Genomic DNA, 57,671 nt, shown 5'->3' with positions numbered 1-57,671 from the left:
TTGTGTATGATTTTTTAGAGGCTTCAAAAATAGTTTTTTTGATGTTCCAGCAGGGTTTTCACGTGAAGAAAATATTTTTAACCGTTTGATAATTTTCAATTTTCGGCTATACTTGCAGGGTCATTCGGCTTTTATCTCCAGCCCTCTGAATAAATCCGGAATTTTTTATCAAATTTTTGTCCTGTATTTCATCTGTTTACCCTGTTACCATTCAGCTATGGTGCTGAAAAACGTATTCAATCATTTTTAACAAAAATTCAATCCATTTCCCATTCCCATGTACACTATTGATGACCTGAATGTCAGGCTCCTTTCAGAATTAAAGGAAATTGCGGAGGATATGGGCGTTAAAAACGCCAAAAAACTGTCCAAGCAAGACCTTATCTACAAGATCCTCGATCAACAGGCTGTATCGGGTGACAAGACTCCCGCCAAAAAATCAGCCCCTGTAGCCGCCCCTGCTTCTGCGGCCGAGTCTGCCGACGCATCTGCCGCTACCGAACGCAAAATGCGTCCCCGTCGACGCGAAAACGTAGCGCCTCCCACGGCTCCTACCCCCAAAGCCGATAGCGAATTCAACTCTGAAGAATTACTGGAGAACATCAACATCAACTTTGATAGCCCTGCTACCGCCTTTGATGAAGCTTCAGAAGCCGATATAGAAAATGTTATCATCAACGAAGAGCCGCGTCCCGACCGCCTCACCCGCGAAGAGAGACATCAGCCGCGCGCCTCTATCCGCGAATTCGACGGCGCCATCAGCAACGAAGGCGTGTTGGAGATCATGCAAGACGGCTATGGTTTCCTGCGCTCGTCCGATTACAACTACCTGGCTAGCCCCGATGATATCTATGTGTCGCCGTCGCAGATCAAATTGTTTGGTCTGAAAACCGGCGATACGGTAAAAGGCTTTATCCGCCCGCCCAAAGAAGGCGAAAAATACTTCGCCCTGCTGAAAGTGGAATCCGTCAACGGAAAGACCACCGAAGAGATCCGCGACCGCGTAGCGTTTGAATACCTCACGCCCCTCTTCCCCGAGCAGAAGCTGAAGCTCAGCACCACGCCCGACAACATGTCTACCCGTATCCTCGACTTGTTCTCACCGATCGGGAAAGGACAGCGGGGCATGATCGTGGCCCAGCCGAAGACGGGTAAAACCGTACTGCTGAAAAACATTGCCAACGCCATTGCAGAGAACCATCCGGAAGTATACCTCATCGTGCTGCTCATCGACGAGCGCCCCGAAGAAGTTACCGACATGGCGCGCAGCGTAAAGGCCGAAGTAGTAGCGTCTACCTTTGACGAACAGGCCGAACGCCATGTGAAAGTTTCCAGCATCGTGTTGGAAAAAGCAAAGCGCATGGTAGAGTGCGGACACGACGTCGTGATCCTGCTCGACTCGCTGACGCGTCTGGCCCGTGCCTACAACACCGTGGTACCGTCGTCAGGCAAGATCCTCTCGGGGGGTGTGGATGCCAACGCCCTGCACAAGCCGAAGCGCTTCTTCGGTGCTGCCCGTAAAATTGAAAACGGCGGCTCGCTCACCATCATCGCCACAGCCCTGATCGATACAGGCTCGAAGATGGACGAAGTGATCTTCGAAGAATTTAAGGGTACCGGCAACATGGAGCTCCAGCTCGACCGCAAGCTGTCCAACCGCCGCGTTTACCCCGCGATGGACGTACCGGCTTCGGGCACACGCCGCGAGGACCTGCTGATGAAAGAAGAAGAGCTGCAACGTGTATGGATCCTGCGCAAGTTCATGGCCGACATGAATTCCGTAGAAGCCATGGAATTCCTGCAGCAGAAAATGAAAGGAACACGCAACAACGAGGAATTCCTGTTATCCATGAACGGGTAATAAATTCCCCACGTGAGAAAATAGAAAAGGACGCCTAGCGCGTCCTTTTTTTATGCCCACCCTTTTTGGGCGGAATGTTTTTGCCCTTGCCGCCGGGAGCAGGTTTTCCTTTTTGCTTGGGCGCATTTTTCTTTTCGTGAAAAGCGCCTTTAAAGGTCGGGTCATCTTTCTTGCGTTGGTCGTCTATGGCACGGGCGATGGACTGCCGTTCCTGGAAGGAGGTCTTCTCGACCTTGACCGCGTCGGGTAGCTCCAGCACGGGGATCTTGGCGCGGATCAACGCCTCGATCTTTTCGATGTGGTACTCTTCGGCTTCGGTCACCAGCGTAATGGCTTTGCCTTCCTGAAATGCCCGGCCTGTGCGGCCGATGCGGTGTACGTAGTCTTCATACAATACCGGCACATCGAAGTTGATAACGTGCGACACGTTTGCAACGTCTATGCCACGCGCCGTCACGTCGGTAGAGACCAACACGCGCAGCTTGCCTTCGCGAAAATCGTTCATGGCGTTGATGCGGGTGTTCTGGTCTTTGTTGGAGTGAATGACGCGCGCCGGTCCCAGGTGCGTGTCGGCGATAAACCGATACAGCTCGTTGGCGCTGTCTTTTGAACGCGTAAAGATCATGACACGTGTAAATTCGTCTTTCTGGAGCAACAGGTGTTCGATGAAGTTGATCTTGGTCTTTTGGTTGGCGACGCGGTACAACTCCTGGGCAACCTGCACCGCGGGCGTTGCCTGCGGCGTTACCTCGATCTTGTTCGGAAATTCGAGGAACTCTGCCGACAGCCGCTCCACACGCTCGGAAAATGTAGCGGAGAAGAGCAGGTTCTGACGTTTGTGCGAAATGACTTCAAAGATCTTACGCAACTGCGGCATAAAGCCCATGTCCATCATACGGTCGGCTTCGTCGAGCACCAACGTCTTGATCTGCTTCACGGGCAGGTCGCCGCGCAGGTAAAGCTCCATGAAGCGCCCCGGTGTGGCCACCAGGATATCCACACCCTGTTGAATACTCTCGATCTGCGTTTTGGGGCCGGTACCGCCATAGATAGGCAATATGCGTAAGTCCGTATATTTTGCCAGCAGCCTGGCGTGCTCCGCCAGCTGGACCGTTAGTTCCTTCGTAGGGGCCAGGATCACGGCCCGGGGGTCGGTGCCTTGTGCATATTTTATTTTCATCAACATCGGCAGCAGGTACGCGGCGGTTTTGCCCGTGCCGGTCTGGGCGATGCCGATCACCTCCTGGCCACCCAGGATCAGCGGAATGCTCTTCTGCTGGATCTCGGTGGGTTGCTCAAAGCCCAGGTCGGCCACGGCCTGCAGCAGTTGTTTATTGAGGTTAAATTCTTCGAAAGATGTAATGGCTGGCACGTTTTACTTTAATTTTGAGGCAATGAAAACTACACTGATCCTGCACGCAAATATAGTCAACGAAGGCAAGGTCTTTCAGGGCGATGTGCTGATTAAAGGGCAACACATCGAAACCATCGGAAAAGACCTGTCATCGGTCCAGGCAGATACGGTCATCGACGCCAACGGCCGCTACCTGCTACCCGGTGCCATCGACGACCAGGTACACTTTCGCGAACCGGGCCTGACGCACAAGGGGACCATCTTTACCGAGTCGCGTGCAGCCGTAGCGGGCGGTGTTACCAGCTTTATGGAAATGCCCAACACCAACCCGCCGGTGTTCACGCAGGCGCTGCTGGAAGATAAATACCAGATTGCCGCACGTACATCGCTGGCAAATTACTCCTTCTTCCTGGGGGCAGCCAACGACAACCTCGACGAGGTCATGAAGACCGATATCCGCCGGGTGTGTGGTCTGAAGATCTTTATGGGCTCTTCCACGGGCAACCTGCTGGTCGATGACCTGACGACCCTGGAGGGATTCTTCTCGCGCTACCCCTCTATTATCGCTACGCATTGCGAAGACGAAGCGACTATCCGGAAGAATACGGCCGACTACAAGGCGCAGTACGGCGAGGAGGTACCGGTCGAGTGCCACCCGCTGATCCGCAGCGCCGAAGCCTGTTATAAATCGTCGTCGGCCGCCATAGCACTGGCCAAAAAACATGGCACCCGCCTGCACATCCTGCACATCTCCACGGCGCGTGAGCTGGAGCTGTTTGACAACACCATACCCCTGGAGCAAAAAAAGATCACCGCCGAGGCATGCATTCATCACCTGTGGTTTAACGAGGCAGATTATAAAACTCTCGGTACACGCATCAAGTGGAACCCGGCGGTTAAGACCAGACACGATCAGCAGGCAATATTCCAGGGCGTGCTGGATGACCGCCTCGACGTGATCGCCACGGACCACGCTCCGCACACCTGGGAGGAAAAACAGAACACCTATTTCAAGGCGCCTTCGGGCGGACCGCTGGTACAGCACAGCCTGGTGGCCATGTTGGAGTTTTGCCGCCAGGGGCGCATCACGATGGAAAAGGTAGTGCAGAAAATGAGCCATAACCCGGCCATACTCTTTCAGATAGAAAAGCGAGGCTTTATTCGCGAAGGATATTTTGCCGACCTGGCGCTGGTGGACCTCGACAAACCGTGGACCGTTAGCCGGGAGAACATCCGCTCGAAGTGTGGCTGGTCGCCGCTGGAGGGCGTCACCTTCCAGGCAGCCGTTACCCACACCTTCGTTTCCGGGCACCTGGCCTATGCCGATGGCCAGTTTAACGAAGCAAAAATGGGCGAAAGGATGCTCTTTGATCGAAAATTGAGCTAAAATCGGTTTTGCAAATTCCACGAACCTCGCTACATTTGCAGTCCTTAAACGGTGGATGTAGCTCAGTTGGTTAGAGCACCAGATTGTGATTCTGGGGGTCGCGGGTTCGAGTCCCGTCTTTCACCCCACTAAGAAAGCCCCTCACACCCGAGGGGTTTATTTTTTTCTACCGCTCCACTCGCGGAATTCCGATAGCTTTTAGCCGGTGAAAGCTGTATCTCGTGTCTATAACAATCCCCCTTGCTTATGGACCAACGCATCATCAACCTCTTCGACGAGTATACCCACAAGCCGCTGTCACGCGAAGAATTTATGCGCCGGCTGGCGACACTCACCGGCAGCACCGCCGCCGCGCTCTCCGTACTACCCCTGTTGGAAATAAACTATGCACAGGCGGCTACCACCCCCGCACAGGATGACCGTCTGACGACCAGCTATATCTCGTATCCTTCAGAAGCAGGACCGATGCGTGCCTATATCGCGCGACCGAAAAAGCAAGGGCGCTATGGCAGCGTCGTGGTCATTCACGAGAACCGCGGGTTGAATCCGCACATTGAAGATGTAACACGCCGGGCCGCGCTGGAAGGATTTGTCGCGTTGGCACCCGATGCACTTTCGCCCGTAGGAGGGACACCGACAGATGCCGACAAGGCACGCGATATGTTTCAGCAGCTCGATATGCCGAAGACGATTGCATCGTTCGCCAGCGCGTTTGATTACCTGGGCACACAAGCCGACAGCAATGGTAAATTTGGTTGCGTAGGTTTTTGTTGGGGTGGCGCCATGGCAAACAACCTGGCGATACAGGTGCCGAACGTATTGGCGGCTGTCGCGTTCTACGGCCGGCAACCCGACGCGGCCGATGTACCGAAGATCCACGCGGCACTGCAATTGCATTATGCGGAAATGGATGAGCGCGTCAATGCCGGTATAGCAGCGTATGAAGAGGCGCTGAAGAAAGCCGGTAAAACATATCAGGTATATATGTATCCGGGCGCGCAGCACGCCTTTCACAATGATACCGCGCCGACGCGCTATAATGCCGACGCAGCGAAGCTCGCGTGGAAACGCACGGTCGACTTCTTTAACGAAAAACTTCGCTAACAAACAATGTTGCCTTCCGGCTTTTTTTGGTTTATGTTCAAGCCATGATTGTGTGGCCTGAATATAAGAAACTGACGCTGGAGGATAAGATCGATCTTTTGTATGAGCATGGTACATTCATTATGGCCATCCGCTATTATTCATATAAGATTAATCTGTACCTCCTGGGCAATTTCTATGTGGAGGTTTTCGTTAGGCACAAGAACACCATTATTGAGAAAATTATTCCCCTCGACATGAACCACACACGCATGAAGTTCTATTCGGACCAGATCATGCTGCCGTGTGATATGTTCTGAATGTTACGGAACGTTATCGCAATACGAAACCGAGGAGCAATCCCCCTAAGATGATCAGTGGTGACGGCAGCCGCGTAAACGCCAGCAAGGCGAACGTGATGATGGTGACGGCGAAATTCATGACCGTGTTTTCAAGCGGTTGAAACAAAATGACCGCGGAAGCGATAACCAGGCCGGCACTGGCGGCGGTAATGCCTTCCAGCGACGCGCGCACGGCGCGGTATTTCTTTAAACTTTCCCAGAAACGTATTACAAAAAAGATCAGGAACGTGCCCGGCAGGAAGATGCCCAGCGCGGAGACAAAACCGCCGAGCAGCTCGCCCGCCTTGCCATACTCGCGCATGGAAAGTGCACCGATATAGGAGCTGAACGAAAATACCGGTCCGGGTAAAGATTGCGCTACGGCATAGCCAGAAAGGAACTCTTCCGAGGAGAGGTATTGTTTGGGCGCATATTGCACAAACTCGGTATACAGCAGTGGCGTCAGCACCTGGCCCCCGCCGAAGATCAGGCTGCCGTTGCGATAGAAATTCTCGAATAACCGCACGGGCAGCGCCTTTGTGATCCCCCCCAGGACGGCCGCTACGATCAATACGCCGGCCCAGAGTAAAAAGTTAGCCCACGGTATAACGATCCTGGTCTTTTCTTCTTTGGGTTGTGCTTTATACTTTAAGGCCGTTAACAGACCGGAGCAAAGCAGCACGACGGGAAAGATAAAAGGCGTCTGTATAAAGTATGAAAGCACGGCCGCCAGGATCATCAATGCCATGCCTGTTTTTGTATGAATGGTCTTGACGCTGATCATATAGGCACCGTAGCTTACAAAACCCACGGCCATGGGCTGTATAAAGCGTGTAAACTCGGTCGACCAGTTCTTCTGCTCGATGCTCGACATCATCATCGCGGCCAGCGTCATGAACGTGACCCCGGGCAATATCCAAAGAATGAGTGTGAGGTAGGCAAGATTGGGACCGCCGATCTTAAAACCGATCGCCGTCAGCGTCTGCGTAGAGGTTGGGCCGGGCAGGATCTGGCAGAGGGAGTTGATCTCGAGCAGGTCTTCTTCCGACAGATACTTGCGCTTGTCGACGAGGATCTTTTGAAAATGCGCCAGGTGCGCTTGCGGGCCGCCAAACGTGGTGACCGCCAGCATCAGCACATCTTTCAAAAAGATATAGTAGCGCACATTCCGGATCATGCGCTGTTGATTATTTCTTCAGGCCGATTTCGCGCAGACGTTGGTCGAGGAACTCCCCGGCGCTAATGTCTTCCCACTGTTTGGGATTGGCGGCGTCTACACAATTGTTCAGTGCGGCCAGGCTCATTTCGGCGCGCGGGTGCATAAAGAAAGGTATAGAATAACGGGGCGTGTTCATGCGCTCACGCGGCGGATTGACCACGCGGTGTATCGTCGACTTGAGATATTTATTGGTGAGTCGCTCCAGCATATCGCCTACGTTGACGACGAGCTGGTCGGGCAATGCGGTAATGGGGATCCACTTGCCGTCGCGACGCAATACCTGAAGACCGTCGGCGCTGGCGCCCATAAGCAGTGTAATGAGATTGATATCGCCGTGCTCGGCGGCGCGTACGGCGTCGGCAGGTACCGCATCGGGATTTTCGATGGGATAGTAGTGGATCGGGCGAAGAATGCTGTTGCCGTGCTTTACTTTTTCATCGAAGTAGTTTTCGGGCAGCTTGAGATATAGTGCAATGGCCCGTAGCATGGCAAGGCCCGTTTTTTCCAGGGCACGATACACTTCTATGCCGACGGTCTTTAACTCGGGCGCCTCGGCGGGCCAGATATTGGCCGGATAATTTTCGCGCTGGCGCTGGTCTTCGGGCAGTTCCTGGCCTACGTGGTAAAACTCTTTCAGGTCGCCCGTGTTACGGCCCTTGGCGTGTTCTTTACCTTTGCCGATATAGCCTCGTTGGCCGGCCAGCTCCGGGCGTTCGTATTTTTTCTTAACCTCGTCGGGGAGCGCAAAGAAGCGCTGAATGGCGGTGTACAGTTCTTTCTGGGCGGCGTCTGTCAGGTAGTGGTTTCGAATGGCCACAAACCCGATGTTGTGATAGGCCTCACCGAGGGCTTCGACGAATTTGGCTTTTTTGTCGACATCGCCCGACAGAAAATCGGCCAGGTCGAGTGAAGGTATTTGGTCGTACAGAACTTCTGCCATAACTGTAGCGGGTTACATGAGTGGTACGCCGCAAGCTAAATATTTTTGTCTAAATTTCGCGCGCAGAAAATTCCAGCATTTGTAAGAAATGTGATTTCTCTGGCATGATTTATTACACAACTAACCGTCCCTTCATTTAAAAGTACTCATCATATGAAAACAACCCGTAGAGAATTTGTACAACGTGCTTTAAAAGCGACGACACTCACGGCCATTGGTACACCGCTGGCCCTCGACGCCCTTGCCGGATCTTCTCCTGCCACCACGGCACCCACCGCGGGCGCCGCTGCCATTCAGTTCTCGCAGATCGCGTTGCCGTATGCCTACAATGCGCTCGAGCCCTCCATTGACGCGCAGACCATGGAAATTCACTACACCAAACATCACGCCGCTTATATAAAGAATGTCAACGAGGCGATCGCCGCAGAAAAGATCACCTATGCCTCCGAGAAAGATTTCTTTGCCAATGCGTCCAAGCTGTCTGACAAAGCGCGAAACAACGGTGGCGGCGCCTGGAATCATAACTTCTTTTGGCAATGTATGAAGCCCGGTGCCGGCGCGCCCACAGGCAAGCTGGCAGATGCGCTCAACAGCTCGTTCGGATCGATCGATAAATTTAAAGAACAATTTAACGATGCTGCCGCCAAACGCTTTGGCTCTGGCTGGGCATGGTTGGTAAAAGACGGCAACAAGCTGAAGATCGGCTCGACGCCCAATCAGGACAACCCGTTGATGGACTCCAGCGACTTTAAAGGCACGCCACTGCTCGGGCTGGACGTATGGGAGCATGCTTATTATTTGAAGTATCAAAATAAACGCCCTGAATACATCACCAACTGGTGGAAAGTGGTGAACTGGGACGAAGTGGCGAAGCGCTTCGCCTAACGACTTTAGTTTACAGGGAAAGAAAAGGCTTCTGCAGCAATGTGGAGGCCTTTCTTATTTTATAAGTCAATTCAATTCGTTCAGGATCAGGTCGGTGATATCGAATAACGGAAACTCGCCCGTGTTGTTTAACAGAATAACCGTATTGCCCCCGTCGGGCTGATGTGCCAGCATGGTCTTAAAACCGAAGTCGGTTCCCGGGTGAAGTAAAACCTTGTCGCGCTTTGACACGCGAAATTGGTACCGGTCGATCATCCAGCCGTAACCATAATAAACACCCCAGTCCTGGTAATAGGTTCGCGGAACGAACTGGACGTCCAGCCCGGGCGTGGACTGGCTGTTGGCCCACTGGAGCAGATCAGCCGCCGTTGAGGTAATGGCGCCGGCACCCGTTACGTTGGTCACGGCATACGCCGGTTCTTCGACGCCATAGAGGTAGCCCCTGGCGAGAGAAGGCGCGTGACTGTCCAGCGACGTGTGGGTCAACCTGAGCGGTGTCGTGATGTTCTCTGCCAATAATTGCCCAAAGGATCTGCCGGAAGCTTTCTCCGCTACAAGCGCCAGCAAGCTATAGCCCGTGTTGCTGTACAAGAAACTTGTGCCGGGAGCGAACCGAGGCGCCTCACAACCGAAACGGCGAATGACTTCCTCGAGGCTATATACATGCTGTATAGAATCGATGAAAGCCGGGTGCGAAGTATAGCTCGGCAGGCCCGACGCGTGTGTTAGCAGATGTTCTATTGTGATGCCGCGGTGCGGATACCAGGGCAGGAACTTCTGCACCGTGTCCTGGTATTGAAGAAGGCCGTCTTGTTGCAGGGCATAAATAACGCGGCTGGTAAACGTCTTCGCCAGTGACCCGATACGAAAGACCGTAGTAGTGTCATGCAGGCGCCGTGTGACCTTGTCGGCGTAGCCGTAGCCGCGGTGTAGCAGGATCTCTCCCCGGTGTTGAACGAGCGCTACGCCGTGGAACATGCCCTTTTGGTGGTATATACGCAGCACAGAGTCGACCCGGGCAGCAGGGTGTTTGGGTGACTTCCTTAAAATGGTTTGTACGTGCTCCTTCAGCGCTGTATAACCATTTCGTGCCTCGATCGCTGCGGCCAGCGTGTCGTAGTTTAGCGTGGTCTGCAGAATGTTATATCCTTCCCAGAAAGCAGCGCTCGTGTCGGCCGCCGACTCCAGGAATCGTCCTGTTGCGGAAGCCTGCCGGGATGCGGATTGCGCCGTGGTATCGATGCGTGTCACCAGAAAGTCGCTTCGTTCATCAACCGTTACATCAAAGCTATAGCGCTTGCTGCTGACACGCGCGGTCTCGTCACGCGCGATGTGATCGAGGTACCAGCGGCGGCCAAAAGGCCGGTAGCGGATCACGGTTCGCTGACGGGATACGTCGATCTGAATGTTCAGGAGCTTCAGCGCGGCACGCTCGGCAGCAGAGCCGGCCTGTACGTAGGGCAGTCCGCGCGGACTGAGCTCGTACTCCACCTGCACGACGGCAAGAGACGATGTGCTGAAGAAGATCCTGCCGCGGTATAATCCGTCTTTGACCAGAGGTTTTTGATCAAACGATATCGCATGCACTTCTTCCGTGCCGATGTGGGTAACGCCTTCGTAGACAAAGTCGTGTTTGCGCAGGCCGCTCTTACCGAGAAATAATGTAGAAGGATTTGCTGCCAGGTCGAGCGTTTTTACCGTGTTCACTTTGGTGCCAATAGCCATACCGACACCGTTAAACGCTCGTTCATCTTCTGCTTCACGGGCCTTCAGGACCGTGAGCTGAGCTTCTTTATCAGCGGGTTGATGCAGGTCGAAAGCCGCCTCGGATATGTGTATGGATTGATCGGCTTTGTGGGCGATCAGTCGATAAAAGCATGTCAGCGTTCGCGAACCGCCGTGGTTTTGCGGGAGCTGCACCAGCGCTTGCTGGATAAGCTGTCGGGGGTCGATGGGGGTGATCTCTACAGGCTGGAGCAAAACCGTGTCAGGGTGCAGGGCTACGTCGATCACTCCGCCCAGCGGGGGAACGGGTATCGTCGCCGGCCGGTAGCCAATAGAGGATATCGTAGCATGCCGCGTAGCCGCAGCGGAAAGAAGCTTCAGGGAATAACGGCCGCGCTCATCGCTCATTGTCCCTTCGCCGGTTTCCAGGATCGAAATGTGCGCATGCGGAACCGGTTGTTTCGTGGCGTGGTCAGTAATAGTGCCGGAGAGGGGTTGTGCCTGCAGGCTGTGCATAACGGGCAATAGCAGCAGGAATATCAGGGCTTTGGGTATGGCCATGGCCTTTTCGCTAAGATGCCCTGCACCGGAAAATAGTTCTTCGTCCACCCATCAAACACAGCTCCTTCGGGCCGGAAGCGAGGATTACCCGTATCAAAGCCGTACTTACTCCATACTTACTCCCTATATAACCTATGGCAACCTACTCCTCGGGGCAAACGAAAAAAAAGAATCCCCGGTCAGGAACAAGACCGGGGATTCCAAGAAATCCTCATTCAAATTTTATCCGTAACTAAAATTCCAAGAGGTTAACCAACCCTCAATGCGTGATACACCTGGAAATTGTTAGTGTACGTTTGATCGATAAAAAGTGTTTGGGACTAGACATGGGTACCTCCTTTCTTTTAGTGGGACATGAACTACAGGCGTTGTTCAAATACTTTATGAATCCAGCCAGTAGCCGGCAGCGATCGCTGTCATGATCATTAACGTTTTGGCAGGGGCAGATCGTTTTATGGGTCACCTATTTTTTCAGGTTTTTTATCCTAACATGCGTTTTTTGCAGAATTTGGGCATGATTCAGACACTTTGCGGTCGAATCATGCCCAAATAGTTGCGGTGATTTGGAGGCAAAAGGCTCTTTTTGCACAAAAAACGCCTCTAAAAACGTCCTGAAAAGTCTCTTCCGACCGAATTTTCTTTCGAAACAAGCGGCTATGAACAACGACCTTTTGTGTGGCCGCACACACAATCGTTGTCGGTTTTCCATACCGCAATGCTTATAAAACAAAATCCTGATCCATGAGAAATTAACTTTTTCTTACACGAATTCATGTAAGAACGGCTTTGACAAGCAGGGCAGCGCGCAGCCTCGCAACTTTGTATCATCAAAACAACACAAAAACAACATATGAAGTCCAAGATCGCCGTTTCTGTATTTGCCCTCCTGATGTCGGTTGTAGCACTGGCCGATTCACCTGCGGTACTGTCTGTAGTGTCGAATGCCAACACATACACTGTGTTCTACAAAACCAGCGGCACTGGTAAAGTGAAGATCTCGATCGTGAACGAAGCCAACAAGCTTGTTTACTACGAAGTACTGAACAATGTAGCTTCTTTCTCCCGCCCCTATAACTTCAGCCAGCTGGAAGAAGGTCAATACACGATCATCCTGGAAGACAAGAACGGTCGCCAGGTAGAAAAAGTAAACTACGTACAGAACCACGTTAACAGCGTAGTAAAAGTTACCCGTCTGCAAGCTGACCCGAACAAATACCTGGTGAGCCTGGCGAACAACGGTAGCGAAAATGTTCTGGTAAGGATCTACAGAGGTGAGCAGACCATCCTGCACGAACAAATGGTAGAAGTAGCCGGTAGCTTCGGCATGGTATACAACCTGGGCCAGGCAAAGCTCGACGCAAACGAGTCGCTGACGTTCGAGATCGTAACCAGCAACAAAGTAGAAGTTGTGAAGTTCTAATTCGATTCGCATATAATTCTTAAAATCAGAAGCCTCCCCATGCTCAGGGGAGGCTTCTTCTTTTTCGACAGCTTTGCCGCCGTCCGCCGTCCCTGCTGCCTACTCCTTCAAAAATTTCTCCCGGATAAGTCCCTTATCCGTCGACACTGAAAGTATATACATACCCGAGGGCAGCGACGATACATCCACCGATCGTTCCTCCTGCCGGGTGTAGGGCATCGCCGCGCCGGCCAGGTTGTTGATCTGCAACGTACGAATGACAACGCCTTCTCCCAATTCCAGCGTCAGCTGATCTTTTACCGGGTTCGGATAAATGCGGTGTGCCAATACGGTCGCCTCTTCCGGAAGTACGATCTCGCCACGATCCGTTTTCGCCAGGCCGCTGCCGCCGGTGATATTGACCGTATAGTCCTCCACCTCGCCATAAGCAAACGTTTCGCAGTAACTCGGCACACCGTTATATTTCATGGATACACGCAAACGGGTCGCGCCCGCCGTAACCGTTGATGGCACGGTAAACGATCCGCTCACGGGGGTTGTCGTCGTGGCGTTACGGAACCATATACGCTCGCCGCTGTCGGCAAAGTCACCGTCGCGGTTGTAGTCGATCCACGCGGCATACGCTTCGCTGTAGGTAGAGCCCGTCCAGGCAGGTGTGACCGTAATGGTATAAGCCGAACCGGCGCTGAGGGTTGCCGACAGGTTGGTAAAATTGCCATAGCCGCCGTTCGCACCGCTCAGGTTATTGATCGCGCCCAACTGTACACGGCCGATATATTCGTCCGCCACGCTGTTGCCACGCGACGCGCAATAGGTAGGACCGCTGCCGAGCGTGGTAAAGTTTACCGAGGCGCTGTAGGCCGAGGTGGCCGAGCTGCAGACGCTGCGCACCTGTGCCTCGTAGGTCGTCTGCGCTGCCAGGGCACTTAGCGTGATCGTCGTGGCACCGGTCGATACCGTTGTCCAGGCGGAGGCGCCGGTGGCGCGATATTGTACATCGTAAGTAGCATTGGTTACGGCGTTCCAGCTGAGGGTTGCACCCGAGGCAGTAACGCCGGATGCCGCCAGGCCCGTGGGGGTCGTTGCATTACAGACCACCGGTCCTGTTGTGATGGTAAAATTGGTGTTGGAGATATCATAAAAGATATTGTCCGCTGCCTCGACTTTAATGCGCGCCGTGGTGGTCGCCAGGGCAGGAACGGTAATAGCCTGCGAGCCGTCGTTGGGTGTGCCGGCGACAAGCGTTGTGGGATAGGTAAAGCCGCCATCGGTGGAAAGCAGAATGTTTACGTTTGCGCAATTCACAGGCGCTACGTTCGTGCTCGCCACGTTCCAGGTTACCGTTTGTGTGCTGCCGGCAGCCCACGTGGTAGCGGCAGAGGGGAACGATACGACAAAAGGCCCGGCCGTGCCGTTGACCGTCACGCGCATGAGATCTTCTGCTGTCTGGCCGCCGCCCGCTTTGTTGTCGCGTACGGTCAACGCAAAGTTGAGGGTGCGGGCCACGGACGGCACAACTTCCCAGGTAGGTGTAAGGTTGTTTGCCACGACATCGGCGATACGCGGGAAATAACGGTCGGGAGATGTCGTTCCCTCCCACGAGCGGAACATCGGGCCCACCGTGCGTGTGGAGGTCGGCGCGGCGTTGGAGTTCGGGTTGCCGGCGTCGTTTTGCTCCCAGGTATAGGTAAGCGCATCGCCGTCCGGATCGGTGCCCTGCCCGCGGAGTACGAACGCCGTCGAGCGTGGAATGGTGTAGTCGGAACCGGCGTTGGCCGTCGGCGGGTTGTTGGTCAGGTTGACGACCTGCGCGCAACCCGAGCTGTTACCCGACTGTACGTTGGCCGATATGTCGCGGATGTTTACGTAGTGGAAATAGGCGTCGCTATTATTCTGTACGTTGGCAGGACATATACCCGCGTAGCCCATAATGGTACTGCCGCTGCCAGGCTCTACTTCGGTCGTGCCGCTGCCGCTTCGGCAGGAAGCGTTGCTTTGCGTATGATACCCGCCAAACTGGTGACCCATCTCGTGTGCGACGTAGTCGATGTCAAATGCGTCGCCTGTGGGGTTGGAGCTGCCCGTGTAACCGCGGCCCTTGCTGCCCGTGGTACACACGCAACCAATACACCCCGCGTTGCCGCCGCCGGTAGTGTTGAAATTGTGGCCGATGTCGTAGTTGGCGTTGCCGATGGCAGCGTCGATCACTTGTTGTGTTTTGGTATTCCACTCGTTTGACCAGGGGTCGGCGGTCGTACTGCCGTGGTAAATGATGAGGTCGTTGTTCGGAACGATCTCCATCGTGATGGACAGGTCACGCTCATAGATGCCATTCACACGTGTCATGCTCACATTCATCTGCGCGAGAATGTTGGCTTTCTTTTGTGCGTCGGTACCCGTGCCGGCAAACAGGTTGCCATACTCGGCTGTACACGACAAGGCGAGGCGGTACTTGCGCAGCTTGCGATCGTTGGTGCTGTACGGCGTTGCCGTGCGGCCCGCGGCATCGGTTTCGTCGGTATAACACGTAAAGCTCGTCTCCCGGTCGGCCACATCGGCACGGCGGTATACGGTGTACAGCGATCGGTCCTCGGTATAAGGATCGATGTAATACATGTGGTCCTGCTCGCTCGACAGCACCATGCCGTGAAAGCCCGTTTGGTTGGACACACTGAACCGGATGGTCGCCGAGGGCTCGTCGATGCCCTGGCCCGCATACGATTTGATGCCGGGATACTTTGCCGCTAAGTCGGGGTGCAGCACCGAGGCTTCCAGCACGCGATAACGTTTCAATGTGCCTTGCGGATCAGGGAAGCTGACGATGAGGTCAGCCCGCCCGGCGGACAGACCCCGCATGGGCGCCTTGTTCACCTCTTGTTGAAAGCCGAAGAAGTCGAGGGCAAACACCTGGTGTGCCGATGGCGTCGCGCGTCGCGCAGCTAATGGCTTTTCCAACGGAGGCTCTGAGGACCTGGTCCAGTACGTTTTCATTTGGGCCATGCCCAACGTTGCTGTCAACGAAAAGACAGCGATGAATAGTAGTTTCTTCTTCATAACATGTATCGGTTTATGGTTACTAAACAATATACCGAATAAGACGGGAAGAAACAGGGTGAGCGCGATATAGGTTACCTTTTAATCGATTAGTAGCAGATATATATTTTTGGAAGTATATAATACCTTAGAAGTAAGGGGTGTGAGAAATAAGGTATGGTGTGTGAACATGTGATTGTGGATGTTGACGTGTGTGGTTGAAATAATTTGTGGGATGTTCCGGGAGTCGGAGACTCTTCCGTAACAGGAATGATCGATGCAGGCACATCCCGATGAAAGCTATCGGAACTCCGCCCTGGGATACAAATGCAAGACAGCAGCAAACGATTGATACGCCTCACCGAAAGTTTAAAAAATCCTTAACAGGGCGTTCGCCCCTCCATAGTTTTTATTTGGGTTATTTGGACGTCTGAATTGTCATGGAGACCCCGGAACAACATATTCAGTCGGATGAGCAGCTGTTGCTATTGCTGCAACAGGATAGCCGCCAGGCGTTTAATGAATTGTATTTCAGGCACTGGGAGAGTCTCTACCGGGCCGCGTATACCGTTTTGCGCGACGAGGATTCGGCCAAGGACATTGTGCAGGAGGTATTTTTTAGCATCTGGAAAAAACGCCATACACAGCAGATCCGCCTGTTGTCAGCATATCTCTTTCAGGCGGTAAAGTTTCAGGTGGCGCGCCAACTGCGACAAGACAAGTTGTTGGATATCCATGTAGAACAATTTGGACACCTCCACGCCCTGAACACGACAGAGGAATCGCTCCATGCTTCCGAGCTCGATGCGCTGCTGGAAACAACGCTCGGTAAATTGCCGGAGCGCTGCCGCGATGTCTTTTACCTGAGCCGCTTTGAACAACTCTCTAATAAAGAGATCGCACAACGCCTCAATCTTTCCACACGCACCGTAGAGTGGCACATTTCCAACGCACTGAAACATCTGCGGCATTCCATTGAAAATACCTTCCTGTTGTTGATCTTCTTTTTGCTGCACTAACATCCGGTATGCGCGCAGGTTTGTTATGCCCAGGTTACGGGTATTATGATTCTATTATTTGGTGTTTTCATGGCCCGTGTATGTACGCGTTCCCGATACTATAGGGCGTGTAAACACGGATACATGACGAAGGAAGAATTTTTAAAACTGTTGGATCGTTACCTCGCGGGCAAATGCACCGCGGCCGAACGACAGTCGTTGGATCGTTTTTTTGCCACCTTTCAGGAGGATGGCTCCTGGCAGGAGTCGTGGCGGCTGACGGAACGCGAACGGATCAAGCTCGATATCTATACATCGCTCAATCGCCAGATAGAGGAGGAGCAAGCGACGGGCTTCTCCGTATGGCGACGTGCCGTGCCGATGGTATTGCGCGTAGCCGCTACGGTGGTGGTAGCGCTCGGACTCGGCTGGTTGGCCTATACGCGCTTCGATGCAGAGCCGTCACCCCGCTATATCACCCAAAAGACTGTTCGCGGCCAGCGGGCCACCGTTACGCTGGCAGACGGCTCGGTCGTGCGCCTGAATGCTCAGAGTCAGATCACCTATCCGGAAAAATTCACGACCGACACCCGTGAGGTGCAGTTGACGGGTGAAGCTTTCTTTGATGTGCACCGCGACCCGGAACACCCGTTCATCGTGCACGCGCAAGGATTAAAAACATCGGTGCTTGGCACCTCCTTTAATATACGGGCCGAAGCTTCGGCAGCCACCGTGCAGGTTACGGTAAAGACTGGTAGCGTACAGGTTGAGCCGGAAGCGAACGACAGCCGGCGGCTGGTGCTGGCGCCTGCGCAACAGGCGACCTATACACGGGCCGACGCAAGCCTGACCCGCCAGACGGTAGCCCTGGAACGCTACCTGGCCTGGACGGACGACATTATTTACCTCGACAACACGCCGATCCGCGAGATGGTCGAGACCCTTGAAAAGTGGTATGGCGTCACGATCTCCCTGGAACAGGAAGCCCTCGGAAATTGCCTGATAAGCGGTAAGTATAAAAGCGATCAGCTTGTCAATATCCTGGAAGGATTGGAGTTCATGCAGGGAATCACCTATCGCTTTGTCAACAACCGCACCATTATTTTATCTGGAAACCCCTGTAACAACAACTAACAAATGCCTATGAGATAAACGCCTGACCAAACAACCACCATCATTCAAAAAGAAAAGCCCATCGCTGCGGGAACAGGGATGGGCCCGACCCTAAAGATTGTAAAACCTTTAAAGCCTGATTCATGCGCTTGAAATTACTCAAAATATTGATGTCCGTGTCAAGAAAACTGATCCATGTTTTTGTGTGGCACACCCTTGCCATGCAATGTTTGCTTGCGGCACCTTCGAACGGCCAGGACCTGGAGGAGGTAAAGATTTCCGTAAACCTGAAGGATGTAGCCCTGACAGAGGTTTTCTCTGCCATCGAAACACAAACGGACTATGTATTCGGCTACAACAGCCAGGTAAGGAAAATTAAAAAACGTTTCACATTTCAGTCTTCTCATATTTCGATTGCCGAGATCCTGCGAGCCGTGTCCCGGCAGGCAGACCTGAAATTCAAACAGATCAATTACAACATCACCGTTTCGCCCAAAAGCCCCACGGCGTATGTTGAACCGACGTCGTATACCGATGTCGTGATTACGGGGCAGGTGACAGACGCCGTCACCGGTGAGTCTATGCCCGGCGTAAACGTCATGGTAAAAGGTACCAGCATCGGCACCTCGACGGATGCAGACGGCCGGTATTCGCTCAAGGTACCCGACGACGCCATCATTCAGTTTACGTTTATCGGCTACGCCACGTTTGAAGTTGTGGCCGGAACACAGACCACGATCGATGTACAGCTCAAGACGGATTCTAAATCGCTGGAGGAAATTGTGGTGATCGGTTATGGTACGGAGCGCAAGGGGAACCTGACCGGCTCAGTCGACCAGGTGAACGGCGAGGTATTTGAGAACCGGCCGGTAGCCAATGTGTCGCAGGGTCTGCAGGGATTGATCCCCAACCTGAACATTGTGCCGGAAGACGGCAAGCCTATTCAATCACCCACCTATAACATCCGCGGTACGACCTCGATCGGTCAGGGCGGAGGTGCACTGGTATTGATCGACGGTGTGGAGGGCGATCCGCGCATGTTGAACCCACGCGACATCGCCAACGTATCGGTGCTGAAGGACGCCGCGTCCGCGGCGATCTATGGCGCACGGGCGGCCTTTGGCGTGGTGCTGATCACTACCAGGAGACCGGCGGTAAACAAAATGACGATCGATTACACCACCAACATTTCGTCTAAGAAGCCGACCGCGGTTCCCGACCTGGTAACCGATGGTTACCAACAAGCCATGATCTTCAACGAAGCATGGACGGCGTGGAACGACTACTCGCAAACACCCCAGAACGTTAACAAGACGCTGAAGTTCTCGCCCGAATACCTGGCAGAATTGAAACGCCGGTCGGAAGACCCCACACTGCCGAAAGTAGAAGTGGGCCCGAACGGCGAGTATGTATACTACGGAAACACCGACTGGTATGACGCGCTGTATAAAGATCATACTACCGCCATGGAACATAACCTGTCGATTTCCGGCAGTACCGAAAAGGCAAGCCTGTATGTAACCGGCCGCTACTTCAAGCAAGACGGGCTCTTCCGCTATAATTCGGACGATTTCAAAATGTATAACTTCCGTGTGAAGGGAACGGTGCAGGTAACGCCCTGGCTGGAGCTGGAAAACAATACGCAGTATTCCGACATGAAATACCACAACCCGCTCAACACGGGCGAGGGGGGCAGCATCTGGCGTAACATTGCCGACGAAGGCCACGTCATGTCGCCGATGTTCAACCCCGACGGTACGCTGACATATTCCGCGGCCTATACCGTGGGTGACTTCTGGTTTGGCAAGAACGGCATCGATATGAAGAACCGTGTGTTGCGCAATACCACCGGGTTTACCGCCGAATTCTTTGATAAGAAATTTCGCGTCAAGGGTAACTTTACGTATCAGAACACCGATTCGGCACGCAAGACCCTTCGCGTACCGGTGCCGTATAGCAGACGCCCCGGGGTGATCGAGTATGTCGGTACGGCTACCAACGATATACGCGTGGCCAACAGCGTGACGCAATACATCGCCACCAACATCTACGCGGAATACGAGAATACGTACAACGAAAAACACTATGTAAAAGGATTGATCGGTTACAACTACGAGCAATCTGCGCTGGAAGGTTTGTCGGCACAGCGCAACGGTCTGATCTATGATGGTGTGGAGGACATTAACCTGGCCCTGGGTCAGTCCTACACGACCATCGGTGGCTGGGACAAGTGGAATGTCCTGGGCGGATTCTTCCGGCTGAACTACCACTACAACGACAAATACCTGTTGGAAGTGAACGGCCGTTACGACGGATCTTCCAAGTTCCCCACAAACGAGCGCTTTGCCTTCTTCCCATCGGTGTCGGCCGGCTGGCGTGTCTCGAACGAATCGTTCTGGAAGGTGTCGCCCAATCTTATTTCAGATCTGAAGCTGCGCGCATCGTACGGTTCATTGGGTAACGGTAGCATCGCTTCGTATGCGTTTCAGGAAAAGTTCGCTATTCGTCAGGCAAACCTGGCGTTGGGTGGTGTAAAACCTCCGTATACATCTCAGCCCAACGTATTGCCCGACGGCCTTACCTGGGAGACGTCCACCACGCAGAACATCGGCCTCGATCTGTCGATGGTACGAAACCGGTTGACGCTAAGCGCCGACGCATATATTCGTAAGACCACCGATATGTTCACCGTAGGCAGGACCCTGCCTGCTGTTTTTGGAACCGATATACCGAAAGGGAACTATGCCGACCTGAAGACCACCGGCTGGGAAGTGGTACTGAACTGGAACGACGAGGTCAACGTCGGCTCCAAAACATTGGGATACATTGTACGCCTGACGCTGGCCGACAACCAGTCTGTCATCGAAAAGTATAACAACCCCGATAAAAAGCTGATCGACTACTACGAAGGTCAGAAGCTGGGCGAGATCTGGGGCTATGAAACAGAAGGATTCTTTGCGTCTGACGAAGACATTCGCACCCATGCGGACCAGACGCTGATCAAATCTTCTACAAGCGGCAAGACCCTGCCGGGCGACATCAAGTTCCGCGACCTGGACGGCAACAACAAGATCGACAACGGTACCGCCACGGCGAACAAGCCCGGCGACATGCGCGTGATCGGTAATTCGAAAGCCCGCTATACCTACGGTATCATGTTGGGAGCAACGTGGAACAACTTTGCCTTGTCGGGTTTCTTCCAGGGCGTGGGCAAGCAGGACTGGTGGCCGGGCACGGAGGCCGACGCTTTCTGGGGGCCGTACAACCGTCCGTACAACGGTACGCCGGAGTATATCGTCGGCAACTACTGGACAGAAGATAAGCCGTATGGCTATTTCCCACGCATGCGGGGTTACGCAGCACAGTCCGACTGGCGTGAGCTGGGCGTGAAGCAGACCAAGTACCTGCAGAACGTAGCGTATATCCGGTTAAAGAACGTGCAGTTGAGCTATACGCTGCCGAAGTCGCTGGTGGAAAAGATCAGCGCGTCCAACGCCCGCATTTACGTTACCGGCGAGAACCTGTGGACGTGGTCGCCGCTGTACCGCCTCACCCGCGATATCGACGTGGAAAGCATCGGTCCCTCCGACAAGGTGCTGACGACGAGCAATGCCGGTAATGGTAACAACTACCCGATATTGAAAAGCTATACAGCAGGTTTGGTTGTCACTTTCTAAGATCTTAAATGCGTATCACCATGAAAAAACAATATTGGTCTATCGTACTCCTGAGCGCGCTGCTGGGCGCATGCGACCTGGAGCAAACGCCCGAGGCAACGACTACCCGCGAAGCCGTGTTTAACAGCGAGAAGGGTCTCGAAGTATATACTAATTCATTTTACGTACCGCTGACAAACCCCGACTATAGCATTCTGCCCACGGCCAACAACCAGGTGCGGGGCGACGATATGTCAGACTTTGCTGCCCGTACGCAAATACCCGACTTTTTGCGCGATGGAGCGTATGGGCCACGCCAGAGTACTGGTTGGGACTGGCGTGCCCTGCGTAACATCAATTTCTTTCTTGAAAATGCCCTGTCGACGCCCGGCGTTTCCGAGGAAGCGCGTCAGCACTACGTAGGCCTGGCACGGTTCTTCCGCGCCATGTTCTACTTCGACAAGGTAAAACGTTTTGGCGATGTGCCGTGGATCAATAAAACGATGACGATCGACGATTCGGATCTGTATAATAGCCGCGACCCGCGTACCCTCGTCATGGACTCTGTACTGGCCGACCTGGATTATGCCACCGCACATGTGCGCGAGACAGCCGATAACAGCCGCAGCACGGTAACGCGCTACGTAGTGTACGGATTCAAGTCACGGGTTTGCCTGTTTGAAGGAACGTTCCGCAAGTATCACACCGAGTATGGCCTGAGCGGCACCGTTGCGAAATGGCTGGAAGAAGCGGCCGGCGCCGCCAAAAAGGTGATGGATAAAGGTGATTATACGCTGAACGAAGCGGGCGGCCCGACAGCATCCTACCGTCAGGTGTTTACTTCGCGTACGCCGATCGCTACCGAAGTGATGCTGGCCGCCACAGCAGATGCAAACCTGAGCGTACTCAACGACGCCAACTGGTATTGGACCAGCGCTACGTACGGCTCGCGCGTGAGCTTCACCCGCACGTTCATCAACACGTACCTGATGGAAGACGGCACGCCCTTTACCGATCGGCCCGACCATGAAACCATGGTGTTTGCGGACGAGGTAAAAGGCCGTGACAAACGCCTGCAGCAAACCATCCGCATGGGAAACTACACACGTGTCAACGCCGGCAAACGCGAGGCGGCACCGCCGGTGTTCTCTTATACTTACACCGGTTATCAACCCATCAAGTGGACACTCGATGACACCTATTACGACGGCGGCACCCGCAATGACAACTCTGTTACGCTGCTGCGGTACGCCGAGGTGCTGTTGAACTATGCAGAAGCACGCGCCGAGCTCGGTGCGCTCACCCCGGACGATTGGGCAACGACCGTAGGAGCATTGCGGCGTCGCGCGGGCATTACCGGTGGCCTGACAGCCTTGCCCACGATGGCGGACGAATATATGCGTGATGTATATTTCCCTCTTGTCAACGACGCCGTGTTACTCGAGATCCGCCGCGAGCGTGGCATTGAGCTGGCATTGGAGGGACTTCGCTTCTATGACCTGGTGCGGTGGAAACGGGGTGAGCTGTTGCTCCGGCCGTGGAACGGATTTTATGTTCCCGCCCTCGATGTGCCGATGGACCTGAATGAAGACGGCGTGATGGACGTGTGTTTCTACCAGACGATGCCGGCCAACCCCGTGAAGGGTGTTATGTACATCAACGTAAGCGAAAAGATCAACAACCTGAACAATCCCCAGCGTTTGTCTCATGACACGTACGGAGAAATTACATGGCTGGCAAATGTGGACAAGGGAGATTGGGATGACAAGCGTTATCTTTACCCGATCCCGGAAACGGATTCTCTGATGAACCCTGCGCTTGGTCAGAATCCCGGATGGTACTGAGAACGTATAAAACAAATCCATGAAGAACAAATTGATCGTGGTGTTGCTCGCGCTGATACTGGCGGGCAACACCTTTGCACAGACCTTACGCGTAGCGACATACAACATGCGCTACGACAATCCGGGTGACAGCCTTAACCGGTGGAAGTACCGCCTGCCCATTATTATCGACCAGGTAAAATTTCACGATTTTGATCTGCTCGGCGGTCAGGAATTGCTTAGCCACCAGGTTGAAGGACTGATGCAGCAACTTTCGGGCTATGAATATGCCGGCGTCGGCAGGGACGATGGTGAGAAGAAAGGCGAGTTTTCGGCGTTGTTTTATAAGAAGGATAAGTTCAAGCTGCTGAAGAAAGGTAACTTCTGGCTGTCACAAACACCTGACAAGCCGGGCCCGGGCTGGGATGCTGCGCTGTCGCGCATCTGCACGTGGGTACAATTGGAAGAGAAGGCCACAGGCTTGCGTTTTTATTTCTTCAACACGCACTTCGACCACCGCGGCGTGCAGGCGCGCAAAGAAAGTGGTAAGCTGATTGCCGAAAAGATCGCCCAGATCGCCGGCGATGCCCCCGTCGTTCTGACGGGCGACTTCAACTTCGACGAGCAGCACGAAGGCTTCGCCGCCATTGTCGCGTCCGGCAAGTTGCGTAACTCGTTCAACCTGGCGCCTATCAAGCTGGCCAACATCGGTACGTTCAACAGCTTTGATGTAGCGACCACGAACAAGGTGCGTATCGATCACATCTTTGTGACCAGCCAATTCAATGTGAAAAAGTACGGCATCCTGACCGACAACTATGGCGGTCGCTTCCCGTCTGATCACTTTCCCGTAGTGGTAGAGCTCACGCCTGTGGGCACACGCAAAGCAAAATAGGACCGTTTTTAAATTTTCCCTTCGTAGTTCGGGCCACAGCACACGCTGTGGCCTTTTTTATGCCTATCGGCCGATGCCGGCAAAAAGATTATTGAGCGACTCGGCGTACGTGGGGTGTGCAAAGATACCGTCGCGGAGTGCTTCGTAGGTCAAACCACCCATCATGGCCACCTGTAAGATCGTCACGATCTCGCCACCCTCATTGCCGAGTACCGCGGCGCCCAGGATCTGTTTTGTCTCACGATCAACGACGGCTTTCATCAAACCGGCCGCGCGGCCCACTTCGTTTGCGCGGGCTACGCGCGACATGGGAAGGGTGGCAATTTCGACGTTCAATCCTTTCTCGCGTGCTTCCTGTTCAGTCAATCCTACCCGGCCCAGCGGGGGGTCGGTAAAGATGCAGTACGGCACCAGCCGGCCGGTGACACGGTCGCGATGGCCGTGTCGCACATTATTAAACAGTATCAGGTAATCGTTATAGGATATATGGGTGAACGCCGGACCGCCCTTTACATCACCCAGGGCATACACGCCCGGCGCGGTAGTCTCGAGGGCCTCGTCTGTTTTGATGTAACCTTTGTCGTCGGTCTCCACACCGGCAGCCGCCAGGTTCAGGGCATCGGTGTTGGGTGTGCGGCCGGTAGCCATCAGCAGGTGCGATGCTTTAACGGTGACCTCGGTGCCATGCTTGTCGATCGTGGCGATAACACCGTCGCCATCGGGCTGTACGCGCCGCAGTTTGCTGGAGGAGTAAAGCGTAATGCCCTCGTTTTCCAGGATGGTCTTGAGCGTGTCGGCGATGTCGGCATCTTCGCGTGGCAGCAGGCGCGAATGTGGATCGATCAATGTTACGCGGCTGCCGAACCGCCGGAACATCTGTCCTAACTCCAGGCCGATGTAGCCACTGCCGACGACGAGCAAATGTTCGGGTAGTACTTTCAGGTCGAGAATGGTGGTCGAGGTCAGGTACCCTACGGTGTCCAGGCCTTCGATCCGGGGTATGGCGGGGCGCACGCCGGTGTTGATAAATATAAAATCGGCGGCATACGCGGCAGTGGTGCCATCACGCAACGTAACGGACACCGTTTTGCGCCCGGTAAATGTAGCGGTGCCATAGACCAGGTCCAGGTGATCAGTGGCTTGCAGCTTTTGCTCGAGGCCGTCGCGCGACTGGAATACGATCTTGTTTTTACGCTCGACAATGGCGGGCAGGTTGACGCTATAGCCATCGATGTCGACGCCCAGGGCTTTCGCATGGGCGGTGAGGTCTGCCGCCTGGGCGGAGGCGATCATGGTTTTGGTGGCCGTGCAGCCGTCGTTTACACAGGTGCCGCCGACCCACCGTTGTTCGATCAGGCAGGTTTTCCACCCTGCCTCCGCGAGGCGCTTGGCCAGGGGGTTGCCACCCTGGCCCGAGCCGATCACGATTACTTTGTAGTGTTTTTGCATAATTCGGTCTCCGTTAAGTTCTGTACCGCCTGCCGGCAAGATAAACAAGCTACGAAAGATACACGGGATATAACGATGAGGATATGGATCGATCCGGGTTTTCAGGGAGTAAATACACGAAGTGTAGCTACAAGAGAAAGTATAGTAAAAAACCATGCCCGGAAATTCCCTACACGGTATATCTGTGAAATATAAATAATTTCCTTCGGGTGGTATCTCAGGTAGTGGTATGAATCAATACCTTTGACTTTCCTGGACATATTAGTTTACTGTGTACATGAAGAATTATGACTCCGAGCTTTGTGGAAGCTTACCCATTCACCTAACCAACCATATCCAGCCTTACGGCGTCTTGCTGGTCATTGATCGCAAGAGCTTTAACGTCATCCAGGCAAGCGAGAACAGTCATCTCGTTTTTGACGAGCCGGTCGGGGAGATGATCGATGCCCCGCTGACCCGGTACATATCGCAGGGGACTGTGGAAAAGATTCAACAGAAACTTACCGCGGCATTTGCCAACCCGCTGCCCGATCAATGGAACATTCGCGGCGGCGAGCATTTCGTGCTTTGGCACGCCAAAGAAACATATCTCATTGCCGAGATCGAAATACCCGGCTTTCAGACCGGCGAGCAGTCCAGTTTTGCCAATGTATACCATGAGTTGAAATACGCCATGAGCCGGATCGAGTCTGCCGACTCCATCACCGGCCTGTGGCAGATCGTGGTGGCCGAGATCAAGAAAGTTTCCGGCTTTGACAAGATCATGGTATACCAGTTCGACGAAGACTGGAACGGCACGGTGGTGGCCGAGGTGCTCGAGCCGGGCATGGAGGTATACCTGGGCATTACCTTTCCGGCGTCTGACATCCCGCGCCAGGCGCGGGAACTTTATAAGAGAAATCCCTATCGCTATATACCCGACCGCGATGCGCAACCCGTGCGGCTATATCCCGTCATCAATTCCCTGACCGGTGCTTTCATCGACTTGTTTGATTGCAACCTGCGCAGCGTCGCCACGGTGCACGTGGAATATCTTCGGAATATGGGCGTGAGTGCTTCCATGTCTATCCGCATCATGAAAGACAACGAGCTGTGGGGTCTTATGGCGTGCCATCACCGCACCCCGCGGCAGCTGTCGTTCCAGATGTGTTCTGTGCTGGAAATGCTTTCGGCGGCGATCTCGGCCAAGCTGTCGCTGCTGGTGAACAAGAATAACTACCAGTTCGACCAGAGCCTGAAGGAAAAGTATACCACGCTGGTGAAGGAGATCTATGCGTCGGGCAACCCCGACGACACCATGGTAAAGACCGGCCGCATTGCCGAGCTCTTTGAGGCCGACGGACTGGCCATTATCCGCAACGGACTGACGCGTACCTGGGGTAAAACACCGTCGGAGGAAGACCTGCAGGAGCTGGCGTTGTGGCTGAGCGTACAGGACATTAAAGGGATCTACCATACTACCTCGCTCTCGTCGGTACACGATGTGGCGGAACACTACCGGAGCACCTGCAGCGGCCTGCTGTGCTTGCTTATCGACCCGCGCCGGCACGACTTCCTGCTGTTGTTCCGACCCGAGGTGATCGAGACGCTGCAATGGGGTGGCAACCCCGACGAACGTATACAGTTTGAAAGCGACGGTAAGTCGTATCATCCGCGCAATTCCTTTAAGATCTGGCAACAGACCGTCACCGGGCGCTCGGCAGGGTGGCGCCGGGAAGAGCTGCTGTTGGCAGAGGTACTGCGCAACTTCCTGTATGAATTCAGCACGACCCGGACCAAATAACGTATAGACGCTTCCATGGCCCGCGAAACGAATCACTTTATAGTAGGGATAGGTGCCTCGGCCGGAGGACTCGAAGCGATCAACGAGTTCTTCGACAACATGCCGGCGTCGCCCGATTGTTCTTTCGTGGTGATCCAGCACCTGTCGCCCGATCACAAAAGCCTGCTGGCCGAGATCATTACCCGCCATACGAAGATGGCGGTATATGAAGCCGTAGACGGCATGCGGGTGGAGCCGAACTGTGTATACATCATTCCCAGCAACCGGGCATTGACGATGCACGGTGATAGCCTCACGGTCGAAAAGAAAGAGGTACCCCTGAAGGTGCCCAACAATGCTATTGACGTATTCCTGCAATCGCTGGCCCGCGAGCGAAAAGATAAAAGCATCGGTGTGATCCTCTCGGGCACGGGCTCCGATGGCACGCGCGGCATTGAAGCCATTAAAGACGCCGGTGGTCTGGTGTTGGTGCAGGACCCGAAAACCGCGCAGTTTGATGGCATGCCCATCAGCGCAATCCAGGCGGGCCATGCACGGGTAATATTGTCACCGTCGCAGATGCCGGAGGAGATCCTGTTCCACATGCAGACCAGCCTGTCGTATCTGAACACCAACAACCTGTTGGAGAATAAAGCACTGGACGAGATCTTCCAGCTTATTCACGAGGAGGTGGGCTTTAACTTTCATTACTATAAAACGCCCACATTGCTGCGGCGTATCTATAATCGCATCTCCAAGGGAAACCACGGTACGCTTGAGGGCTACCTGGAGGTGCTGCGCCAGTCGCCACAAGAATGCCGGGCGTTGAGCAACGACTTCCTGATCGGTGTCACGAAGTTCTTCCGCGACAAAGAGGCCTTTCAGGTACTGGCCCGCGAAGTGATCAATCCACTGGTGGCGTCGAAAGAGAACGGCGATATATTGAAGGTGTGGGTAGTGGCGTGTAGCACGGGCGAAGAAGCGCTCTCCCTGGCCATACTCATTAACGAGGCCCAAGAAAAGCAGAAGAAAGAACTGCTGGTAAAGATCTTCGCCACGGACATAGACGACCGAAGCATCAACATTGCCAACAAAGGGATATACCCGTCTTCCATCGAAGCGGACGTCAGCCAAGACCTGCTCGAAAAATATTTCACCAAGAACAATAATAGCTATCAGATCCTGCCGCATATCCGCAAGCAGATCATTTTCGTTAAGCACGACATTACCAACGAAGCGCCGTTTGTCAAGAACGACCTGGTGAGTTGCCGCAACATGCTGATCTACATGACGCGGTCGCTGCAGGAAAAGCTGTTCCCCATTCTGCTATATGCGCTGAAGCGGCAGAGTTATTTGTTCCTTGGCTCGAGCGAGTCGCCGATAACGATCGACAAATACCTGGCAGACGTCGACGCAAAGGCCAAGATCTACCGCAAGGAATACGAAGCTCCGCTCAGCAGCCGGCACCTGATGGATATATCGCAACGCAAGAGCAGCTACCCGGATGCAGAGAATGCCGCCGTCGGCCGGAGCGCAGACAGCTATTCAAAATTCTTTCAGCAGGAGATCAGTCGCGAGTTCGGCTACGTGGGCTGTTATATCAACGACGAGTTTGAGATCGTCAAGACCGTGGGCGATTACAACGGTGTTCTGTCCCTGCCGCCACGCGAGCTGGTGTTTAACCTGCTGGAAATGTTGCCGCTCAACCTCGCCCCGATGTTGAGCCTGGAGGTGCGCAAGGTATGGAAGACCAATCAGCGGGTGTTGCTGCGCGACCTGAAATTTCAACGCGGCGAAATGGAGTATTTACTGGATGTCCTCATCGTGCCCGCCAAGGTAGATGTACCCAGCCGATTGACACTGGTCGTACTCCGTCAGCATCAGACGCCACCCGGCGCCCTGCCGCCCGTGATCCCCGACCTCGACTCGACCGATAAATTTACCAGCGACTATATCCGGTCGCTGGAGGTGGACCTGCAGAAAGTGCGGTATAATCTGCAGGTGACCGTCGAGAATACCGAGACGATCAACGAGGAGCTGCAAAGCTCGAACGAAGAACTGCTGACCGCAAACGAAGAGTTGCAAAGCAGCAACGAAGAGCTCCAATCTGTAAACGAAGAGCTCCACACCCTCAATACGGAGTATCAGCTCCGTATCCAGGAATTGTCCGAGCTGAATGACGACCTGAACAACTATTTCCGCAGCAGCGACTTCGGACAGATCTTCCTGGACGAAGGTCTGAGCATACGCAAGTTTAACCCGGCCTCGGCAAAGATGATCAACCTCATCGAAAGCGACATCGGACGGCCTATTACACACTTCTCGACAAATTTCCGATATGACAACCTGGCGCAGGATCTGCAAGCGGTGCAGGAATCCAACCAGACGTTAGAGCGCGAGTTGCTGCTGGCAAACGGTCGCAACCTGCTCATGCGCATGATGCCGTACCTTTCTAACGAAGAGAAACAGGCGGGCGTTGTTATATCGTTTGTCGACGTGTCGCTGGTCAAGCATCTGAGCACCTTTATCGGCGCGGTATTTAATGTCAGCCCGGGCGCCATCCTGGCGCTGAAGTGTGTACGCAGCGTGGAGCAGAATATACTCGACTTTGTCGTCGAAACCTCGAACTATATGGCCGGGTCGCTGCTCGGTACCACGGAAGATCTGAAGGGAAGCTCGGTGCGCAAAGACCTGCCCCAGTTGGTCAGCGACGAGCTGTTCCAGGAAATGCAGTACGTGGTAGAACACAATGTACCCATGCAGCAGGACTTTTACCTGAACCATACACGGCGCTGGTATCAGGTAAACGCCATTCGCATGGAAGACGGCCTGGTGATGACGTTCGCGGACATTACGCAGAAGAAGGTGGCCGAAGACAAGCTGCGCAAGAGTTATGCCGAGTTGGTCCGCGCCAAAGACAGCTTGAAGGAGCTCAACACCGACCTCGAGAATAAGGTGCGCGAGCGTACCCTGGAGCTTTCGAAAAGCGAACAACGCTTTAAGACCATTGCCACCACGACCATCGATGCCATTTGGGAATGGGACTTTGTGCAGAACGAAGCCTGGTGGAGCGACACGTTTTACAACGTCTTCGGGTATGACATGGTACGCGAAAAATTCACCCGCACTACCTGGGCCGATAAGATCCACCCCGACGACAAAGACCGCGTACAGCAGACGCTGTATAGAGCGATCAATCAGAATAGCCAGCGTTGGTCCACAGAGTACCGGTTTCAACGGGCCGATGGTGAGTATCTCGACATTCTCGATCAGGCCACGATCATGAAAGACGAGCTCGGCTCACCTTGCCGGATGATCGGCTCGATGCTCGATATCACACAGCTCAAACAAGCCGAGCAAGCGATTGCCAACTCGCAAGCCGAACGCAAGTTCCTGGCTGAGTCCATGCCGCTTATTGTCTGGATGACAGACGAGATGGGCAATATTACCTTTGTCAATCGTCAGTTCGAGCAATATACCGGCTTGTCCACAGACGAGATCCTGGCGAAGGGCTGGCGTACGGTTATACACCCGCAGCACATCGATGTCTTTTTAGAGACCTGGCGTCAGTCATTGAACCGGGCCGAAGAGTTTACGCTCGAGCTGCGGCTGTTGGTACAGGGCGGTGAATACCGCTGGAACCTGTTGCGCGCCAATCCGCGGAAGAACCGTGCCGGTGCAATTGTCAACTGGGTTATCACCTCCGTGGACATTCACGAGCAGAAGAGCCTGAATAAACTGCTGGAAGAAAAAGTGGCCAGCCGCACCCGCGAGCTGGAAGAGGTAAACGAGGCCCTTCGCCTGAGCAACAACGACCTCAAGCAGTTTGCCTCGGTGGCGTCGCACGACCTGCAGGAGCCGATCCGCAAAATGGTCATGTTCTCGCGCATGGTCAGCAGCCAGTTCCGCGATCAACTGCCGGAGAAGGCGCACTTTTACCTGGATGCCATTGCTTCATCGTCTGAGCGGATGCGGGCGATGATCACCAATATCCTGAACTTCTCCAAGATCTCCCCCGACCGCGGCGACTTCCGTCTCACGGATATCAACGCCATGTTGAAAGATATACAGGACGACTACGAGCTGTTGATCAAAGAAAAGAAAGCCGTTATTACCATCGGCCGGTTCCCGGACATGGAAGTTATACCGAATCTCATCCGCCAGGTATTCCAAAACCTCATCAGCAACTCTCTCAAGTTTGCACGCGACGGCGTGCCGCCACATATTACTATTACGGCTACCCGCCTGTCCGAAAAATCGTTTACGGCCGCTGCCGACCCCAATGGTCCTTTCTGTCTATGCACCTTCCGCGACAATGGCATAGGATTTAATGAGGAATTCAGGGAAAAAATATTCGTATTGTTCCATCGTATCAATCCCAAGGATAAATACGAGGGTTCGGGCATTGGCCTGGCCATCGTAAAAAAGGTGATCGATATACATCAGGGGCTGGTACGCGGCTCCGGTGCCGAGGGACAAGGCGCATTATTTGAACTTGTTATTCCGATTAAACAGTAATGTATGCCGAAGTACGTATTGCTATGCGAGGACGATCAGTATGATCGCGCCGTCTTTGCAGAAATATTCCAGGAAGTAGAGAAAGAATGTCAGCTTGTGATGCTCGAAGAGGGCAGTGAGGTAATGCCGTTCCTGGCAACAAAACAGCGACGCGATGCATACCCGGCGTTGATCCTGTTGGATCAGAACATGCCGCGTAAGAAGGGTACCGAAGTATTAAAGGAGATCAAGGCGAGCGACGACTATAAACACATTCCCGTCGTGATATACTCTACGCACGATGGTCACGAGCTTGCCAGCGAGTCGAAGGCACTGGGCGCGGCTACATTTATGTCAAAGCCTTACGATTATAACGAGTATATCACGATGATCAAACAGTTATTGGCCATTACAGGCTGACGAAAATGCTCCACAACCCTGTGTCAACGATTCCACAGCGCTTTTCGATCGACTGGTGAAATTGTTCCCCGCCCGTTCGCTGTCTGGTTCACAAATCCGAATTTGTTCCCACCGCATGCGGACGGCGGGCACAATAATTATTTCCGATAGCAGGTAGTTTCAACGATAAGACTTCTATTATGAACGAGTTACTGGCACGCGAGTACTGGCACAACACCGTACAGGATTATCTCATTGCCCTGGCGATTATTATAGTCGGCACGCTGGCTGTACGCATCTTTAAAGGCACGTTGCTCCGCAGGCTGGAGAAGTGGGCGAACGCTACCAGAACGACCAACGATGACTTTATCATACGAAGTGTGGAACGCTTTGCGCTGCCGGCGTTGTATTATTTCATCATCTACTCGGGCATCAGTTACCTGGAGCTGACGCCGAAGGCCGATAATGTACTGCGCATTGCCACGGCCGTAGTTATTACGTTCTTTGTGTTACGGCTAATATCCTCCATCATTCTGCTGGTGCTTCAAAACCATATTCGCCGGCAGGAGAAAGGTGACGAGAAGATCAAGCAGCTGGGTGGCTTGATGGTGATCATTAATATTGTCGTCTGGATCCTGGGCGCGGTCTTTCTGATCGACAACCTGGGCTACAACGTGACGACGATCATCACCGGGCTCGGCATCGGCGGTATAGCCATCGCGCTGGCCGCTCAGAATATCCTGGGTGACCTGTTCAACTATTTTGTGATCTTTTTCGATCGGCCGTTTGAGGTAGGCGACTTTATTGTCGTAGACGACAAAATGGGTTCGGTAGAATATATAGGCTTGAAGACTACGCGCATTCGCAGTTTGAGCGGTGAGCAGCTGGTGATCGGCAACTCCAACCTCATGAACGCGCGCATTCATAATTTCAAAACACAAAACCTGAGACGGGTTGTGTTTAATATCAACATATCGTACGCCACGACGTTGGAGAAAGTAAAGGAGATCCCCGGCATCTTAAAGGCTATTGTAGAAGCGCAGGCCGACACACGGTTTGATCGTGCGCACTTTGCAACCTATAAAGACTGGAGCCTGAACTTTGAGATCGTATATTTTGTGCTCAGTTCTGATTTTAATAAGTACATGGACATTCAGCAGCAGATCAACCTGGCGATCTTTGAGCGTTTGCAGGCGTTGGGCGTAGACTTTGCGTTGCCGACGCAGCGGTTGATGATGAAAGCAGGGAGTGAAGAGGCGTTGAATCCGAATGAGGCGGAGGCTGATAAGCCCTGATGATGTGCGTCCTCTGTCGGACAAAAACATCCGGAAATGGACGGTGACAATATATATCGAATGTAAATTTAAGCGTCGGCGCCGGGTTTCAGCCTGTCAAACGAACCCCGGCCCGGACTTTTGGCCGATATTTATTATTTGGTAGCATAATTGCTTTTCCTGCGGCAAATTGCATTTCTATGATTCGTAACTACTTCAAGGTGATCTTCCGGAATATGTTTCGGAACAAGGCGTATTCGATCATCAACATCCTGGGTCTTTCCGCCGGTGTGGCGATGTATATTATCATTTTGCAGTATGTGCAATACGAAGAGAGCTATGACCGCTTTCACACCCATGCCCCGGACGTTTACCGTGTGGCCATGCACTTTGCCCGCCCGAATCAGGAGGAGTTTACCGATGCCGCCACTTATGTGCCCGCAGGAGCGGCGCTGAAGAACGATTTTCCGGAGGTGGAGGCGTATACGTTCATCACGCCGGAATACGGGCGCATCGTGTTTCAATTTGACGAGCGCATCTTTGAAGAGGAGAAAGTTTATTATGCCGACTCGACGTTTTTCGGGTTCTTTTCTGATTTTAAAGTCCTGGCAGGTGACCCGGCGACGATGCTCAAAGAGCCTGCCTCGGTTGTGCTGTCACGCCGGGCGGCGGAGAAATACTTCGGGCCCATGGACACCTGGAAGGAGAGCCCGCTAAACAAGACCATTCGCGTTAACGGTAAGGATGCCATGCGTATAACGGGTATCATGGAGAATATGCCGGGCAACTCGCACTTCAAACCCAACGTACTTATTTCATACGCCGAGTTTACGGCCGGCAGAGACCTCACCCATAACTGGGGCTGGAACGACTTCTATACCTATATCCGTCTGGCGACAGGTACCGACTACCGTACGCTGCAAGCGAAGCTCGACGATGCCTATGTCGCGAAATATATGGGCAAAGATTCGCACAAAAGTTTTGTGCTGCAACCCCTGATGGATATTCACCTGGGCTCGCATGTGGGTTTTGAGTTGGAGCCTGCCGGCGATGCGCGTGCCGTGCAGTTCCTGGGGATCATCTCGATCATGATCCTGGTCATTGCCTGGGTGAACTATATCAATCTTTCCACCGCCCGGGGCGAGAGCCGCGGCAAGGAAGTTGGCGTGCGCAAGGTGAACGGCGCCAGCCGGCGTGAGATCATCGGACAGTTCCTGCTGGAATCTTTTTGCATGAACCTGGTCGCCATTATGCTGGCCATGGTGATCGTGCAGGCATCCGTTCCGTTGATCGGTTCGATGTTGGAAAAGGATCTGCACTTTACGCTGTTGGGGGACAGGGGTTTTCTGGGTTCGTTACTGACGTTGTATGTACTGGGCAGCTTGGTGGCGGGGATATATCCTGCGTTTGCGTTGTCGTCGTTTCAGCCGCTGCGTGTGCTCAAGGCTTCGGCCACCAGCGTGGCGCGCGGCAAGTCGCGGTTGCGCCAGGCGCTGGTCGTGTTTCAATTTGTGATGTCGGCCGGTCTTATTACCGGTACCATCATCGTTGTAAATCAGTTGGAGTTTATGCGCACCGCGGAGCTCGGCTTTTCGTTCAACAATACGCTGATCATCAATAGCCCCAGCACGATCGACAACGACTCGATATTTTTTAGCCGCTATCAGAGCTTTAAGCAACAGGTGTTGAAATACCCGGCGGTACAGCATGTGACATTGTCTTCCGCAGTGCCGGGCAAGTCGTATAACGATCTGGACAACATGGCCAGCATTCGCATCCTGGGGCGAAGCGATCAGAACCTTGCCTTGTTGACGTATCGTGTGGACGAAGACTTCACCGATGTGTTCGGCATGAAGCTGTTGACGGGACGTAAATTTCCGCCCGCGGAACCGGGCCGGGACAGCCTGGTGTACCTGAATGAGAAAGCGGTTGCGCTCTTTGGATTTGCATCGCCGGAAGCTGCGGTGGGCCGGAAGATAGACTTCCAGGGCCGGACAGTAGAAGTGCTGGGCGTCATAGAGAACTACCACCACAAGTCGCTGCGAAATGATTTTGAACCGATGATGATACGCAATACACCGGCGTATCCGCTGTATATCTCGCTGCGGCTGGCACCGGGCACAACAGCTTCGATGCAAGATATTATCGCCCATGTACGGCAGCAATGGCAGCAGACGTATGCCGACAACCCTTTCAACTATTCGTTCCTCGACACGCACGTAGCCGATCAATATAAAGAGGACCTGCGGTTTGGCCGCGTGTTCACCACGTTTGCCTTCTTCTCGATCGCCATTTCATGCCTGGGCCTGCTGGGGCTGGTGTCGTATACCGTTACGGTGCGCATGAAAGAAGTGGGTGTACGCAAAGTGCTGGGCGCGACCGTATCGAGCATCTTCCTGCTCTTCTCGCGGGATTATGCCCGCTTGTTGGTGGCGGCCAACGTCATCGGTATACCCCTGGCGTATTATGTGCTTACGCTGTGGCTGGAAGATTTCGCCTATCGCGCTACGTTGGTGTGGTGGATGTTCCTGGTACCGGTGGTAGTGGTGGGTCTTCTGGCACTGGCGGCTGTCGGGAGTCAAATCCTGAAAGCGGCTCATATGAACCCCGTCCACACCTTGCGTCAGGAGTAACTCAAATGGCATGGTTTTTTTAACGGGAAATCTTATTCACCGTTAATGAAACACAGGCCGTATGGAAGATCCGTGTGCGGATGATAAAAATCCCAAAAAAGAAGAAAGGAAGTCGAGCAACGTTTTATTATTCGTTGCGCTCGGCATTCTGGCCGTGCTCGTAGCATGTTATTTTATTTCCCCGGGTTTCCAGGCGGGGATCAATGAAGCGTTTGAGGTTGTTACAAGCGAGGACGACGAACGGATCAAGCTGTGGGTGCAGCAATTTGGTTTTTGGGGCCCGGTGGTACTGATCGTAGCGATGATGTTGCAGATGTTTATGTTCGTGGTTCCGAACCTGCTGTTGTTTATGATCGCGATCATCTGTTACGGACCCATATGGGGAGGGTTGATTTCGCTGGCCGGCGTGTTCGCGTCTTCTTCGTTAGGATATTTTATCGGCCGCAGGCTTGGCCCACGCGCCATCGATCGCTTCGTTTCGCAGAAGGCTCAGGACAAGATCTGTATATTCATTGAGCGGTATGGCGTCAAAGCCATCGCCATCACCCGGTTGTCTTCTTTTTCCAACGATGCCCTTAGTTTTGTCGCCGGCATCCTGGAAATGAGCTATAGAAAATATATACTCGCTACCCTGGGCGGTATTACGCCGCTGATCACGCTCATGGCAATCTACGGGAACAATGGAAAAATAGAAAAGGCATTGATCTGGATCGCCGCCATCTCGTTGGTCCTGCTGGCCGGGTATATTTACCTGGACCGTCACAAACGCCGCGAAGCCTATGCGAAGTATGCGGATCGTTGACAGGTGATACCTGTGTTATAACGCAAGGTCTGTGCGAAAATATATCTGCTTTCGGTTTCGGGTTCGATCGGGAATGCGTATATTCATTGCACGCTCGACGTCGAACGCCCGTGCAGAAGCACGGCATACTTTTTTATGTCCTTGTTAGCAAAAAGCGCACGATCATGGAAAATCTGAAATTCAACCTCGACAGCGTGGAGATATCGTACGGCGACAATGCCCTGACATCGATCATCCAGATCGACGAACGTATTTCCGACATCACTACCTACCTGCGTACGCACAACGACTTTAACGACTTTGAAAAGACCGAGATCATCGACCGGCTCAACAAGCTCATTGAGCTGAACCAGAAGATCCAGCAGGAGCTGGAAGCGCAGGTACAGAAGATCAACGACATAAAGCCCATGCTGGCGCATGAACCGATGAACGAGCCGCTGCGGATGGCGTCCGTTCGGTAAGACCGTTGGATAGTCAAAAAAAGGCCTGAATGTAGAAGGAGCCCACGACCTGCTACAAAACGAAAGAGCCCTTCCCGAAAGAGAAGGGCTCTCGTGTTATATTTACAGGTGTATTACCCCCGGCATCCATGGACAGCGCTTACACCATTCCCGCCCAGACCCGCATCGGCCACGTGCACCTCAAGGTTTCCGACCTCGACCGCGCGCTCGACTTCTATTGCAACCTGCTCGGTTTTGAGCTGATCACCACCTACGGCACGCAGGCTGCCTTTATTTCGGCAGGCGGGTATCACCACCACATCGGCCTGAACACCTGGTATAGCGCCGGCGCGCCACCTGCCCCGGCCCGCGGCGTAGGGCTTTTTCACACGGCTATTTTGTACCCCACCCGCAAGGACCTGGCCGCGATCTGCTATCGCCTCACAGAAGCCCGCTATCCCTTTACCGGCGCCTCCGACCATGGGGTCTCGGAAGCCCTGTATTTAAACGACCCGGACAACAATGGCGTGGAACTATACTGGGACCGCCCCCGGGAGCAATGGCCGCTGAAGCCCGACGGCACGATTGAGATGTATACACGCCCGCTGGACGTGCAAAGCTTGTTGCGTGAACTGGCGTAGCGCGGTGGTTGTTTACAAAACGGCACCATTTTTTAAACCGATACAAGAAAAACCATTGAAACGATGAGCCAGGCATTTGTACGCGAGAACGACGACCTGTGGCTGCACGACGTAGCCCCGACAGTAAACGCACTGATCGTCTTCCTGACACAGGAAAACGGCGGCATCCGTGTAAACGAAATAAAGACCTTTACCGACCCCTCCGGAAAAGAGGTACACACCATGAGCAACGGCCTTTCGTACGCCAAAGACGACCGTGGCCGTTGGGAAGTGGTGGTGGAAAACCCTACGCCCTGACGCCCTTAATGCATCAGCTTGAACTCTCCCGTGTGGATGTTCTGGTCGGTGTTGACGGGCTTGACCTGGAAGGTCCACCGCCGCAAGGATGTGTCGGTGGCGTTCCGCTGCTTGTTTGACAGTGTGCCGGTCACTTCCCAGGTGTCACCTTCCTTGTCGATCAGCATCATTCCCAGGGCGGGCTCTACATGCTTATCCAACAGTAGCTCCGCCATGTCGCCCATGGGGGTAAGCTCCGTTTCGATGACAGTTACAGTGATCATGGTAAAAAGCGTTGATACTGCTGTAAAATAGTAAAAAACCGGGCCTTTTGGTACGAAATGCAAAAGAGACCCTATGTAGGGTATAAGGGAAGTATAAGTATGGTATGGCTTTGATACGGGTAATCCATAGCTGTGCTACGGCGATGACCCGGCTAAGCCCTGGCTAAACCGGGCAATTGACGCAGACCTGGCAAGGGCCGTTAATGCGTATAATGATTTAACTTTGCCTCTTCCAGATCCAGCTGGGCCTCCTGCTTTCGCACCACCTCGTGGTCGTATAATTTCTCCCGCCGGATCGCAGCCAGCTCTTTGCGTTGCGCTTCCACCAATTCCTGCAGAATATGTGTATACTCCTGGATCTCGCGTTTCTCCGGGTCGTGGTGAGTCAGGGTGTCGAGGCGTTGGCGGGTGAGGTTAAGGTCGCTTTCCAGCTGTTGTTTGATGTTTTCGATCAGCTCGTTTTCTTCCACCTCCGTGGCGTGTTTCTGGTCCAGCCAGTGTAACGACACTTTCGTCAGCCGCAACCGGATGGCGGCTTCCTGCTCTTCCTCGGGTATAACCTTGTCGATCTCTTTGATCTTCAGCAGGCGCAGTACCAGCGGCAGCGTGAGGCCCTGGATAACCAGGGTGATGAGAATAACCACGAACGTAATAAAGAGGATCAGGTTCCGTTGCGGAAAGGCCTCGCCGCCTTCCAGCGTCAGCGGGATAGCCAGCGCAGAGGCCAGCGACACCACGCCGCGCATACCGGCCCAGCCAACGACAAAGACCGTTTTAAGGCCCGGGGCCGGCTCGCGCTCGCGGATCCGTTTATTGAACAAGCGGGGTAGATAAAAGATGGGATAGACCCACACCAGGCGAAGCACAATGGTAATGACGCTGATAATGACCGCGTAGGTGATCGCCTCCGACACCGAGTAGCCGCCCATCTCGCCCATGATCACCGGCAATTGCAGGCCGATCAGAATAAAAACGATGCCGTTCAACAGGAACACCAGCGTAGACCACACACTCGTAGACTGCATGCGCGAGCGGTAGTTGAGGAAGTCGTGCGAGCGGAACGAAAGGAACAGCCCGCCGCTGACGACGGCCATAACCCCCGAGAAATGAAATTTCTCCGCGCCGATGTACATGATGTAGGGCGTCATGAGCGTAAGCGCCGTGTCCACGCTGGCGGTCGTGGGCATATAGAGATGGATGAAGTATACCACGTGCGCAATGGCCAGGCCAACGACCACACCCATGCCGGCGACGATAAAGAAATCGCCGATGGCGTCGTTGAGCACAAATTGTCCGGAGGTGATCGCCGCGAGGGCAAACCGGAACACGATGAGGGATGATGCATCGTTCACCAGGCTTTCGCCCTCCAGGATGGTGACGACGCGTCGCGGCACGGGCAGGCCCTTGAGTACCGAGGTCGCGGCGACCGCATCGGGCGGTGAGATGATGCCGCCCAGCAGGAAGCCGAGCGCCAGCGTAAAGCCGGGGATCATGTTGCTGGAGACAAAGGCGACGAGACACGAGGTGAGGATCACCAGACCGAAGGCCAGCTGGCTGATGGGGCGCCGCCATTTCCAGAAGTCATGCCACGATGTATACCATGCCGCTTCGTACAACAATGGCGGCAGAAAGATGAGGAAGATCAACTCGGGGTTGAGTGTGATGTGGGGTGTGCCGGGGATGAGGCTGATGAGCAGTCCGCCGACAACCAGGAATATAGGATACGACACCCGTAGCTTCTGGCTTAACAGCGAAAGAATGGAGACTGCAAACAGCAGCGACAGGATCAGCAGCAGGTTATGATGAATCATGTGGCGCAAGTTAAAAAAATGAAGCCTACGCGGGCAACCCATGCAGACCAGCGGCCCCTCCGTGGTGTGATGCGGACGTATCCAAATTGCCTGACCACCACGGGAAAGGGGAGGTTGTCGTGTGGAATTAAAATGGCATTAAAATTTGTAAGACAGCCGGACGAAACACAAAAGCCAAAATAAAACAACTGTTCGTCAACTTGTGCGGCTGTTCTGCGTATATTGAAGGAATATTGTTTTGTCACTATGTTTCCATTTTATGCGGTCATATCAAAGAGGCCGTGGCTTACGTTCGCTGCACTGTTTATCGGGTTTACAATCCTCTTCTTCTTTGTGGATCGCAGCGAGTCGTCGACGGCAGAGCATATCGGTAAGTCGATTCTCATGGGTATGATGCTGGCCGGCTGGATGAAGTTGTCATTTTCTACTAAGATGCGACGTGATCTATCGCTTTTCGGACCTGTACTGGAAGAAGGTGAAAAGATCGTACGATCGGCAGAAGCCGGATACATCATCGGTAAAAGGCCGATACAGGGCAACCTGGTCCTGACGGATCGGAGATTGATCTTCCGTCACCCCAGCGAAAAGTACTGGCTACGTCCGCGACAGGTGGAGGCAGACTGGAACGAAATAACCCACGTACAATTATCGGTGCTGCACAGTAAATATCGCACGGGTGTTACCGTGAAAGTCAAGGGGCGTGAGCACATCTTTACCGTGTCGTTGGCCGATCGCTGGGTAACCGACATTCGAAACGTTGTTACACATGGTCATCCTGCAAACTGATCGCCTGACACTTTCCACGCTATCGACAGAAGACGCTCCGTTTATCCTGGAGCTGTTGAATACACCCAACTGGCTGCGATACATCGGCGACCGGGGCGTATTTACACTTCAGGGGGCCGAAGACTATATTCAACAAGGCCCCCATAAGAGCTATGCCCGATTCGGCTTTGGATTGTGGCGCGTAGCACGCACGGAAGACAACCTGTCGCTGGGCGTTTGCGGCTTGCTGAAACGCGACACACTCGACCACCCCGACATTGGTTTTGCCTTTTTGCCCGAGCATGAAGGACAAGGCCTGGCGTTTGAATCATCGCATGCTGTGTTGGCATACGCCGCAGCGGCGCTGCGGCTCAAGCGCATCATTGCCATTACGACAGAAGAAAACCGCCGCTCGTTGAACTTACTGGCCCGGTTGGGATTAAACTTTGAGAAAATGATCACATTGCCCGGACAGCAGCAAGAGTTTGTGTTGTTCGGAAAAGAGCTGTTGGCAGGAGAATAAATGTATACTTCGACACTTGTGTCAGCAAAAACGAGAATACCATACCATATCCTACAGAAAGTAAAAACCTCGGGGGAGGCTTTTACTTTCGTCCGGTATACCGGAGCTGATACCTGATAGGGTCGGTTAGGAACTTACAGGTGAAGTGTACCCGGCTGCCGGGCACACGTAGGTGAGGGTTAATTTTTTTTACTTTACTTCATTGGCAGGGGGGTAGTCCAACCTTTACATGCTGGAGTATGCATGCCTCAACTTAAAAGCATGAGGTGCTTACAAAACTTAGATACTTATTAGAGCCCATCTAATAAAGTCAGCGATTAACCAGGTTCCGGGCTACAATAACTTTCGCAAAATTTGCGGACATCGACCGGAACAGAAGCACATAGCAGAGGAGGCAGGATCTTGTTAGAACACAATCAATCCGTAAGGCACAAATCGATTAAAGACATACCAACTCAGACTACGTAAAAAGACAAAGCCCATCTATCCAGCCACACGTTTATAGGGTATGACGGATCGATGGGCTCTTGGCATCGAATGTAGAGAGGTCCCTGAGATTTTGCAAACTTTACCTCTATTAATTTTTCATATCTATAGTAAGTATATATGTGATTCGTGTACTGTATGTTTAACAGTTTTACAACGCGACTACAACATTTCGACCAGCTTCAGTCCTGCTTCCCACGGGCCAAATCCGGCTGCGACATTGATGTGGCCCGCATCGCCGATGTTTATCAGGGTGCTCCCCCAATTCCTGGCGAACAACTCCGCACGGGGCAGCGTTACCCAGGGGTCGTTTGTGCTGGTGACCATAATGGTTTTAAAATCGATACGCGCTACCGGCATTTTGTCGAACCCTTTTATCGGAAAAGTATACAGCGGAGATTCCATGTCGCTGGGTGCGACCAACAATGCGCCGCGCACGCGTTTACCGTAATGTCCGGCCCAATGCGCGATGGTCGAGCAGCCCAGGCTGTGGCCGATCAGCACGACGGTAGAAAGATCATAGCCGTGCAGCGCCTGATCGATCGTGGCAATCCAATCGGCGCAGACGGGCGCTTCCCACTCCTGCTGCTCGATGCGGTGGGCATGCGGGAGTGTTTTTTCAAAGTGCGTTTGCCAATGTTCGGGACCGGAGTTGCCCAGGCCGGGGATGATGAAATAATGCGTCATATTCAGTTTCCAAAAAGATCGGTTGGTTGTCGCCCCTTGCGCAGCGCGTGCATGACGGCGGCATGCGCTTGCAGGCCGCCGTGCTCGTCGATGTGCATCACGTCGATGCCTTCTGTCACCAGCGTTTCGCCGATGAGCCGTGTGCGGTGACATTCCGAAGGCTTGCTTTCCGCGCACATAATAGCCAGGGCCAGGTCTTTGTCGTATGCTGTATGCAGGCGCACGATGCCCTGCCGGTAAAAATCTTTTGTCGCGACAAGCGTGTAGTCTATTTTACCGTCGGTATAGCAGGAGGGATCGGCGGGGTGGCCGCCGAGCGCATCGCCCAGGTACACGTAGGCAATACCGCGCGTCGCCAACGATGCGGCGAGGACTTCACGATTAAACTGTGGATTGTAGCGGGAGTATGGACGTGAGCGTACGTCGGCCAGGTACCGGATGGAATATGCTTCCAGCAGGTCGAGCAAAACCCCGATGGGCCGGTTGCCATGACCGACGGTATAAAGCGGTTTCTTTGGCGCTGCCATACAACACAAAGCCCGAAGATAAATTAAATTCCAGGAACGGCTTGCATCTGCCTGCCCGGTTCCATTCATTTAAGGATCATTTTGCAGCAATGAATTTTTCGGAGGAACAGGTTCTCGCGATGGCCCCGGACGACTCGTCCAAAAGATCAGGAAAGGAACTGGCAAACGCATCGAAGTGGGGCCTCATGGCCCACAGCGCGCGGGCCTTGTGGGGCGAGTGCCAGGGCAGCGGCAAACTGCCGTATCAAACACAGGTCGACCTGGTGGCCGTGGCGTTTAAATGCACCTGCCCCAGCCGCAAGTTTCCCTGCAAGCACGGCCTGGGCCTCATGCTCCTCTACGCACGCGATAAAAAGCACTTTGTCGAAACGCCCGAGCCCGCCTGGGTAACCGACTGGCTAGACAAACGGTCGGCGCGCGAAGAAAAAAAATCCGAGAAGGCAGAGAAGGCCACCAAGGCCGATCCGGAAGCGCAAGCCAAACGGCAGGCAACGCGGCTCCGGCGTGTGGAAGAGGGCATGGCCGATCTGAAACGTTGGATCAAAGACATTGTCCGCAATGGCTTGCACGCCTTGTCGGACCGCGAGGCGAATTACTTCGAGACAACGGCGCGGCGCATGGTGGACGCACAGGCACCCGGGCTGGCCGCGATGGTGCGGCAGCTTGGAGAGATCAACCGGTTTCAAGAGGGCTGGCAGGGTGTGTTTCTCGAGCAGCTGATCCGTATTTATCTGGTCATAGAAGGATTTAGCCGTCTCGACCAACTGCCGGAGGATCTCCAAACGGAACTTCGTACGTGGGTAGGCTTTGCCCAGAGCCAGGAGGAAGTAAAAGCCGGCCCCAACGTGCGCGATACCTGGATGGTGTTGTCGCGGCGCGCCGAGCAGGAAGATAACCTCACCGTCGAGCGCACGTGGTTGTACGGCACAACCACACAGCAATACGCCCTGATCTTACAGTTCGCGGTGCGCAACGCATCGCCCGAGCTTACGCTCATACCCGGCACATACATCGATGCGGCGTTATGTTATTTTCCCGGGGCCACGCCGCGGCGGGCGCTGGTGCTCCAGCAGTTTGGCGTAGCCCCGCCGGGCGCTATAAACGGATTGAAGAGCTGGCACCAGGTGGCCGATACACTGGCCGCCGTGCAAAGGGTCAATCCGTTGGTAGGAGCAAGTCCGGTGATCATCGACGGCGTGATACCAGTGCGCGACGGGAGCAACCGCTGGTTGTTAAAAGATGCCGAAGGCCACGGCGTGGTATTGCAAGGTGATACTGACCGGGCCTGGAAGCTGATGGCCATCAGTGGCGGCGCTCCGCTCCGGCTCTTTGCCGTTGGCCGCGCGCAGGCATTCGAGCCCCTGGGTGTATGGATTGACGAACATTACGTGGCATGGGCATGAAGCATTGGGAAACGATACAGCAACACGCGATGCTGGGAACAGCACGCGCACCCTTTACGATCGCAGACCTGCCGGCGGCCATTGCCGGCGAGCTGGCGTGGACACCCCTGGATGCCGAAGAAGACTTTCTGCGGCTGGCCAGTGTTGCCTGGCAGTATGGACAAACGGGTGGGCTGCCGCCCGCGGTATCGGCGGTAAACTCGGCGGCCGTGCCGGAAGAAAAGCCGTACTGCCCCCTACAGGCAACGGGCGACCTGCAGTCGCTGGTGGAGGATGAGTTATATACCCTGGTACGCGTATGGCTGCAATACTGCCAGGCCGCCGGCCAGTTGGCGCGACCGGAGATTCTGCCGGCGTTATTGGACATGGCCGTTCGTCGTCCGGAGCTTCGCCCGATGATCATGGCCGTTGCCGGCAACCGCGGCCGGTGGCTGATGCGCCTCAATCCTGCCTGGCGTATAGACCCACCGGCAGAAGACGACGACACGGTGTGGCAGACCGGTAAACCGGAAGCCCGGCGTGCGCTGCTGGCCGGGATGCGTCAAACAGATGCGGCTCGCGCCCTCGTGCTGCTGCAAAGCACGTGGGCCACCGAGAGTGTGGCCGACAAGGTTGCTTTCCTGAACATCCTGCAAACACACGCCGCTGAAGCCGACCTGCCGTGGATAGAAAGTTTACAAGAAAAAGGGCAAAAGGTAACGGCCGCGATCACGAACCTTTTAAAGCATATACCCGGATCGAAGATCGTTGCCGCGTACCAGGATGTGCTTCGCCAGGCTTTTGCCTTGCGCACGGGCAAAGCGTTGTTGGGCATGTTGAACAAAACCTCGGTAGCGGTAGAGGAGGCCGTGGCGGTGCCGGCCGGGATCTTTACCACCGGCATTGAAAAGCTGAGCAGTGATAAACGCGTGACCGATCAGCAATATATACTCATTCAACTGGCCATGGCGGTGCCGCCGGCATTCTGGCAAACGCACCTGCAGCAAGCCGACGCCCGGGCCGTTATTACACTCCTGCAAAAAGAACAACACACGGCCCTCTATTTGCCGGCGCTGGCAGATGCGGCGGCCACCTTCCGCGACCTCGTCTGGGTACGGGCACTGCTCGATCATGGCGACGAGGCCCTGCTCGACTCCGCCATCGTGTTATTGCTAAGGGCTTTGCCCGTAGCGGAGCGCATGACCTATGCCGCCCGCTTCCTGAAGCAACAGCCGCAGGGCATTATCGCGCTGCTGCTGGAGCAGGATGAGCCCTGGGATCTCGCGCTGGCCAAAAACATCATAGCCTATACCGCCTCGGAGGTATACACCTATAACCGCACATTTTACCGCCAGGCAGTGCACAACATTCCGGTAGCGCTGCTGTCGTATATCGATACGTTCACGCCGGCAGAGGAAGCTAAAAAACCATACTGGCGCACACACGCCGACGAGCTGTACCGGCTCATATCCTGGAAAGAACAATTACAACGATCATTCTCGCAGACAAATTAATCACGACCGATACCATGAGCACCATCCTTCGCCAACATGCCGAGCAGCTGTTTGCCGCCGAGCTGGAAGAACTTAAAAAGAACGATACCGACAAGCGCCCGCCAAACTGGCAACTGTCGCCACAGGCCGTCGTTACGTACCTGCTGGGCGGCAAGCTGAAAAATGGCTTTGAAGTATCGCCGAAGTATATCGGCAATCGCCGGCTGATCGAGATCGCGGTGGCCACGCTGACGACCGACCGCGCATTGTTGTTGTACGGTCTGCCGGGTACGGCCAAGTCGTGGGTGTCGGAGCACCTGGCGGCGGCCATCTCGGGTGACTCGACCATGATCATCCAGGGTACCGCCGGTACGAGCGAAGAGGCGATCCGGTATGGATGGAACTATGCCCGCCTGCTGGCCGAAGGCCCGTCGGCCAATGCTCTGGTTGAGACACCCGTGATGAAAGGTATGAAAGCGGGCAAGATCGTGCGGCTGGAAGAGCTGACACGCATCGGCTCTGACGTGCAGGATACGCTCATTACCATCCTGTCGGAAAAGACACTGCCGGTGCCCGAGCTGAGTACGGAAGTGCAAGCCGTAAAAGGCTTTAACCTGATCGCGACCGCTAACAATCGCGACAAAGGTGTAAACGAACTATCAGGCGCCCTGAAGCGCCGGTTTAATACTGTCATTCTGCCCTTGCCCGATAGCATGGAGGAGGAGATCGACATTGTACGCCGTCGTGTGCAGAGCTTTGAGAAGGTCATGGAGCTGCCCGCCGAGCCACCGGCTGTGGCGGAGATCAAACGCATTGTGACCATCTTTCGCGAACTGCGTGCGGGGGTAACGTTGGATGGAAAGACCAAGCTGAAAGTGCCGTCGGGTACGCTCAGCACGGCAGAGGCCATCTCGGTCGTGAACAGCGGCATGGCCATGGCCGCGTACTTTGGCGACGGTGCCCTGAAAGCGCCTGACCTCGCCGCCGGCATTATCGGGGCCGTTGTGAAAGACCCCGTACAGGATAAGATCGTATGGCAGGAGTACCTCGAGACCGTGGTCAAGCCACGGGACGAGTGGAAAGATATTTACCGCGCGTGCCGCGACCTGGGCATATGAGCATACACATCCTGGGTATACGGCACCATGGGCCCGGCTCGGCGCGGAATGTAAAGACATTCCTGGAACAGTTGCAGCCGGACGTGGTCCTGGTAGAAGGCCCACCCGAGGGCGACGACCTGCTGCGGTGGTCACAACACAGCGAGCTCAAGCCGCCCGTGGCCATCCTGGCATTCCGACCCGACAAGCCGGCGCAGGCGGTGTTTTACCCGTTTGCTGAATTCTCGCCCGAATGGCAGGCGATCCAATACGGCGCCACGCAGCGCGTACCTGTTCGGTTTATGGACTTGCCGCTGGTATACCGGTTTGCGTTCGGGTCGGAACAAGCGCCACCGGCAGAGGGCCTGGAATCGACCGCAACGCCTCCCGTGGAGGAGGACGTCGCGGCGCTTGACGATCACCGCGACCCGCTGCGTCACCTGGCGGAAGCCGCCGGGTTCGACGACGGCGAACGCTGGTGGGACCAGATGTTCGAGCAACGCGTCAACAACGACGATATATTTGAGGCTGTAAACGAAGCCATGCGTTCCCTGCGGCAGACGCTGCCGGCGCGCGAGGACCGTACGGAAAAGCTGCGCGAAGCCTATATGCGCAAGGTGATCCGGCAGTCGGAGAAAGAGGGATATCAAAAGATCGCGGTGATCTGTGGTGCCTGGCACGCGCCGGCGCTCGAGACCATGCCCAAGCAAAAGGACGACGAGGCCTTGTTGAAAGGACTGCCGAAGGTAAAGGTCGAAACGACCTGGATACCGTGGACCTACAACCGCTTGTCGTTTGCCAGTGGCTATGGCGCGGGCATCCTGTCGCCGGGATGGTATCACCACGTATGGAACTTCCCGAACGACGACGGCACGCAATGGATGACCAACGTGGCGCGCCTGTTTCGAAGCCGCGATATCGATACCTCCGTGGCACACATCATCGAGGCGGTACGCCTGGCCGAGTCGTTGGCTTCGCTGCGCGGCCGAAGCAAGGCGGGACTGGACGAGCTGAACGAAGCGGCCCTGGCGGTGTTGTGTGGCGGCGAGCCGATTTTGCTGGAGCTGATCCGCGAGGCGCTGATCGTGAGTGATACGATCGGTACGGTACCCCCGGCCATTCCCCAGCCACCGCTCTTGCAGGATGTGGAAAAAACACAGAAGCGATTGCGCCTGCCGGCAGAGGCCGGTATAAAAGAGATAGTACTCGACCTGCGCGAATCGCTGCACCTGGAACGGAGTATATTCTTACACCGGCTGTTGCTGCTGGAGATCACCTGGGGCCACCTGCAACAGGTGCGCAGCAAAGGCACCTTTAAAGAGCAATGGCAGCTGAAGTGGGAACCGGAGTACTCCATTCGCATCATCGAAAAAGGCAACTGGGGTAATACCCTCGAAGAAGCGGTCACGCAGTACGTTGCAAACGAGGCGGGCGGGGCGGCCACACTCGGCGTGGTGAGCGGCCTGTTGGAAAAAGTTATACCCGCTGCGCTACCCCGCGCTACCGAGGCACTGATCGCACGCATCGACGGCCTGGCGGCAGCGACAGGGGATGTGCTGCAGCTGTTGGAGGTGCTGCCCCCGCTAGCCACGGCATCGCGCTATGGCAACGTGCGCCAGACCGACCAGGAGATGCTGCTCGGCATCATTCAATCCATGGTTGCCCGCGTATGCGTAAGCTTGCCGCCGGCGTGTGTATCGATCGATGACGATGCCGCGGCCACCATCACGGTACATTTGCACCAGTTGAGTGATACGATCGCCCTGCTGGATATACCCGAGCAACGACAAGCCTGGCACGAGACCTTACAACAGATAGCCGATCACAACCAGACGGCACCGCTGCTGTCGGGCTATAGCACGCGACTGCTGGCAGATGCGCACGAGATCGACAGCAACGAACTGGAGGCACGTTTTGCGCGGGCGCTCTCCCGCGCCGGCAATCCGGCGGTGGCAGCGTCGTGGATCGAAGGATTTCTCAAAGGCAGTGGGTCACTGCTTATCCTCGATCAACGTTTGTGGAGTCTGGTCAACCAGTGGGTGCGCGACCTGCAGGAGCCGGACTTCGTAGCATTGCTACCCTTGATGCGACGTACGTTCTCGCAGTTCTCACATGCCGAGCGGCGGAAGATCGGCGAAAAGGCACGACAGGAAGACAGCGGCGCAGCGCCGGCCGAAGCGTTGGATACTGCCGCGCTGGATCCCGCGCGGGCGCAGTTGGGATTGCCCGTCGTACTTCAGTTATTAGGCATGCAGCGCGCAGGAGCAGATGAACCAGCTTTATTACCGTGATGGAAGAGAACGAAAAAACAACAGCACACCTGGAACGGTGGCGCATGGTGCTCGGGGCAAATGAGAACGACGGCACCGGCGTGACGCTGACGGGTATAAACTTGCAGATCGATAGTACCCTGGAGGCACTCTACGATGCAGAGAAGCAAGGTGGTCTCGGACCGTCGTCGCCTAACATCAGCCGCTGGCTTGGTGACATTCGTACCTATTTTCCCAACACCGTGGTGCGCGTGATGCAGCAGGATGCTTTCAAGCGCCTTAACCTTACCTCCATGCTGTTGGAAAAGGAGATGTTGGAGAATGTCGAACCGGATGTGCACTTGGTGGCGACACTGATGTCGCTAAGCCGTGTTATTCCGGCAAAGACCAAAGATACCGCGCGACAAGTGGTACGTCAGGTCGTGGAGGCACTGATGAAGAAACTGCTACAGCCGACGCAGCAGGCGATCACCGGAAGCCTGAACCGGGCCGCGCGCAACCGGCGGCCTCGCCACAACGAAATCAACTGGCACAGCACGATTCTCAAAAACCTGAAACACTATCAGCCGGCCTATAAAACCATCATTCCCGAAGAGCGCATTGGCTATGGCAAGCGGCGGCGTTCGTTGAAGGATGTTGTCTTGTGTCTGGATCAAAGCGGGTCGATGGGCACCTCGGTCATCTACTCCGGTATATTTGGCGCCGTCATGGCATCTATACCGGCGATTCAAACACGCATGGTGGTGTTTGATACCAACGTGGTCGATCTTTCCGATGAGTTGCAGGATCCCGTCGAGCTGTTATTTGGTGTACAGCTGGGCGGGGGCACAGACATCAACCGCGCGCTGACATATTGCCAGCAGATCATTCAGCGACCGGCCGATACGGTATTGGTGTTGATTACAGATTTGTACGAAGGCGGAGATGCAGCTGACATGCGCAAGCGTGCTCGCGGATTGGTGGAAGCGGGCGTACAAGTGATTGTGCTGCTGGCGCTAAACGACGAAGGAGCTCCTTCCTACGATCATGGTAACGCCGCCTATATGGCAACACTCGGCATCCCGGTGTTTGCTTGCACCCCCGACAAATTTCCCGACATGATGGCCGCGGCGTTGAGCAAGCAGGACATCGCGCTCTGGGCCGCGAAAGAAGAATTGGTTACAAAACACTAAGCGATTGGATATTATACTCGAACGCCGGATATTTGCGGCGGAATGATGAGTATGGAGGCAAAGGATAAGAATCGGGTTTTTCTAAGCATTTTCTTTTTTCTATCGGGCATTTGTTTTTCGACCTGGGCGTCGCGTATTCCGACAATCAAGAATAACTTTCACTATAATGAAGCCGAGCTGGGTACGATCCTGATCTTTATGCCCATCAGCTCGCTCATCGGCCTGCCTATTTCCGGCTGGCTGGTATCACGGTATGACAGCCGCATTCCATTGGCCGCAGGATTTGTCATGCTATCGGTTGCGCTCGCGTGTATCGGCTGGGCAACTACCAGCGTCGCGCTGGTAGCATCGATCTGCCTCTTTGCGTTCAGCTTGCGCATGCTCAATATTTCGGCCAATACACAGGCCCTCGGACTGCAACAACTCTTTCAACGCAAGATCAACGGCTCTTTCCACGGCTTGTGGAGCACCGGCGGCATTGTCGGTATTTGTATCACGACGACGTGTTTGGCCCGGGAAGTATCCATCGGCAAACAGTTGTCGTACGTGGCTGTACTGGCGTTGCTGGTGACGGCCTTTTCGTATCGCTTCCTCATCCGGAATGATCGCTCCACGTCGGGCAATCGTCTTGTGCTGAGCAAGCCCGACCCCTACATCATGTACCTCGGCCTCATGGTCTTCTTTGCATCCGTGTGCGAAGGCGGTATGTTCGATTGGAGTGGTATATATTTCAAAGAAGTTGTACACGAAGAAATTTTCACCCTGGGTTATCTCAGCTTTATGATCTGCATGGCCTTGTCGCGCTTTGCTTCTGACCGAATTGTGGAGGCAATCGGCATGACCCGTACGTATATCATGAGCGCTTCCGTCGTCGTGGTAGGCATTACCTTGGCCATCGCATTTCCGATGTTCTGGCCATCCTTGATCGGCTTCTGTCTGGTAGGCCTCGGCACAGCCGCCGTTATTCCCCTGACCTACACGCTGGCATCCGGATCGCGCAAATATTCTCCCGGCATGGCAATCTCGATCATCACCACCTACGGCATCGCCGGTGTATTTATCGGCCCGCCACTGATTGGCTACATCGCCCACGCATTTAACCTACGCGTATCCTTCGTCGCATTCGGCCTTGCCGGTTTCATGCTGATACCGATCTCGCAACGGTTTTTCCGCTATCAGCGGTCGCTCGACGCATAACGCAACCTGAAGCATAGTTTTTTCTTTTCCAAAAGGCGGTAATGCCGTACCTTCGGCGTGTTGTCCCGGCATTCTTTTTTAGGCTTAAACCTTTTGCATAAAAATGAGTTCTCTCGTCATGCTGGATATTACCACGCTCTTTTCCAATTTTAAACACGATGTTTACAACCTGCTGATACTCTTCGGCACAGTGGTCGGAGTCTTTCTGGGAAGCTACCTGTTGTTCAAGCTGGTGTCGGTGTTGGTAAAGCGTATCTCGGGATCGTCATACGCGCTCATCCACAAACGCCTCAGCGTTCCGTTTCGATTGCTGATCACCGTCATCGGCCTGATCGTGGCGCAACAGTTCATGTACTTTCACAACATCAGCAACTACTACGTCAGCAAGATCACCTATCTGTTGCTGATCGCTGCATTGGCCGGATTGCTGATCAAGATCACGGAATTCGTTCGTGACGCGCTCTACGAGCGGTTTGATATACAAACGGCCAACAACCTGAACGAACGCAAGATCCGGACGCAGATCGATTTCCTGCAGAAGATCGGCACCGTGTTCATCGTGCTCATTGCACTGGCCGTGATGCTCATGAGCTTCGCACGCGTGCGCGAGCTCGGCACGAGCCTGATCGCCTCGGCGGGTATCGCCAGCGTGATCATCGGCTTTGCAGCGCAGAAGTCGATCGCCAACCTGCTGGCGGGTTTGCAGATCGCCTTTACACAGCCCATCCGCCTGGACGATGTCGTGATCGTGGAAGGCGAGTGGGGACGCGTCGAAGAGATCACCCTTACCTATGTCGTACTGCGCATCTGGGATGCGCGCCGCCTGATCGTGCCGATCTCTTACTTTCTCGAGAAGCCGTTTCAGAACTGGACCCGCACATCGTCGGACCTGCTGGGCACCGTGTTTCTGTCTGTAGATTATACCTTGCCGGTAGACGCCGTGCGCCTGGAACTAGCAAAGATCCTGGCACAGGAAGACGCCCGGGTGTTGTGGGACGGCCGCACCGCCGTCGTACAAGTGACCGATGCAACCGAAACAACGATGCAGCTCCGCATCCTGGTAAGCGCAGCCACCTCCGGCAATGCCTTTGACCTGCGTTGCATCGTGCGCGAGCGCATGATCGCGTTTATTACGCAGCATTATCCGGATGCCTTGCCAAAACGGCGGGTAGACGAGAGCACGGCAAACCAGGCTGCCCTGAAAAGCTCGCTGGTATAATACACCTCAGCGTACCTTGGCCATGGCCCGTACGGGAAAGGTACCCACGCCTTTGAACCTCGGCGGCACGGCGCTGAAAGTAAAGCCTTCGTGTGGTAAAAGGTGCAGGTTGCAAAGGTGCTCGACAATGAGGATGTCGGCGCCCAGCAACGTGGTGTGTACCGGGCGGTCGTTGCCGGCGGTGTTATCGATGTTGTGTGAATCGATACCCACCAGGGCCACGTTGCAGTCGCGCAGGTAAGCAGCCGCCTCGGGGGTAACATAGGGATGGTGCTCGTAATACTTTTCCGTATTCCAATGTTCGGCCCAGCCGGTGTGGATCAATACTGCGCGGCGACGGATCTCGTGGTGGCGTACGTGGTCGAGCGTGACCGCCAGTGTTTCGCTATGGGGAACGGAAATAACAATGCCGTCCAGGTCGGTAAAACTTTCCAGCGTGATCTCCGACAGATCTTTACCATGTTCGAAGCGGTGGAACGGGCAGTCCAGGTATGTACCGGTATTCGCGACCATGTCGATCCTGGCGATCTGGAATTCCGTGCCCGGAGCATAACGCTCCCGCGACTCCGCGCGGCTGAGGTAGTCGCAGATCACGGGAGCGGGCAATCCTTTATACGTTACCAACCCATGCTCGATGGTGTGGCTCAGGTCGATAAGCAACGGCCCGCGCGTAGCAGCGTCAATGGCTTTGCGTTTGTGCGGCTCCGTCAGGATCTGTTTGTTGAGGATCTTTGTTTCGCCCACCATCAGCAGCCGCATGTCGGCTACTATATAGTCGGCCAGGGCCTGATCGCTGATGTCGTCCCCAGCAATATCCAGGCGAAACCCTTCTCCTTTTATACCACCGCCGTTGGTAAAGAAGATCTCAAAGTCGAATGCTACGCGTTTTTCCATAGGTCATATTTCTCAGCCCACGTGAGCCCGTTAGGCAATGTCATGCTGTTGAATTCCAGGTGTATAACGCGCCGGTGTCTGCCTTGCGTGGCTTTTGACGACGCGTGGAGCAGCAAGGGGCGCATAACGTGCACGCCGCCTGCCGGTATGTCACAATGCTGAGGCACACTGTTCTGCGTCAGGAATTTGATCTCATCATCCGAGAGCTTCTTGTGATGTGAGCCGGGTAATATCTGTAACGCACCGTTTGTCTCGTCGGTGTCGTCGAGGTGGATGCGCAGCGTGACGGTATCTTTTAATATCTCTTCCGGTGGGTTTACGCCGTGTACATCGTTCTTGCGTGTCCAGCCCGTAAAGCCTTCCGTTGTGATCTTATCCGTGACGTTGATCGTCGTGTCCTGGTGCCAGGTAACATACCAGTTGGCCTCGGGCGACTTGTCAAAGAAGATCGCTTTGGTCAGGAACAGGTCCGGATTGATCTTTTTTACTACCTCCAGCAGGTTAGGCGTAAAGAGCATGGGTTTGAGCGCCGGGATCTCCTTCAACACGTGCCGGATGGCATAGCTGTCGGTGCTGGTACCGGCTGCTTTCAGGTACAGGTAGATCGTGTTCCGGATTTTGTCGACTTCTTTCCTGCGATATATATGGTGCAAGGTGGTCGAACCGCGGTGAATGAATCGTTGCAGATTGTTTTGAAGCGATTTTGTATTGAACTCGTAGATATAGGAATCCAGTGCATTGGTCAGGATGTCGCGGATGCGCCGCTTCAGACGTGCGGGTTCCAATACCTGCACCCGGTCACCGTATCCCAGGAGCTCCCGTTCCAGCTCGAAATTGGGTTGGACCTGGAGTGATACCAGCGGCTCGCCGGTGGGCGATTCGATGATCTCCTGCGAGTGGTGGAGCGGCTTGGTTTGAACGTAGGGGAACGTCTGCCGGTCAAACTTGAGCACCACCCGTTCCGTCGGCACACCGGGGCTTACGCTGACGCCGATCACATGGCGGAAATGCTCATGCAGGTTGAAGCTGCCGGACGACACGTACGTTACTTTGCAATCTTCGATCGCGATGATCCGGTCCAGTGCCAGGTTCAACAAAGGTTCGCTTTTCTTCCGCACGCCCAGCACAAACCAACGGTTGCGGTACTCTTTCAGATAATACGCATGGAAAGGAAAGACCGAAGCTTCGCGCGCCTTAAAAGATTGGTACGTCAGCGTGACGGCACATTTGTTAATGATCGCCTGGTAGAGCGTGTCGATGTGCTCCAGACCTTTCAGGTTGTCATTCTTTTCAAAGTCAATGACCGGGGCCTGATTGGTTTTGGCGGAACGGATCTTGTTTTCCAACCGCTGCACCATACCCCCCAGGTCGTTAAAATGGCTGAAGCCTTTAAACTGACGCAGGATGTCCACCGCCTCGGTCAGGCGACCCAGGTCCTCGTCCGTCAGGGGACTGTTGGTGATGGAATATTCCGGGTCTTCGTAGGTATAATATTTCTTCTCGGAGACAATAATGGGTGCGTTGTAACCCAGCTTGTCGCTGCGCATCAGCTGGATGTCCATTTGCACCGTGCGCCGGCTTACGCCTTTGTCAATTCCTTCGTATTCGTAGAGAGCTTCCGAGCAGGCGTCGACCAGGTCCTCCAGCGTCCAGCGACGGTACCGGTTGCGCAGGCAGGTGTCGATCGTGCGAAACCGGATCAAGGCATTGCGATTAACAGGCATAGTGACCTCTAAATTTTTAACTAAAGAAAGAGAAATTTTCACTACGCAAAAAGGCTGCGCAGGGGTCCCTCAGCTTTGCATCATCAAACGGGTTTTCAGGCAGAAGGTTTACAAACACACCTTTGCCGGGAGATTGCGATATTTGTCATACATAAACAAGCACTACGATGAGCTTAACAGGAAACGATTTGAAAGGCGCGGGATTTGAAGAAGGAAAAGCACTGGGCCTTGCCCTGCAGGCGATGGAAAAGAACTTCAGCGCCTTGTCCGCAGCAGATCAGCTTTCACTTTTGAAACAAGTAGTAGCCGATCCTGCGGCCTACCAGCAAGATGAATACCTCGGCGCCGTGGCGAACCAGCTGCTGCAGCCGGCGGATCCCATCATTTCCCTGGAAGCGCCAAAGGCTTATACGGTCTACGGTGCGGAAGGTATCGAACAGGGCGCCATGGGTCAGATGCAAACCGCGATGCAGCTGCCGGTAACGGTAGGCGGAGCGTTGATGCCGGACGCGCATCAGGGGTACGGCCTGCCCATCGGTGGCGTGCTGGCGACACACAATGCCGTCATTCCGTATGGCGTGGGCGTGGATATCGGATGCCGTATGTGCATGACGCTGTATACCATGCCCACCTCCTTGCTACAGCAAAAGACAGACGCTTTTAAAAAGATGCTCGTAGATAACACCCGGTTCGGCCTGGCAACGTTCAAAAAGCCGCAAGACGATGCCATCTTCGAACGAAAGGAGTTTCAGGACCTGAATATACTGCGTGGACTGAAAGACCGGGCGTGGCAGCAGATAGGCTCTTCCGGCGGCGGTAATCACTTTGTCGAGTTCGGGGTAGTAGAGATCACAAACGCCATTCATGAGCTGAACGTGCCCGTGGGTCAATACCTGGCCGTGTTGTCACACTCCGGTTCGCGCGGCCTGGGCGCCAACATTGCGCGGCATTATACCGACGTGGCGATGAACCTCTGCAAGCTGCCGGCCGAGGCAAAACACCTGGCATGGCTCGGCCTCGATACCGAAGCGGGCCAGGAATACTGGCTGGCTATGAACCTGGCCGGTGACTATGCTTCGGCGTGTCACCACCAGATCCACGACCGCCTGGCGGTAGCGTTGGGTGAGAAGCCTCTCGCGATGATCGAGAACCACCATAACTTCGCGTGGAAGGAAAAAGACGCCCAGGGCCGCGAGATCATTGTGCACCGCAAAGGCGCTACACCAGCCGGCAAAGGGGTACTCGGAATTATACCGGGGTCCATGGCATCGCCGGGCTTCATCGTGCGGGGCAAGGGCCTGGCGGCTTCCATCAGCTCGGCGTCGCATGGAGCAGGTCGTTTGATGTCGCGAACAAAGGCCAAAGCGAGCATCTCGCCGGCGGCCGTAAAAGCCATGTTGCAACGTGAAGGAGTGGAGCTGATCGGCTCGGGTCTGGATGAAGCGCCGATGGCGTATAAAAATATACACCAGGTAATGGAGTATCAGAAAGACCTGGTCGATACCCTCGGAACATTCATGCCGCGTATCGTGCGGATGTGCGGCGATGAGCGGTTCCAGGAAGTAGATTAGAAGAAAAAGGCAGGTGGATCACCTGCCTTTTTTATTCACGTTCGGGTAAATACCCCGCGGCTTGCCGCGTACGAAGAAAATAGTAAATTCCGGGCGTGAGCC

Annotated in this window: 43 protein-coding genes and 1 tRNA gene (1 of these 44 running past the window's edge); 31 read left to right on the top strand and 13 right to left on the bottom strand. The window is 54.4% G+C overall.

What is annotated here, in order from left to right; genetic code table 11:
- Position 1 carries a 1-nt sliver of a serine--tRNA ligase gene (gene serS, locus KK078_RS19795; protein ID WP_254092045.1) on the bottom strand. 1,274 nt of this gene lie to the left of the window's left edge, so only 1 of the gene's 1,275 nt is visible here; the start codon is cut by the window's left edge — 1 of its three bases falls inside, at position 1; its stop codon lies beyond the left edge, outside the window.
- A gap of 276 nt (positions 2-277) precedes the next feature.
- Here serS and rho point away from each other — a divergent pair, with 276 nt between their 5' ends.
- Entirely contained in the window at positions 278-1,861 is a 1,584-nt protein-coding gene (gene rho / locus KK078_RS19790) for a transcription termination factor Rho (RefSeq protein ID WP_254092044.1), read from the top strand.
- 34 nt (positions 1,862-1,895) lie between these two features.
- Here the strand turns inward: rho and KK078_RS19785 are convergent, their stop codons facing one another.
- The gene (locus KK078_RS19785; RefSeq protein ID WP_254092043.1) at positions 1,896-3,233 is read right to left on the bottom strand and encodes a DEAD/DEAH box helicase; all 1,338 of its coding nucleotides are present in this window, start codon (positions 3,231-3,233) and stop codon (positions 1,896-1,898) included.
- A gap of 22 nt (positions 3,234-3,255) precedes the next feature.
- Here KK078_RS19785 and KK078_RS19780 point away from each other — a divergent pair, with 22 nt between their 5' ends.
- From KK078_RS19780 to KK078_RS19765, 4 genes are all read left to right on the top strand, one after another.
- Positions 3,256-4,602: a dihydroorotase gene (locus KK078_RS19780; protein ID WP_254092042.1), complete on the top strand. Its 1,347-nt coding sequence runs from the start codon at positions 3,256-3,258 to the stop codon at positions 4,600-4,602.
- A 51-nt stretch (positions 4,603-4,653) separates the two neighbouring features.
- Positions 4,654-4,730: transfer RNA gene (locus KK078_RS19775), tRNA-His, on the top strand.
- 118 nt (positions 4,731-4,848) lie between these two features.
- Positions 4,849-5,706, top strand: coding sequence for a dienelactone hydrolase family protein (locus KK078_RS19770; RefSeq protein WP_254092041.1), 858 nt, complete (start codon positions 4,849-4,851; stop codon positions 5,704-5,706).
- A 44-nt stretch (positions 5,707-5,750) separates the two neighbouring features.
- The gene (locus KK078_RS19765; RefSeq protein ID WP_254092040.1) at positions 5,751-6,005 is read left to right on the top strand and encodes a hypothetical protein; all 255 of its coding nucleotides are present in this window, start codon (positions 5,751-5,753) and stop codon (positions 6,003-6,005) included.
- A gap of 13 nt (positions 6,006-6,018) precedes the next feature.
- Here KK078_RS19765 and chrA read toward each other — a convergent pair whose 3' ends face one another.
- Both chrA and KK078_RS19755 read right to left on the bottom strand, forming a co-directional pair.
- The gene (gene chrA / locus KK078_RS19760) at positions 6,019-7,203 is read right to left on the bottom strand and encodes a chromate efflux transporter (RefSeq protein WP_254092039.1); all 1,185 of its coding nucleotides are present in this window, start codon (positions 7,201-7,203) and stop codon (positions 6,019-6,021) included.
- A 10-nt stretch (positions 7,204-7,213) separates the two neighbouring features.
- The gene (locus KK078_RS19755) at positions 7,214-8,185 is read right to left on the bottom strand and encodes an isopenicillin N synthase family dioxygenase (RefSeq protein ID WP_254092038.1); all 972 of its coding nucleotides are present in this window, start codon (positions 8,183-8,185) and stop codon (positions 7,214-7,216) included.
- Between the two features lie 153 nt (positions 8,186-8,338).
- Between KK078_RS19755 and KK078_RS19750 the strand changes: the two genes are divergently transcribed.
- The gene (locus tag KK078_RS19750) at positions 8,339-9,070 is read left to right on the top strand and encodes a superoxide dismutase (RefSeq protein WP_254092037.1); all 732 of its coding nucleotides are present in this window, start codon (positions 8,339-8,341) and stop codon (positions 9,068-9,070) included.
- A gap of 66 nt (positions 9,071-9,136) precedes the next feature.
- Here the strand turns inward: KK078_RS19750 and KK078_RS19745 are convergent, their stop codons facing one another.
- Positions 9,137-11,356 carry a serine hydrolase gene (locus tag KK078_RS19745; protein WP_254092036.1) on the bottom strand — a complete coding sequence of 740 codons (2,220 nt, stop codon included), beginning with the start codon at positions 11,354-11,356 and terminating at the stop codon, positions 9,137-9,139.
- Between the two features lie 850 nt (positions 11,357-12,206).
- Here KK078_RS19745 and KK078_RS19740 point away from each other — a divergent pair.
- Complete coding sequence (locus tag KK078_RS19740) at positions 12,207-12,776, top strand: hypothetical protein (RefSeq protein WP_254092035.1); 570 nt, start codon at positions 12,207-12,209, stop codon at positions 12,774-12,776.
- Between the two features lie 99 nt (positions 12,777-12,875).
- On the opposite strand, the gene KK078_RS19735 is transcribed toward KK078_RS19740, so the two are convergent.
- The gene (locus tag KK078_RS19735; RefSeq protein WP_254092034.1) at positions 12,876-15,830 is read right to left on the bottom strand and encodes a reprolysin-like metallopeptidase; all 2,955 of its coding nucleotides are present in this window, start codon (positions 15,828-15,830) and stop codon (positions 12,876-12,878) included.
- A gap of 419 nt (positions 15,831-16,249) precedes the next feature.
- On the opposite strand from KK078_RS19735, the gene KK078_RS19730 reads away from it, so the two are divergent.
- The 5 genes from KK078_RS19730 (at position 16,250) to KK078_RS19710 (ending at position 24,294) form a co-directional block, all read left to right on the top strand.
- Entirely contained in the window at positions 16,250-16,828 is a 579-nt protein-coding gene (locus KK078_RS19730) for an RNA polymerase sigma-70 factor (protein WP_254092033.1), read from the top strand.
- Between the two features lie 123 nt (positions 16,829-16,951).
- A complete protein-coding gene (locus KK078_RS19725) occupies positions 16,952-17,941 on the top strand; it encodes a FecR family protein (protein ID WP_254092032.1) in 990 nt (329 codons plus the stop codon).
- A 155-nt stretch (positions 17,942-18,096) separates the two neighbouring features.
- Positions 18,097-21,597: a SusC/RagA family TonB-linked outer membrane protein gene (locus KK078_RS19720; protein WP_317195967.1), complete on the top strand. Its 3,501-nt coding sequence runs from the start codon at positions 18,097-18,099 to the stop codon at positions 21,595-21,597.
- A gap of 20 nt (positions 21,598-21,617) precedes the next feature.
- The gene (locus KK078_RS19715; protein WP_254092031.1) at positions 21,618-23,420 is read left to right on the top strand and encodes a RagB/SusD family nutrient uptake outer membrane protein; all 1,803 of its coding nucleotides are present in this window, start codon (positions 21,618-21,620) and stop codon (positions 23,418-23,420) included.
- A gap of 19 nt (positions 23,421-23,439) precedes the next feature.
- Entirely contained in the window at positions 23,440-24,294 is an 855-nt protein-coding gene (locus tag KK078_RS19710) for an endonuclease/exonuclease/phosphatase family protein (protein ID WP_254092030.1), read from the top strand.
- Positions 24,295-24,357: 63 nt separating this feature from the next.
- Here KK078_RS19710 and KK078_RS19705 read toward each other — a convergent pair whose 3' ends face one another.
- Positions 24,358-25,743, bottom strand: a complete 1,386-nt coding sequence (locus tag KK078_RS19705; RefSeq protein WP_254092029.1) for a mercuric reductase — start codon at positions 25,741-25,743, stop codon at positions 24,358-24,360.
- Between the two features lie 277 nt (positions 25,744-26,020).
- On the opposite strand from KK078_RS19705, the gene KK078_RS19700 reads away from it, so the two are divergent.
- The 9 genes from KK078_RS19700 (at position 26,021) to KK078_RS19660 (ending at position 38,488) form a co-directional block, all read left to right on the top strand.
- Positions 26,021-27,526, top strand: coding sequence for a GAF domain-containing protein (locus KK078_RS19700; protein ID WP_254092028.1), 1,506 nt, complete (start codon positions 26,021-26,023; stop codon positions 27,524-27,526).
- A 15-nt stretch (positions 27,527-27,541) separates the two neighbouring features.
- Entirely contained in the window at positions 27,542-32,023 is a 4,482-nt protein-coding gene (locus KK078_RS19695; RefSeq protein ID WP_254092027.1) for a chemotaxis protein CheB, read from the top strand.
- Between the two features lie 3 nt (positions 32,024-32,026).
- A complete protein-coding gene (locus tag KK078_RS19690; protein WP_254092026.1) occupies positions 32,027-32,422 on the top strand; it encodes a response regulator in 396 nt (131 codons plus the stop codon).
- A gap of 179 nt (positions 32,423-32,601) precedes the next feature.
- Positions 32,602-33,696 carry a mechanosensitive ion channel family protein gene (locus KK078_RS19685; RefSeq protein WP_254092025.1) on the top strand — a complete coding sequence of 365 codons (1,095 nt, stop codon included), beginning with the start codon at positions 32,602-32,604 and terminating at the stop codon, positions 33,694-33,696.
- Positions 33,697-33,875: 179 nt separating this feature from the next.
- Positions 33,876-36,308, top strand: coding sequence for an ABC transporter permease (locus KK078_RS19680; RefSeq protein WP_254092024.1), 2,433 nt, complete (start codon positions 33,876-33,878; stop codon positions 36,306-36,308).
- Positions 36,309-36,369: 61 nt separating this feature from the next.
- Positions 36,370-37,110 carry a TVP38/TMEM64 family protein gene (locus tag KK078_RS19675; RefSeq protein WP_254092023.1) on the top strand — a complete coding sequence of 247 codons (741 nt, stop codon included), beginning with the start codon at positions 36,370-36,372 and terminating at the stop codon, positions 37,108-37,110.
- Between the two features lie 164 nt (positions 37,111-37,274).
- Positions 37,275-37,571, top strand: coding sequence for a hypothetical protein (locus tag KK078_RS19670; protein ID WP_254092022.1), 297 nt, complete (start codon positions 37,275-37,277; stop codon positions 37,569-37,571).
- A gap of 128 nt (positions 37,572-37,699) precedes the next feature.
- Positions 37,700-38,191, top strand: coding sequence for a VOC family protein (locus KK078_RS19665; RefSeq protein ID WP_254092021.1), 492 nt, complete (start codon positions 37,700-37,702; stop codon positions 38,189-38,191).
- Positions 38,192-38,254: 63 nt separating this feature from the next.
- Entirely contained in the window at positions 38,255-38,488 is a 234-nt protein-coding gene (locus tag KK078_RS19660; RefSeq protein WP_254092020.1) for a hypothetical protein, read from the top strand.
- Between the two features lie 5 nt (positions 38,489-38,493).
- Here KK078_RS19660 and KK078_RS19655 read toward each other — a convergent pair whose 3' ends face one another.
- Entirely contained in the window at positions 38,494-38,751 is a 258-nt protein-coding gene (locus KK078_RS19655) for a hypothetical protein (protein ID WP_254092019.1), read from the bottom strand.
- Between the two features lie 200 nt (positions 38,752-38,951).
- Entirely contained in the window at positions 38,952-40,562 is a 1,611-nt protein-coding gene (locus tag KK078_RS19650; RefSeq protein ID WP_254092018.1) for a Na+/H+ antiporter, read from the bottom strand.
- A 246-nt stretch (positions 40,563-40,808) separates the two neighbouring features.
- Between KK078_RS19650 and KK078_RS19645 the strand changes: the two genes are divergently transcribed.
- Positions 40,809-41,348, top strand: coding sequence for a hypothetical protein (locus KK078_RS19645; RefSeq protein WP_254092017.1), 540 nt, complete (start codon positions 40,809-40,811; stop codon positions 41,346-41,348).
- Complete coding sequence (locus KK078_RS19640) at positions 41,329-41,850, top strand: GNAT family N-acetyltransferase (RefSeq protein WP_254092016.1); 522 nt, start codon at positions 41,329-41,331, stop codon at positions 41,848-41,850. Before KK078_RS19645 ends, KK078_RS19640 begins: the two co-directional genes overlap by 20 nt.
- A 648-nt stretch (positions 41,851-42,498) precedes the next feature.
- Here the strand turns inward: KK078_RS19640 and KK078_RS19635 are convergent.
- Together KK078_RS19635 and KK078_RS19630 are read right to left on the bottom strand one after the other, a co-directional pair.
- Entirely contained in the window at positions 42,499-43,023 is a 525-nt protein-coding gene (locus KK078_RS19635) for an RBBP9/YdeN family alpha/beta hydrolase (protein WP_254092015.1), read from the bottom strand.
- 2 nt (positions 43,024-43,025) lie between these two features.
- Positions 43,026-43,550 carry a DUF488 domain-containing protein gene (locus KK078_RS19630; protein WP_254092014.1) on the bottom strand — a complete coding sequence of 175 codons (525 nt, stop codon included), beginning with the start codon at positions 43,548-43,550 and terminating at the stop codon, positions 43,026-43,028.
- A gap of 89 nt (positions 43,551-43,639) precedes the next feature.
- Here KK078_RS19630 and KK078_RS19625 point away from each other — a divergent pair, with 89 nt between their 5' ends.
- From KK078_RS19625 to KK078_RS19595, 7 genes are all read left to right on the top strand, one after another.
- Positions 43,640-44,953, top strand: coding sequence for an SWIM zinc finger family protein (locus tag KK078_RS19625; protein ID WP_254092013.1), 1,314 nt, complete (start codon positions 43,640-43,642; stop codon positions 44,951-44,953).
- Positions 44,950-46,446: a DUF5691 domain-containing protein gene (locus KK078_RS19620; RefSeq protein WP_254092012.1), complete on the top strand. Its 1,497-nt coding sequence runs from the start codon at positions 44,950-44,952 to the stop codon at positions 46,444-46,446. Before KK078_RS19625 ends, KK078_RS19620 begins: the two co-directional genes overlap by 4 nt.
- Positions 46,447-46,460: 14 nt before the next feature.
- Complete coding sequence (locus KK078_RS19615; protein ID WP_254092011.1) at positions 46,461-47,543, top strand: ATP-binding protein; 1,083 nt, start codon at positions 46,461-46,463, stop codon at positions 47,541-47,543.
- Positions 47,540-49,813: a DUF5682 family protein gene (locus tag KK078_RS19610; RefSeq protein WP_254092010.1), complete on the top strand. Its 2,274-nt coding sequence runs from the start codon at positions 47,540-47,542 to the stop codon at positions 49,811-49,813. Before KK078_RS19615 ends, KK078_RS19610 begins: the two co-directional genes overlap by 4 nt.
- Positions 49,813-50,964 carry a VWA domain-containing protein gene (locus tag KK078_RS19605; protein ID WP_254092009.1) on the top strand — a complete coding sequence of 384 codons (1,152 nt, stop codon included), beginning with the start codon at positions 49,813-49,815 and terminating at the stop codon, positions 50,962-50,964. Before KK078_RS19610 ends, KK078_RS19605 begins: the two co-directional genes overlap by 1 nt.
- A 51-nt stretch (positions 50,965-51,015) precedes the next feature.
- Entirely contained in the window at positions 51,016-52,161 is a 1,146-nt protein-coding gene (locus KK078_RS19600; RefSeq protein WP_254092008.1) for an MFS transporter, read from the top strand.
- Positions 52,162-52,264: 103 nt separating this feature from the next.
- A complete protein-coding gene (locus KK078_RS19595) occupies positions 52,265-53,380 on the top strand; it encodes a mechanosensitive ion channel family protein (protein ID WP_254092007.1) in 1,116 nt (371 codons plus the stop codon).
- A 6-nt stretch (positions 53,381-53,386) separates the two neighbouring features.
- Here the strand turns inward: KK078_RS19595 and KK078_RS19590 are convergent, their stop codons facing one another.
- Complete coding sequence (locus KK078_RS19590) at positions 53,387-54,274, bottom strand: cyclase family protein (RefSeq protein WP_254092006.1); 888 nt, start codon at positions 54,272-54,274, stop codon at positions 53,387-53,389.
- Positions 54,259-55,998: a WCX domain-containing protein gene (locus KK078_RS19585; RefSeq protein ID WP_254092005.1), complete on the bottom strand. Its 1,740-nt coding sequence runs from the start codon at positions 55,996-55,998 to the stop codon at positions 54,259-54,261. The genes KK078_RS19590 and KK078_RS19585 overlap by 16 nt, the downstream gene beginning before the upstream one ends.
- Positions 55,999-56,165: 167 nt before the next feature.
- Between KK078_RS19585 and KK078_RS19580 the strand changes: the two genes are divergently transcribed.
- On the top strand, positions 56,166-57,569 hold the full coding sequence (locus KK078_RS19580) for an RtcB family protein (RefSeq protein WP_254092004.1): 1,404 nt from the start codon (positions 56,166-56,168) through the stop codon (positions 57,567-57,569).
- Positions 57,570-57,671: the final 102 nt, after the last annotated feature.

It is taken from the genome of Dawidia soli (assembly GCF_018598185.1).
In the GTDB taxonomy this organism is placed as follows: domain Bacteria; phylum Bacteroidota; class Bacteroidia; order Cytophagales; family Cyclobacteriaceae; genus Ohtaekwangia; species Ohtaekwangia soli.
Note: the sequence above shows the minus strand (reverse complement) of the source record. Positions and strands in the feature narration are given on the sequence as shown.

Excerpts from the sequence above, each read along its gene's own strand:
- KK078_RS19625 (WP_254092013.1), top strand. The coding sequence starts at position 43,640 with ATGAATTTTTCGGAGGAACAGGTTCTCGCGATGGCCCCGGACGACTCG.
- KK078_RS19765 (WP_254092040.1), top strand. The coding sequence starts at position 5,751 with ATGATTGTGTGGCCTGAATATAAGAAACTGACGCTGGAGGATAAGATC.
- KK078_RS19590 (WP_254092006.1), bottom strand. The coding sequence starts at position 54,274 with ATGGAAAAACGCGTAGCATTCGACTTTGAGATCTTCTTTACCAACGGC.
- KK078_RS19585 (WP_254092005.1), bottom strand. The coding sequence starts at position 55,998 with ATGCCTGTTAATCGCAATGCCTTGATCCGGTTTCGCACGATCGACACC.
- KK078_RS19670 (WP_254092022.1), top strand. The coding sequence starts at position 37,275 with ATGGAAAATCTGAAATTCAACCTCGACAGCGTGGAGATATCGTACGGC.
- KK078_RS19770 (WP_254092041.1), top strand. The coding sequence starts at position 4,849 with ATGGACCAACGCATCATCAACCTCTTCGACGAGTATACCCACAAGCCG.
- KK078_RS19645 (WP_254092017.1), top strand. The coding sequence starts at position 40,809 with ATGTTTCCATTTTATGCGGTCATATCAAAGAGGCCGTGGCTTACGTTC.
- KK078_RS19735 (WP_254092034.1), bottom strand. The coding sequence starts at position 15,830 with ATGAAGAAGAAACTACTATTCATCGCTGTCTTTTCGTTGACAGCAACG.
- KK078_RS19620 (WP_254092012.1), top strand. The coding sequence starts at position 44,950 with ATGAAGCATTGGGAAACGATACAGCAACACGCGATGCTGGGAACAGCA.
- rho (WP_254092044.1), top strand. The coding sequence starts at position 278 with ATGTACACTATTGATGACCTGAATGTCAGGCTCCTTTCAGAATTAAAG.
- KK078_RS19715 (WP_254092031.1), top strand. The coding sequence starts at position 21,618 with ATGAAAAAACAATATTGGTCTATCGTACTCCTGAGCGCGCTGCTGGGC.
- KK078_RS19780 (WP_254092042.1), top strand. The coding sequence starts at position 3,256 with ATGAAAACTACACTGATCCTGCACGCAAATATAGTCAACGAAGGCAAG.
- KK078_RS19695 (WP_254092027.1), top strand. The coding sequence starts at position 27,542 with ATGGCCCGCGAAACGAATCACTTTATAGTAGGGATAGGTGCCTCGGCC.
- KK078_RS19690 (WP_254092026.1), top strand. The coding sequence starts at position 32,027 with ATGCCGAAGTACGTATTGCTATGCGAGGACGATCAGTATGATCGCGCC.
- KK078_RS19705 (WP_254092029.1), bottom strand. The coding sequence starts at position 25,743 with ATGCAAAAACACTACAAAGTAATCGTGATCGGCTCGGGCCAGGGTGGC.
- KK078_RS19745 (WP_254092036.1), bottom strand. The coding sequence starts at position 11,356 with ATGGCCATACCCAAAGCCCTGATATTCCTGCTGCTATTGCCCGTTATG.
- KK078_RS19700 (WP_254092028.1), top strand. The coding sequence starts at position 26,021 with ATGAAGAATTATGACTCCGAGCTTTGTGGAAGCTTACCCATTCACCTA.
- KK078_RS19655 (WP_254092019.1), bottom strand. The coding sequence starts at position 38,751 with ATGATCACTGTAACTGTCATCGAAACGGAGCTTACCCCCATGGGCGAC.
- KK078_RS19635 (WP_254092015.1), bottom strand. The coding sequence starts at position 43,023 with ATGACGCATTATTTCATCATCCCCGGCCTGGGCAACTCCGGTCCCGAA.
- KK078_RS19750 (WP_254092037.1), top strand. The coding sequence starts at position 8,339 with ATGAAAACAACCCGTAGAGAATTTGTACAACGTGCTTTAAAAGCGACG.
- KK078_RS19605 (WP_254092009.1), top strand. The coding sequence starts at position 49,813 with ATGGAAGAGAACGAAAAAACAACAGCACACCTGGAACGGTGGCGCATG.
- KK078_RS19640 (WP_254092016.1), top strand. The coding sequence starts at position 41,329 with ATGGTCATCCTGCAAACTGATCGCCTGACACTTTCCACGCTATCGACA.
- KK078_RS19600 (WP_254092008.1), top strand. The coding sequence starts at position 51,016 with ATGGAGGCAAAGGATAAGAATCGGGTTTTTCTAAGCATTTTCTTTTTT.
- KK078_RS19675 (WP_254092023.1), top strand. The coding sequence starts at position 36,370 with ATGGAAGATCCGTGTGCGGATGATAAAAATCCCAAAAAAGAAGAAAGG.
- chrA (WP_254092039.1), bottom strand. The coding sequence starts at position 7,203 with ATGATCCGGAATGTGCGCTACTATATCTTTTTGAAAGATGTGCTGATG.
- KK078_RS19615 (WP_254092011.1), top strand. The coding sequence starts at position 46,461 with ATGAGCACCATCCTTCGCCAACATGCCGAGCAGCTGTTTGCCGCCGAG.
- KK078_RS19660 (WP_254092020.1), top strand. The coding sequence starts at position 38,255 with ATGAGCCAGGCATTTGTACGCGAGAACGACGACCTGTGGCTGCACGAC.
- KK078_RS19650 (WP_254092018.1), bottom strand. The coding sequence starts at position 40,562 with ATGATTCATCATAACCTGCTGCTGATCCTGTCGCTGCTGTTTGCAGTC.
- KK078_RS19685 (WP_254092025.1), top strand. The coding sequence starts at position 32,602 with ATGAACGAGTTACTGGCACGCGAGTACTGGCACAACACCGTACAGGAT.
- KK078_RS19730 (WP_254092033.1), top strand. The coding sequence starts at position 16,250 with ATGGAGACCCCGGAACAACATATTCAGTCGGATGAGCAGCTGTTGCTA.
- KK078_RS19680 (WP_254092024.1), top strand. The coding sequence starts at position 33,876 with ATGATTCGTAACTACTTCAAGGTGATCTTCCGGAATATGTTTCGGAAC.
- KK078_RS19665 (WP_254092021.1), top strand. The coding sequence starts at position 37,700 with ATGGACAGCGCTTACACCATTCCCGCCCAGACCCGCATCGGCCACGTG.
- KK078_RS19610 (WP_254092010.1), top strand. The coding sequence starts at position 47,540 with ATGAGCATACACATCCTGGGTATACGGCACCATGGGCCCGGCTCGGCG.
- KK078_RS19595 (WP_254092007.1), top strand. The coding sequence starts at position 52,265 with ATGAGTTCTCTCGTCATGCTGGATATTACCACGCTCTTTTCCAATTTT.
- KK078_RS19630 (WP_254092014.1), bottom strand. The coding sequence starts at position 43,550 with ATGGCAGCGCCAAAGAAACCGCTTTATACCGTCGGTCATGGCAACCGG.
- KK078_RS19725 (WP_254092032.1), top strand. The coding sequence starts at position 16,952 with ATGACGAAGGAAGAATTTTTAAAACTGTTGGATCGTTACCTCGCGGGC.
- KK078_RS19755 (WP_254092038.1), bottom strand. The coding sequence starts at position 8,185 with ATGGCAGAAGTTCTGTACGACCAAATACCTTCACTCGACCTGGCCGAT.
- KK078_RS19580 (WP_254092004.1), top strand. The coding sequence starts at position 56,166 with ATGAGCTTAACAGGAAACGATTTGAAAGGCGCGGGATTTGAAGAAGGA.
- KK078_RS19710 (WP_254092030.1), top strand. The coding sequence starts at position 23,440 with ATGAAGAACAAATTGATCGTGGTGTTGCTCGCGCTGATACTGGCGGGC.
- KK078_RS19740 (WP_254092035.1), top strand. The coding sequence starts at position 12,207 with ATGAAGTCCAAGATCGCCGTTTCTGTATTTGCCCTCCTGATGTCGGTT.